This is a genomic window from Kluyvera sp. EC_51, assembly GCF_019584505.1.
Taxonomy (GTDB): Bacteria; Pseudomonadota; Gammaproteobacteria; order Enterobacterales; family Enterobacteriaceae; genus Kluyvera; species Kluyvera sichuanensis.
Genome location: NZ_VDAG01000022.1, coordinates 1 through 45,989 on the forward strand (window position 1 = coordinate 1; position 45,989 = coordinate 45,989).

The following is a 45,989-nucleotide window of genomic DNA, read 5'->3' on the forward strand; positions in this document are numbered from 1 at the left end:
GATCAAGTGTCTTACCTGCGTCGATGATTTCACAAAGGAATGCCTGACGGTCACTGTTGCCTTTGGGATTTCAGGCGTTCAGGTCACGCGTATTCTGGACAGCATTGCACTGTTTCGAGGCTATCCGGCGACGATAAGAACTGACCAGGGGCCGGAGTTCACTTGCCGTGCACTGGATCAATGGGCCTTTGAGCATGGTGTTGAGTTGCGCTTAATCCAGCCGGGCAAGCCAACGCAGAACGGATTTATTGAGAGCTTTAACGGACGATTTCGCGATGAATGTTTGAATGAGCACTGGTTCAGCGATATCGTTCATGCCATGAAAATTATTAATGACTGGCGGCAGGATTATAACGAATGCCGCCCGCACTCCACGCTGAATTATCAGACACCGTCTGAATTTGCAGCGGGCTGGAGAAAGGGTCATTCTGAGAATGAAGATTCCGACGTTACTAACTGAGTGTTGTATCTAATCGTGGGGGCAGGTCAGTGCCTATCTGAAAACAATGCATACGCTTGATGTGCCACTCAGTCGTTTTTCATCCGGGGCATTAGACAAAGACGTTAACTCGGTGAATATCGCCAACCTCAAAATTCAGACCCTGTACTATGTGTATTCCACGACATCCGTACTGCTGATAATACTCAGCGCCATCCTCGGCATGCTGAGTTTTGTGCAGAATAGAAATATTCTCAAAGCCCACCTTCAGGTTAAAAGCCTGGCGGAAGAGCTGCAGAAGTCGAAAGAAAAGCTACAAACCCAGAATGCCAGACTGGAGTATGACGTTTACCATGACTCTCTTACCGAGATGAATAACCGTCAGCTATTCTGGTGGAATTTAAATAGCACCATTGAGATCGCGGAAAAGCACCATGACTCGGTCACGGTGATGCTGTTTGATTTAGACCGATTCAAAGAGATCAATGACACCTACGGTCATGATGCCGGGGATATGTTATTACGGCAGATTTCCGAAAGGTTAATGTCGTTGAAATTTAGTTCGGATACGCTTTATCGCCTGGGAGGCGATGAGTTTGCGTTTCTCGCGCGTGGTCTGACGGAGAGCAGCGCGGTTTCGCGCGCCCAGAAAATATGCGATGTCATCAACCAGACCTACACGATTTATAACGCAATTATTAATATCACTACCTGTGTGGGGATTGTTATCTCTGACACTGAACGCCGCTCCGACTACCTTTACAAGTTCGCCGATCTGGCGCTTTATGAAGCGAAAAATGCCGGTAGCGGGAAGATAAAAGTCTTCCGCCAGCGCATGCTGGATAAGCTGCAGGAAACCAGAACGCTTGAGCACGATATGGCGCTAGCCATAGCGAATAAAGAATTCGTGGTCTATTACCAACCGATTGTCGACTCGTTCAGCCGGGAAATTTACAGCTATGAAGCCCTTATTCGCTGGATTCATCCGCGTAAAGGTCTTATGTCGCCGGATAGCTTTATTCCGGTTGCAGAAAAAACAGGCATGATCAACGAGATGGGCAAGATGGTGCTCGAAATGGCCTGTCGGGAAGCGGCCTTCTGGGCGGTTCCGGCTAAAATTTCGGTCAACGTCTCGCCTGTCCAGCTAAGCGGTAAAGGCTTTGTGGGAATCGTACTGTCCATTTTGAAAGAGACCGGGCTTTCAGCCGATCGTCTTGAGCTGGAAGTAACGGAATCAGCCCTCTTTACCGAGAGCAGTACGCCGATGAATACCCTTAACAAACTCAGAGCCCTGGGGGTGAAAATCTCCATCGATGACTTTGGCACAGGCTACTCTTCACTTGCGCGACTGAGTCGGCTTTCTTTCGATAAAATCAAAATTGATAAGTCCTTTGTCCATTCGATATCGACGCAGGAAGATGCCCTGAATATCATCAAGCTCATCACCGGGATGGCGAAATCCCTCAGCATGAAGGCGGTGGCAGAAGGTGTTGAAACGCAGGAGCAACTGGAAAACCTTCAGGCTTTGGGATGTGACTTCGCGCAAGGCTACCTGTTTAGTAAGCCTCAACCTTATGTCGATGGGAGAATCCGCTACGGATAGTGCGCACTATCCGTAGCCCGGCCAAGCAACGCGACGCCGGGAGCCACACGGAACCCGGCGTTCCCCATTAAATCTGCGCCAGCCCGCCATCAACATAAATTTCTGCAGCATTAATAAAGCTCGCGTCGTCGGAAGCCAGGAAAGCGACAGTTTTCGCCACCTCTTCCGGTTCCCCCAAACGGCCCAGCGGCACCCCGGCTGCCAGCGCATCAAACAGCCCCTGTCGATGTTCCTCCGCCACCAGCCCGCCGAGACCCGGCGTGCGGACCGGGCCAGGGCTTACCACATTCACTCGGATGCCGCGTCCCTGGAGGTCAAGCGCCCATGAGCGCGCCAGATTACGCACGGCGGCCTTACTGGCGCTGTATACGCTAAAGTTGGCGGTCCCTTTCACCGCGGCGGTTGAACCGGTGAGGATAATCGAGGCCCCCTGAGTCAGCAGCGGCAGCGCCTTCTGCACGGTGAACAACACCCCGCGCACGTTAGTGCCAAAAATACGATCGAAATGTTCTTCAGTGATCGCCCCCAGCGGCATCATGTCGCCGCCACCGGCGTTGGCGAACAGTACGTCCAGTCTGCCCGATTCGCTGGCGATGGTGGCAAACACGGTATCAAGGTCACTCAGGACGGAAGCGTCAGCGCGAATGCCTTTCGCCGACGGCCCGATTAAGGCCACTGCGGCATCAAGCTCTTCCTGGCGACGACCGGTGATGTACACTTTCGCGCCCTGCGCTGCCAGTTCCTGTGCCGAAGCCAGGCCAATCCCCGTGCTGCCGCCGGTCACTAACGCAATTTTATCCGCTAATTTCTTGCTCATGATGCACATCCTTAAAATAGGTTAATAGAATCATTTACTTGCAGCGATTAACTAACTGCTAAGCTCGGAAATCACTCTAACGTGCATCACAGGGGCAGAAAAATAGTGCAAAATGAAAAACACTATTCACCTGCATGAATAATGGCAACCGATTACCGGGAAAAAGCGAATAATGGACCAATTTCTAGCCCTCAAAGTTTTTACCCGCGTGGTCGAGGCCAACAGCTTTACCCGCGCGGCGGACTCGCTGAACATGCCGAATGCCACCCTCAGCAAAACGATTCAACTGTTGGAGGCTCATCTCGGCACTCGCCTGCTGCAGCGTACCACGCGGCGGATTACCGTCACGCCAGAGGGGCTGGAATACTATGAAAAGGCGCGTCAGCTGCTGGCAGATCTGGACGCGATCGATAGCGCGTTTAAAACCTCCAGTACTAAGCCCAAAGGCCATCTGCGCATCGCCGTTGGCGGTTCCACCGCGCGGGATGTGCTGATACCGCTGCTGGCCGAGTTTATGGTCAGCTACCCGGATATTCGCATCGACCTGCTGGTCGCCGATAAACCCTCGGATCTGATCGGCGGCAATATCGACTGCGCGATTCGCGGTGGGCCGATGGAAGACTCTACGCTGATCGCCCGAAAACTTGGCGAAGCGGCGCTCATCACCTGCGCCACGCCCGGCTATCTTAAACGCTGTGGTACGCCCGCCTATCCGGACGAGCTGAAGAACGGGCATCGGCTTATCAGCTATTTATCGCCAGCCAGCGGTCGAGCGTTCCCGTTCCGCTTTAGGCAGGATGGTCAACCTATTGAGATAAAGGCCGAGCATCACCTCGGCATCAATGAGAGCAACGCCCATATCGCCGCCGCCCAGGCGGGTCTCGGCATTGTGCAGACGTTTTCTTATTCGCTGCGCCAGGCGCTAGCCTGTGGGGAGTTAGTGGAGATTTTAAGCGAGTGGCGTCCGGCCCCCTATCCTTTCCAAGTGGTCTATGCGCAGAACCGCTACGTTCCATCGCGGCTGCGGGTGTTTACCCAGTGGCTAGTTGAGGCTTTTCCGACGGCGTTAAACGCCTGATGTCATGGTGACCTATAGACGCTAAAGCGACTGCTCCAGCTCGCTCAAAAACTGAGCGATAACCTGTTCATTGCGCTTGAAATAGGTCCAGGTGGCGACTCTTTTGCTGGTCAACAGCCCGGCTTTTTGCAGCTTGCTGAGGTGTGAAGAGATTGTCGGCTGCGACAACGCCGTTTTCTCCTGGATAAAGCTGGCGCATACACCGTCCTGCTGCGGGTCCAGCAGATGCGGATACCCGGCGAAATGCGCGGCAGGGTCACGCAGCCAGTGCAGGATCTCCCGGCGGGTCGGGTTGGAAATCGCTTTCAGAATATCGTCGGTATTTAGCGGCATCAGGCTGGCTACGGTAATGGAGTTGGACGGTACATTAGGCAGCGCGCCGTTAAATGTCAATGCGGGCGACGGATGCCGCCCGCAGACCACTTAGCTCGCGCTGTACGTTGGATAGTCGGTGTAGCCGACAGCACTACCGCCAAACAGCGTGTTACGGCCCGCCGGGTTCAGCGGCCAGCCGTTGGCAAAGCGCGCGGGCAGATCCGGGTTGGCGATAAACGTACGGCCAAAACCGAACAAATCCGCCAGCCCGGCTTGCTGCATCCGCTTCGCCTTCTCGGCGGTATACTTCCCGGCATACATCAGCACCCCGTCGAAGGTCTCACGCAGCGCACGGCAGAATTCTGCCGGCAGGTCAGGCGCGTTATCCCAATCCGCTTCGGCGATGGAGAGATAGGCAATCCCCAGCTGATTGAGCTGTTTTGCCGCTTCGATATAGGTGGTAAACGGGTCCGGCTCTACCAGACCGAGGTAGACACGATCTTCCGACGTGCTTTCGAACAGCGGCGCAAAGCGAACCCCGACACGCTCTTTGCCGACAACCTCAATCACCGCCTGAGTCACTTCGCGCAGAAAACGCAGTCGGTTATCCAGCGAGCCACCGTAGACGTCGTCGCGCTGGTTGGTATGCACCGACATAAACTGGTTAATCAGATAGCCGTTAGCGGCATGCAGCTCAATGCCATCAAAGCCCGCCGCCATCGCATTGCGCGCGGCGGTAGCGTACAGCGCCACCAGATCACGCACTTCATCGGTGCTCAGCGCACGCGGTGCAGACGGCTCTGCCAGTGCACCTGTCCCCGGTCCCGTTTCGATAAACACTTTCACATTGGTCGCCGGAATCGCCGACGGCGCCACGGGCGCCCCTTCTCCCGGCTGCAGAGAGGTATGAGAAACCCGCCCCACGTGCCAGAGCTGAGCAAAAATCACGCCGCCCTGCTGGTGCACCCGCTCGGTCACTTTTTTCCAGCCCGCTATCTGCTCTGGCGTGTAGATACCCGGCGTCCAGGCATAGCCCTGACCACGCGGTTCAATCTGCGTCCCTTCACTGACCATAAACCCGGCACTGCTGCGCTGTGCGTAATATTCCGCCATCAGATCGTTGGCAACGTTACCCGGCTGACTGCTGCGTGAGCGCGTCAGCGGCGGCAGCGCAATGCGGTTTTTCAGCGTGAAGGCGCCCAGGGTTAACGGGGTAAAAAGTGCTGTATTTTCCATGACATATTCCATCTTGATAGACGCTCTGGCAGGCAACGGTGCCTGCCGGTGATGGAACAAAGCCTATTCTCAATATCGATACATTGCAATATTTATATATTTCGATAATTGAATTTATTGCAACGATGCTTCAGATGCGCAACGGTAAACCAGCCCGGTCGCCACCGCATTACGCGGGCCTTCCGTACCGCGAATATTCCCCTGCCCGGCCACCACACCGTAGTGTGATAAAGCATCGGTGATAAGCTGAGGCAGCTCAAAATCAAGCGACGAGCCCCCCACCAGCACGACAAACGCAATCTCACGAATATTGCCGCCGGGGGAGACGAGCCGCAGCGCCCGCAGGCAGTTGGTGACAAACACTTTCTCTTTCGCCTGACGCCTGACCAGGCGAATTTTCTCCAGCGAGGTCTGGCTCTCAATCGGCACCAGCGTGCCCTCTTTGATATACACCACCTTAGCAAATACCGCCGGGCTGAGCGGCTCGCGGAAGAACTCCACGCTGCCGTTCTCATGGCGCAGGCTAAACAGACTTTCTACTTTGGCCAGCGGGTACTTTTTGATCTCCTCCGCCAGATGCAGGTCGCTTAGCCCAAGCTCGGTTTTGATAAGCAGGCTGACCATATTGCCCGCCCCCGCCAGATGCACAGCGTTGATCTGCCCGGCGGCGTTGATGGTTGCCGCATCCGTGGATCCTGCCCCGAGGTCGAGGATGGCCAACGGCGTATCGCTACCGGGCGTGGTTAGCGCGCCGGTAATCGCCATATTGGCCTCCACGCCCCCTACTTCTACTCGCGTCGCTAAGCGCTGGCTCAGTTCACGGGCGATCACCTCCATTTGCAGTCGGTCGGATTTCACCATCGCGGCAATGCCCACCGCATTCTCCATCGAGAATTCGTCGGCCAGCCCGCCCTGGACTTTACACGGGATGAAGGTATCCACCGCCAGTAAATCCTGGATAAACACCTCGTCGGCGCCGTGGCCGCTAAGCGATGCCATCACCTGACGCACCCGCTCCAGCATCCCCCCGGCGTGAGTGCCCGGTTCGCCGCGAATATCGCGGATCGGCGCGCACCCGGCGACCGCCTGCATAATCGCCTCGGCACCGCTGGCAACATCGGCCTGAACGCTGCGCTTCTCACCGCACACCGTAATATGCCCCGCCGGGATCACCCTCGACTTCACGTCCCCCTGCGGCGTTTTGAGCACCACCGCCGAACGGTTGCCGATAAGCGCTCGGGCCACCGGCACAATCATCCGCGTTTCATCCGGAGTGAGATGAAACCAGGTAGCGATGCCGTAGGGGTTCGACAACAGCGAGATAACCTGCCCGGTGGGCGCTACCTCCACCGCCGCCAGCACCCCTTCCGGCACCTGCTCAATCAGCGTCACTTCATCGACAATCGGCAGGGTTCGCTGCAGGCGATTATGGATAAGCACCCCGTCATCCTGTTGGAGGATCACCGCCACCACGTTAATGCCGCGCGCCAGCGCCTCGTTCAACTGCCAGGCCGCGTCCATAAAATCCAACTCGCGGTCCACCAACGGGATCCAGCCGCTGGCGTACTGGTCAGGCGTCAGCGCATCGAGGTTTGCCAGACGAACCGTGGTGCCAACCCCCAGCCCCTGCCCACCGGGCGTTTGCGGGTTATGACCAATCATCGTTGATTCGGTGATAATGGTTTCGGTAATGGTTTCCATCGCCACATCGCCAATCACCGGCGCGGCCTCGTTAAGGCAGACCCACGTCACCTCTCGCTGATGCCTGCCCGCCTTCTCCAGCGCCTGCTGAAGCGAGGCCATTACGCCGCTGATGTTATCCCGCGTCCCTTTGGTGCCGGTGGTGGACACAATGCCGCTCGAGAGAAAGCGTTTCCCCTGGTCGGTTAGCTCCGCCAGCGCGACCTCCGTGGTGGCATTGCCAATATCAATGCCCGCAATCAATGCCATCGTCTGCTGCCCCTATACGTCCTGTTTGCGCAGCTTATCGCGCTGGCGATAAACCTCGGCTGACTCGCGGATAAACGCGGCGTTGATCGTCGCCTGGTACTGGGTTTCCAGCTCATCGGCAATCGCCAGCAGCTCTTCCACAGTGGAGCGATACGGGCGTAGCGCATTATAAATTTCGAGGATCCGGCCATCAGGAATGGCGATAAGCTCTCCCGCCCGGCGCAGGTTGCGGGCGATAGCGTGGCGATGCATCTGCTCGGCAATCTGCGCCTGGTACTCCAGGGTCTCACGCGAAATACGCACATCCTTTGGCCCAATTTTCCCGGCGAGCACGTTTTCGAGCGTAATATCGGTTAGCGGTTTGCCGGTTGGGGTTTGAATACGCTCTGGGCTGCGGGTGGCCAGCGGGTAATCCGCGGCGGTCATTGTGGTATGAGCGGTCATTTTTCCTCCCGGATAATCTCGATATTCAGGGTGACGGGTTTGGCATCCGGCACCACATGCTTGGTCTCTTTGATATGAAACAGCGCCGCCTTGGCCATAAATTTCGGCCTGACCATCTGGTCATTGACCACCGGCACCGGCGATGGCGACTCTTTGCGGGCATAGCGGGCAGCGTTTTTGCCAATCTGGCGATAGGTCTCCAGGGTCAGCAGCGGCGCCTGGGAGAACAGCTCAAGATTGCTGAGCGGCAGTAAATCGCGCTGATGAATCACCGTCGTCCCTTTGGACTGAATGCCAATACCGATACCGGAACCGCTGAGGTTGGCGGCATCCCAGGACATAAACGAGACGTCAGAGGTGCGCAGGATCCGCACCACTCTGGCGTGAAGCCCCTCTTCTTCGACCCCGGCCACCAGCTCTTTGATGATCGCCTTGTGCGGCATGTCGATCAGCGTTTTATGCTGAAACTTATCGAACGCTGGCCCCACGCCAATCACCACTTCATCAGCCCGTTCGCCGACACGTGCCGTCCCACTCTCCACCAGCTTCAGGGTGAATACCGGCGCTTTTTTCTGTGTTGTTTCCATGCTGTTGCCCCGCTTACTCAATGCTGTCCGGCTGGATCACCGTGGCGATGTTCTTAATCTCTTCCCAACGTTCCGGGGAGAGTCGATAGCCCGTGCCTGGGCCCTGGTAATCATTGACGTCGTTCACCGCGCTCACCACTTCAAAGTCGCGGTCAAGAATGGCGGAGGTTTGCAGATAATCCCCGGTAACGCGCTGGCGCAGCATGTTGAGAATATTGTCTGCCACATCATCAAAACCGTTTACGCTCAGCGCCTTGACGATATCCAGCCCGGTAATCTCGCGCTTCATCATCTCTTCCACCGCACTGAGGTCTTCCACCACATTGCGCGGTGGCATGTCTTTACTGCCGTGGGCGTAGGTCGCCGCCGTGACCTCTTCATCGCTGACCGGCGGCAGCCCCAGTTCGCGGAATACCGCCTGCACGGCGCGGGCCGCTTTGTTGCGAATGGCGATGGTCTCTGCTTCCGACACCGGGCGCAGGCCGCCGTCGACCATCAGGTCACGCTGCAAAATGTTGTAATCATCGAAGTCTTCGGCGTCGAAGTTCGACCCGGCAAACATGTTGTCGTAGTTCGGCACCGCGCTATAGCCGGAGAAGATAAAGTCGGTTCCCGGCAGCATCTGCATCAGGGTGCGCGCCGTGCGGCGAATATCGGAATGGGAGAAAGTCTGGTCGTTGGCGGAGGCCACCTCCAGATCGAGCATTGAGGCAATCAGGTTTTCGGCCAGCACCGCACGAATGCCCGACGGCACCGCACCGGTCATGCCGATACAGCTCACGGCACCGTTTTGCAGCCCCTGTACGCCCGCGCCTTTGGTGATAAAGATGCAGCGCGACTCCAGATACAGCATGGATTTGCTTTCGGAATAGCCCATCAGCGCCTCTGAGCCGGTGCCTGAGGTGTAGCGCATTTTCAGGCCGCGAGAAGCGTAGGCCGAGGCAAGGAAGGCTTTCGACCACGGGGTGTCGTCGCCGTCGGTAAACACCGCTTCGGTGCCGTACACCGACACGGTTTCCGCATAGCTGGTTAAGCCGCGCATCCCCAACTCGAGTTCCGTTGCCTCTTCTACCGAACACTGGGTTAATACCCCCGGGCGGCCGGACTGCGAGCCGACCAGCAGAGCCAGCGCGTTAAACGGCGCGTAGCGAGCAATCCCGACGGTGGTTTCCTGCTCGGAAAAGCCGCGAATCCCCGCCTCTGCCGCATCGGCGGCGATTTGCACCGGGTTATCCTTCAGGTTGGTGACGTGACACTGGTTCGATGGGGTGCGGCGGGCGCGCATTTTTTGCAGCGCCATCATCATCTCCACCACGTTCATGTGGGCCATCACTTCGACCGCTTTCGCCGGGGTGATCGCCGTGGTGACTTTCACAATCTCGGCGCGGCTGACGTTGATATCCACCAGCATGCGCGCGATGGTTAAGGCGTCGAGCGCCATCGCGCGTTCCGTTTCCGCCACGTTAATGCCGTAGTCGGCGATAAACCGGTCAATCATGTCAAAATCGGCTCGGGATTTACCGTCCAGTTCGACAATGAGGCCGTTTTCAACCTTTACCGAGGAGGGGGGGTCCCACGGACTCTCCATCGCTATCAGCCCCTCTTCGGGCCATTCCCCAATCAGACCATCCTGGTTAACCGGCCGCTTTTCGAGGACTTCGAATCGTTTTGATCGTCTCATATTGCTCAGGCTCGTAAGTGTAAAAATGGCACCCGCGCGTTGGCTACGGGTGAGAGTTACCGGCAACTTAAAGGGCTCGCGGTCAGAAAAAAATTAAATAAATAACGTTCCATTCTGAGACGTTATTTATTTAATACGTTTCAGTGTGGAACCCAATAATGCTGATAAATAAGCAAATGTGATATGCAACCGCACCCAAATCAAAATAACCACAACAACGCTAAAAATATCCACCACTGGTTATTTTTCATGTCGTTGACTAAATATTTTTTAAGGCAAAAATAACACTAAAGGATTAACGCCATTTCAGGTTATTAATCCACCATGAATTAAAGTTTTATTAAATTAACGCCACATCCATTAACAATCTGCTGATGCGTTCAGGAGTTCTGATGATAAAGAGTCTATCCCGTGCCACCGTAAGCCTCGCGATGGCGCAAGCCATGGCGGCAAAGGCCGAGAAGAAAGCGATTGAAATCAATGTTCCGGTTGTTATTTCCGTTGTCGATAGCGGCGCAAACCCTCTGCTGATGCAGCGGATGGATGATGCTTTTATTACCAGCTGCGAGATTTCACTGAATAAAGCCTGGACCGCATGCTGCTTACAGCAGGCCACGCATGAAATTACCGAATGTGTACAGCCCGGTCAGTCGCTTTATGGTTTACAGCTCACCAATCAGCAGCGCATTGTTATTTTCGGCGGTGGCTTCCCGATTATTGAAAACGATAACGTGATAGGCGCTATCGGCGTCAGCGGCGGCACCGTAGAACAGGACATGGAAATAGCCATGGCGGCATTAACTTATTTCCAACAGTTTTAATTCACACTATTTCGCAACCCCATTTTAAGGATTTATGATGAGCGATCGCATGTATGATTTTCTTGTTCCAAATGTGAACTTTTTTGGCCCCGGCGCCGTCTCCGTTGTCGGTGAGCGCTGCAAATTACTGAACGGCAAAAAAGCCCTGCTGGTGACCGACAAAGGCCTGCGGGCGATTAAAGACGGCGCGGTCGATCAGACGGTCAAGCATCTGCGTGAAGCGGGCATTGAAGTGGTCATTTTTGACGGCGTGGAACCGAATCCGAAAGACACTAATGTGCGCGATGGTCTGGCCGTCTTCCAGAAAGAAGGCTGCGATATGATCATCACCGTCGGCGGCGGTAGCCCGCACGACTGCGGCAAAGGTATCGGGATTGCCGCCACCCACCCAGGCGACCTTTACAGCTATGCGGGTATCGAAACCCTGACCCATGCGCTGCCGCCCATCATTGCGGTCAACACCACCGCCGGTACCGCCAGCGAAGTCACCCGCCACTGCGTGCTGACCAACACCAAAACCAAAGTGAAATTTGTGATTGTCAGCTGGCGTAACCTGCCGTCGGTGTCGATCAACGACCCGCTGCTGATGGTCGGCAAACCTGCCGGTCTGACCGCCGCCACCGGGATGGATGCTCTGACCCACGCCGTGGAAGCGTATATCTCCAAAGACGCTAACCCGGTCACCGACGCTTCGGCAATTCAGGCCATCAAGCTGATTGCCACCAACCTGCGTCAGGCCGTTGCGCTCGGCACCAACCTGAAAGCCCGTGAAAATATGGCCTGCGCCTCCCTGCTCGCCGGCATGGCGTTTAACAACGCCAACCTCGGCTACGTGCACGCGATGGCCCACCAGTTGGGCGGGCTTTACGATATGGCGCACGGCGTGGCCAATGCGGTTTTACTGCCGCACGTCTGCCGTTACAACCTGATTGCCAACCCGGAAAAATTCGCCGATATCGCCACCTTTATGGGTGAAAACGTCTCCGGGCTCTCCACCATGGACGCCGCCGAGCGGGCAATTAACGCCATCGCACGTCTGTCCAAAGATGTCGGGATTCCTCAGCACCTGCGCGACCTGGGTGTCAAAGAAGCCGACTTCCCGTACATGGCTGAAATGGCGCTGAAAGATGGCAACGCCTTCTCCAACCCACGTAAGGGCAACGAAAAAGAGATCGTTGAGATTTTCCGTCAGGCCTTCTGATTCGTGTAATCCCCCACCGGCGGGCCCTGTGCCCGCTTTTTTAGCTTTCACCCGCGTGGAGTTCCCAATGCAAAATCCCGGTGTCCCGGCATCACCCGCCGTGCATCTGTTTTATCACCCCTCGCAGGAACGGAGTGAAGCCCTGCGCCAGATAAGTCTCGGGCTGGAGGAACAGGGCGTACCGTGCCGTCCGCTGCCCTGCGATGAACAGAACGATGCGATGGCGCTGGCACGCAACGCCGCGCAGCACTCAGCGCTGCGTATCGGCATTGGCATGACCGCCAGCGGCGACGTAGCGCTGACCCATGCCCAGTATCCGGCTGACCGTGCGCTGCGCCATCTTCCTGCCGCCAGTACCAAATCACAGTGGCGTAATCTTGGCGCTAACGCGGGCCAACTGGTGAAAACGCTTCCGTTAACTGAGGTTGAATAATCATGTACCGCATCTATACCCGTACCGGCGACAAAGGCACCACCGCGCTGTTTGGCGGCAGCCGGATTGATAAAGACGATATTCGCGTAGAAGCCTACGGCAGCGTCGATACGCTGGTTTCACTGTTAGGCGTGTGCTATGCCGCCAGCGACAATCCGGCGCTGCGGCTGACGCTGCACCGCATTCAGGAGGAGCTGTTCGTGGTGGGGGCTGAACTGGCCTGCGACGCGCGCGGCTTAACCCGGCTCAATCGGCTGATCGAGGACGCGGATATTGCCCGCCTTGAAGGGGAGATTGACCGCCATATGGCGCTCACCGGCCCGCTGAAAGCCTTTGTGATCCCCGGGAAGAATCTGCCGTCTGCGCATTTGCACGTCGCGCGTACCCAAACCCGGCACATTGAGCGCACGCTGGTCGCCATGGATCGTCAAACGCCGTTACGCCCGGCGTTAAAAAGCTATATCAACCGCCTATCGGACGCCCTTTTCGCCATGGCACGAGTCGCCGAAAGCGAGGCCGAAACGGCGATTAATCCTGAGGCCGATGCTTAAACTGGCTCACGTCGATATCAAACTGCTTGAGCTTGCGCCAGAGCGTGGTGCGGCCAATATTCAGTAGATTGGACATCTCCTGCACTCGCCCGCTGGTCACGCGGGCGGCATGAATAATAGCCTCTTTTTCCATCGCCGACATGCTCATGCTAGCCGGAATTAACGCGCTATTGCCGCTCACGCCGGGATGCTCGCGGAACAGCCAACCCGGTAGATTGCTCAGGCGGATATGCCCGTGTTCGCTGCTGATGGCAATATTTTCAACGATGCTGTTAAGCTCAAAATCATTGCCCGGCCAGGAGTAGGCCACCAGATGCGCCAGCGCGTCATCATCGACCTTCAGCCGCGATGAAAAGCGGCGTTCCAGCGTGCGCAGGCGGCTGTGCACCAGCGACGGAATGCTGTTGCGGCGCTCGCGCAGCGGAGGAATGCTGATTTCAAACGAGTGCAGCGCATAGTACAGCTGGCGGCTAAAACGGTTTTGTTCCACCAGATTGCCCAGATCCATCGTGGCAGTGGCGATCACCTTCACATCCACCGGGATCAGCCGACGGGCATCAAGTCGCGTCACCACGCCTTGTTTGATCACCTGTAGCAGGATCGACTGCAGCTCCGGGGCCAGATACTCAATCTTTTCAAGAAACAGTGTCCCGCCAGAGGCCAGCTCCAGACGGCTCATCCGCCCGTTCTCTTCCTCGGTGGCCGTGCTGCCCATAAAATCCAGCCCCAGCGCGTTATCGGCATATAGCTGGCAGTTGACGGCGATAAACGGCCCCGCGGCGCGCTCGCTTTCGTTATGAATCGCCTGGGCGATAAGCTCCTTGCCCACCCCTTCTTCACCGCACATCAGCACCGGGAAGCTGCCGCGCGACGCCTGACGACCAAAGTGGATCAGGCGACGGGTCTCCGGATCGTCGGCCGACATCTGGGCAAAGGTGTGGCCCACTTTGCCAAGCTGGCTGGTCATCAATTGACGCATCTGTTCAACGGGATGGAGCAGCAGGATAAAGCTGGTTCCCTGCGCTTCGACGATGGGCTTTAAAGTGATCACCGCATCAACAAACTGGTGCTGACTTTCAAAGGCCACCTCGGCGTGGCTGAGCGGCTTAGCGTGCTTGATGGCGCGGCGCAGCAGCGCGGGGAGAATCACCAGATCGGCAATGTTTTTGCCCTGGCAGGCCTGCGCATCCAGATGCAGGAGCTTCGCCGCCTGAGGGTTAAGAAACTGTAATACTCCCGCTTCATTCCACGCCATCACACCGTCGTCCATACTTTCGAGCAGGCCGTACATCTGATTGAGGTGGCGATTGGACTCCGCCAGCAGGCTGTCGGTGAGCAGCGAGTTGCCCACTTCGCGGGCCATCGCCAGCGTCAGCGACAGGTCGGCGGCGCTGGTGTGTTCAGCTTTACAGCACAGAGCAATGGAGCCGGAAAGTCGGCCATGATTATCAAAAATTGGCGTAGAGCAGAACGTCCACGGGAAGAGCGCCTGCTTGAAGTGTTGGTCGCCGCTGGTTCTCACCGGCTGCCCCACCATTGAAGCCAGCGACAGCGCACAGGTCCCCATAATGCTTTCCGCGCAGTAGCTTCCGGCAAAGAATCCCAGCGTATCCAGCTGCGCCAGCGTCTCCGGGTGGCCGCAGCGGGTCAGGATACAGGCCGACTCATCAAGGATAAACAGCGCGCACGGGCGAGCGTCCATGTACTCCCACGCATCCTCCAGCGCCGCCTGGCCGATGGTCAGCAGCGCGGTCTTGCGACGGCTGATAGAGGCAAACGTCAGCCCCTGCGCCTGATGCGGTGTGGTCCAGGTCTCGCGCTGCATCATCTTGCCGCAGCGGTGCCAGGACTGGGCGATAAATGAGGTCAGCGCCTGCTCAGGTTGCGCGTTTTGCGTGGACATAGCGGCTATCACTCCCTTAAGTGCGTGCCGTTAGCGGCACATCCATAAAACAACAACCCCCGGTGCCAGAAACAGTCGGCCCGGGGGATAACCACAACGCTTGTGGTGCGCTGACCGGGGGGCCGGTCAGCGATAACGCTTAGTGAGCGGAGCGCCACTGAGCGCCTAAACGATCGGCCGCCAGAATGGCGGCGTAGACGCTCTGCGGGTCAACCGGGAACGGCATATTGTGGATGGTTTCCCCTTCTGCGCAGGTGGCTTTCGCCACGGCGAGAATTTTCTCCTCAATACCGTCCTTCACGCCCATCTGCGCCAACGTCACCGGCAGCCCAACTTTCTGGCAGAAACCGAGCACGGTTTCAATTTCATCCATCGGGCTGTTTTGTAAAACCAACTGCGCCAGCGTACCAAAGGCCACTTTTTCCCCGTGGTACAGGTGGTGGCACTCTTCCAGAATGGTGAACCCATTATGGATAGCGTGCGCCGCCGCCAGGCCGCTGCTTTCAAAACCGATGCCGCTGAGATAAGTGTTGGCTTCTACAATGCGTTCCAGCGCCACGGTTGCCACGCCCGCTTCGGCGGACAGACGCGCTTTTTCACCTTCCGCCAGCAGCGTTTCATAGCACAGACGCGCCAGGCTTAACGCCGCCGCCGTGGACTGACCGCCAGCCATGCTGACCGCGTGAGCGTCATAACACGCTTTCGCTTCAAACCAGGTCGACAGCGCATCGCCCATCCCGGAGACCAGTAGACGCACCGGCGCTTTGGCGATAATCGCCGTATCCATCACCACCATGTCCGGGTTTTTCGGATAGATCAGATACTCTTCAAACTCGCCGGATTCGGTATAAATCACCGACAGCGCGCTGGTTGGCGCATCGGTAGAAGCGATAGTCGGGATAATCACCACCGGCAGATGCTGGTAATAACCGATGGCTTTCGCCGTATCGAGGGTTTTACCACCGCCAATCCCTACCACACCTTTGCAGCCTTTCTGTTTAGCGATGGCGCCCAGGCGGTTGATCTCCGCGTGGCTGCATTCGCCGTTAAAACGCTCGGCATGGCAGCTGATGCCGTTGTCATGCAAACCGTTCAGCACTTTGTCTCCGGCCAGCTTCATGACGAAGTCGTCGGCAATCACAAAAAAACTGTCCGCCAGATTTTTGGCATACTGGCCGAATAACGCTGATGCATCAGGACCCTGAAGATATTTTGCCGGAGACTGAATAACTTGTAGCATTCTCTACACCCTCACATTGAACTCGTTTCCATGATGGCGTCAGGTGTGGCTCGCTCCTGCTGACAACGCAATCCAACGAGAGGTTGAGCACGACCGACGCGGTGACATCACTGTAAAGCGGGCGCCCGGCAAAAGAATGTTGGGTTATTTGGTTCCACTACGAAACGTCTTCTAAAATATTTCGTTCCATAACGAAACGCAGCTTCGGCAATGCCGCCCGGATTGCGATCCAGATCCGCGCCGCGTTCACACTATTCACCAGTTCAATATGTCTATTCCACGCCTATTCTGCCCCTGATGAACAAAAAAAAATAGCACCGCCGTTCAGCCCGAGCCAATGCCGGGCCTATGCGGCGGCTAAGAAGCCTGCATCAGCTCTCATTTTTCCCATTCACCGGCAAAATACGTTTCACTCTGGAACGTTTTCGACAAATTTCGTTCCGGGATGAAACCAACGGCGACGGGGATTTTCTTTTTTTCCCACCAGGCGAGAATTCACTCATCGGCCACGGTATCGGCATTCACGCTACCGCAGCCGGAACCCTACAGGGGAGTCGCTCGACGAGCGGCCCACAAAATATCCAGCGGAGTACACATAATGAAAAAACTGATTAACCGTGTGGAAGATGTCCTGGCAGAACAGCTGGCGGGATTGGTAAAAGCGCATCCGGAGCTGAAGCTGTATCAGGATCCGGTTTATCTCACCCGTGCTGATGCGCCGGTCGCGGGCAAAGTTGCCCTGCTCTCCGGCGGCGGTAGCGGTCACGAACCCATGCAGTGCGGCTTTATCGGCACCGGGATGCTGAGCGGTGCCTGCCCGGGCGAAATTTTCACCTCACCGACGCCGGATAAAATCTTCGAATGCGCGATGCACGTCGACGGCGGCAAAGGGGTGGTACTGATTATTAAAAATTACACCGGCGATGTGCTGAACTTTGAAACCGCCACCGAGCTGCTGCACGAAAGCGGCGTTAAGGTCACCACCGTGGTGATCGATGACGACGTGGCGGTAAAAGACAGCCTCTACACCGCCGGTCGACGCGGCGTGGCCAATACCGTGCTGATTGAAAAGTTGATGGGTGCGGCCGCTGAACGCGGCGATAGTCTGGAAGACTGCGCCCGTCTGGGTCGTCAGCTCAACAACCAGGGCCACTCCATTGGCATCGCGCTGGGTGCCTGCACCGTTCCAGCCGCGGGCAAACCGTCGTTTGAACTCAACGATAATGAAATGGAATTTGGCGTGGGCATCCACGGGGAACCGGGCATTGACCGCCGCCCGTTCACCTCGCTGGACGACACCGTCGATGCCATGTTCGCCACCTTGCTCGAGAACGGTCAGTACAGCCGTACTCTGCGCCAGTGGGACCCAATCAAAGGCTGCTGGCAGGAAGTGACGCAGTCCAAACGGGCGTTGCAGAAAGGCGACCGCGTGATTGCGCTGGTCAACAACCTCGGCGCGACCCCGCTTTCCGAGCTGTATGGCGTCTATAACCGCCTGGAAACGCTGTGCACCGACGCGGGTATTGCCATTGAACGTTCACTGGTTGGTTCCTGGTGTACCTCCCTTGATATGACCGGTTTTTCCATCACCCTGCTCAACGTGGATGCGGATACCCTCGCCCTGTGGGACGCCCCGGTTCACACCCCTGCCCTCAACTGGGGTCACTAAGGAGATCTGCAATGTCACTGAACAGAGATATGATTGTCGACTGGCTGTACCGCTGCGGCGAAACCTTTACCACCCAGTGTGATTTTCTCACCGGGCTCGACCGCGAAATCGGCGACGCTGACCACGGCCTCAATATGCACCGCGGCTTCAGCAAAGTGGTGGAAAAGCTGCCATCGATTGCCGACAAAGACATTGGCTTTATTTTGAAAAATACCGGCATGGTGCTGCTCTCTAACGTCGGCGGCGCCAGCGGCCCGCTGTTTGGCACCTTCTTTATCCGTGCCGCCCAGGTGACGCAGGCGCGCCAGAACCTCTCGCTGGAAGAGCTTTACCTGATGATCCGCGAAGGCACCGACGGCGTCGTCAGCCGCGGCAAGGCCGAACGGGGTGATAAAACCATGTGCGACGTCTGGCTGCCGGTAGCCGACTCCCTGCACCGCTCCAGCGAACAGAATCTGTCAATCACAGCCGCGCTGGACGCCGCCTGCGAGGTCGCTCAGCAGGCGGTCCAGGCGACCATCACCATGCAGGCACGCAAAGGCCGCGCTAGCTATCTCGGTGAACGCAGCATCGGTCATCAGGATCCGGGGGCCACTTCCGCCCTGTTTATGGTGCAAATGCTGGCCGCTGCGGCTAACGCATAAGTAGAGAAAGGATAAGGCGATGGTAAATCTGGTCATTGTGTCTCACAGCGCCCTACTGGGCCAGGGGGTCGGGGAGCTCGCCCGACAGATGTTAAGGGGAGATGGCTGCCAGCTCGCCATCGCCGCCGGTATTGACGACCCCGATAGCCCGATTGGCACAGACCCTATCAAGGTGATGGAGGCCATCATCTCGGTCGCTGACACCGACGATATTCTGGTGCTGATGGATATTGGCAGCGCGCTGCTGAGCGCGGAAACCGCGCTCGACCTGCTGGACCCGGAGATTGCCGCGAAGGTGCATTTGTGCCCGGCGCCGTTAGTGGAAGGGGCGCTGGCCGCCACGGTGAGCGCCGCCAGCGGTGCTGGCATCGAAAAGGTGATTGCCGACGCCCAGTGCGCCCTGCAGGCCAAACGCGTCCAGCTCGGTTTTCCGGCGCAGGAGGAATATCACGACCCGTCAGCGCTGCAAACCGACGAGTCTGACGACGCGCAGTCGGTGACCGTCGAAATAGCGAATCCTCACGGCCTGCACGTGCGCCCCGCCGCCCGTCTGGTTGAAGGGCTCGCCGGGTTTAATGCCGAGCTGCTGCTGGAAAAAGACGGCAAGTGCGTGAAGCCCGATAGCCTCAATCAGATAGCCCTACTGAAGGTGCGCTGTAATGACCGCATCCGCCTGATTGCCAAAGGCCCGGAAGCCGCAGAAGCGCTGGCGGCGTTTCAGGCGCTGGCAGACGACCATTTTGGCGAGCGCCAGGTCGTTAGCGCCCCGACGGTGAACGCCCCAGCGCTTCATGGCACCGTCAGCGGCGTGGTGCTGCACTATCAGCCCACCGAGTTTCCGCTCGAACGTGAACCCGCCGAAAGTCCGGATGCCGAGTTTCGGCGTCTGAAAATGGCGGTCAGCCATACGCTGGACGATCTGCTGGCGCTCGCCGCGCTGGCAGCCGACAAGTACTCGGAGGAGATTGCCGCCATTTTCTTCGGTCAGCATACCCTGCTTGATGACCCGGAGCTGCTGAACAGCGTCCATGAAGAACTGCAGCAGCAGAACTGCTGCGCCGAATGGGCCTGGTCGCAGGTGATGAGCGCCCTCAGCCAGCAGTACCAGTCGCTGGACGATGCCTACCTTCAGGCACGCTATATCGATATTGAGGATATTCTGCACCGTACGCTGGGACACCTTGCGGGAGCCGTTGACAGCGCACCTCAGCTGTCGCAGCGCACGATACTCATCGCCGATAACCTGTATCCGTCGGTCGTTCTGCAGCTGGATGCGTCGAAAACCGCCGCCATTTGCCTGCGCGACGGCAGCCCGCTGGCCCACGGCGCCATCATTGCCCAGGCGGCGGGGATTCCCTGGCGCTGCCAGCTCGGTGATGCCTTTGCCGGGCGGCAAAACGGCGACAAGCTCACGCTAACCCAACCGTAATATCCATTTGTTCACTCCCGGACACGCCCTGCACGGCTCGCCATGCAGGGGTGTCACACCCTAAGCTCAGGAATCTGTTATGTCGCAATTTTTCTACAATCAACGCGAAAACCTCGTGAATGACGCTATTGAAGGGGCGATCATCGCGAGCCCGTGGAATAACCTTGCCCGTCTGGAAACCGATCCGGCGATTCGTATTGTGGTCCGTCGCGATCTGGTTAAATCCCGGGTGGCGGTGATTTCCGGCGGCGGTGCGGGTCACGAACCGGCGCACGCAGGCTTTGTCGGCAAAGGGATGCTCACGGCAGCGGTCTGCGGCGACCTTTTCGCCTCGCCGAGCGTGGATGCCGTACTGACCGCCATCCAGGCGGTGACCGGCGATGCGGGCTGCCTGCTGATTGTCAAAAACTACACCGGTGACCGCTTAAACTTCGGCCTTGCGGCGGAAAAAGCTCGCCGTCTGGGCTACAAAGTCGAGATGGTCATCGTCGGCGACGATATCTCCCTGCCGGACAACAAGCACCCACGCGGCATTGCGGGCACGATCCTTGTCCATAAGGTTGCGGGTTACTTCGCGGAAATCGGCAGCAACCTGGATACGGTCACCCGGGAAGCGCGTCTGGCGATGTCACGTGTGTTCAGCCTCGGCGTCGCGCTGGCAAGCTGTCACCTGCCCGGTGACCCGCAGGATGGCGTTCGCCACTTCCCTGGCAAAGCCGAGCTGGGAATGGGGATCCACGGCGAGCCTGGCGCTAGCGTGGTGGACACACAAAACAGCGCCGAACTCGTGCACCTGATGGTCGAAAAACTCAGCGCCGCGTTACCGGCCACCGGTCGCCTGCTGCTGATGCTCAACAACCTCGGCGGCGGCTCGGTGACCGAGATGGCGATCCTCACCCGTGAACTGACCTCCAGCGCGTTAGCATCACGCTGCGACTGGCTGATTGGCCCTGCTCCGCTGGTCAGCGCCCTTGATATGAAAGGCTTCTCGATTACCGCGATGGTGATGGAAGAGAGCGTGGAGAAAGCGCTGCTGTCAGAGGTGAGAACCGCTGGCTGGCTGCCGCCGGTGCGCCTGCGCCCGCAGACCACCCTGCCGTGCGATATAAAGAGCGCCCGCGTGGCCTTTACACCGTCGGAAGATGCCCAGGTGGCGGACTATATTGAGACGGTAACCACCACGCTGTCCGACCTGGAAAGCTGCCTGAACGCGCTGGATGCCAAAGTGGGCGATGGCGATACTGGTTCAACCTTCGCCGCTGGGGCGCGTGAAATTGCCCGTCTGCTGCACGACCACCAGCTACCGCTGGCTCAGCTTGAGACGCTGTGCGGGCTGATTGGCGAACGGTTGACCGTGGTGATGGGCGGCTCCAGCGGCGTGCTGATGTCTATCTTCTTCACCGCCGCCGGTCAGGCTATCCACGAAGGCAAGCCGGTAGTTGCCGCACTACAGGCCGGGCTGGCGCAGATGAAATTTTACGGCGGTGCCGACCTCGGCGACCGCACGCTGATTGATGCCCTGCAACCGGCGCTGGACGCGCTGGCGCAGCAGCCTGGCGACCTCGATGCCGCCTACCGCGCCGCACAGGCAGGAGCCGACGCCACCAGCCAGGCCACTAAAGCCAACGCGGGCCGCGCTTCCTACCTCAACAGCGATAGCCTCGCGGGGAATATGGACCCCGGCGCCCATGCCATTGCGATGGTGTTTAAAGCCCTGGCGCAACGCCCACGCGGCTAACCGTTCGACCAGCTGCCCGCGATAGCTCGCGGGCATTTTTCTACGTAAGGGTTGCGTAACCCGCCGTGACGAACAATGATGAAGTCACCCAATGTAACCGACACCGTTAACCGATGCCCAACCGCTACCTGCGCCCGCTTTTCCCGCCGATCGCGCTGTTTTTTATCACCAGTCTACTGACGGGCTGCGTATTAAGCCGTGTCTCTGAGAGCGCCCATGCCAAAGAGGTTGATGAACTGCACCTCGTGGGCATGAGCCTTGACGCCGCTCGCGCCGCAGTCACCCAGCGCGGGTACACGTGTAGTCCCTACGCCGAGCGTCATCTGGTCAGCACCGAGGACGGTGACCATCAATGGTTGCAGACAGCGTGCGACAAACAGAGTCTTGAAGTGATCTGCCCGCAAATCCGTTCGGTGGTACTGAACGTCGACCCCACCAGCCAGAAGGTAGTGATGGTCGGCAAAAATATCACCCAGAATGCCTGTTTTTAACCCTGTGCAGATGTGAAATCAGCTCGGCACGGTCAGGCGTGACCCGTTCCGCTATCTGGTGCTTTTATTGCTAAATATTTGCGCGATCGTGACGATATACAGGAAAAGCAAAATAAAAAAGCGGGCGCAAGATGGCAGGGATCAATACCAACATCAATACTCTGGTGGTACAAAACAACGCTTCAAAAAGCGGCTCAGTGCTTCAGCAATCCATTGAACGCCTCTCCTCGGGGCTGCGCATCAATAGCGCGAAAGACGACGCCGCAGGACAGGCCATCAGCAACCGCATGAACAGCCAGATTGCCGGGCTATTGCAGGCAAAACGAAACGCCAGCGACGGACGTTCGATGGCGCAAACGGCCGAAGGTGCACTCAGTGAAATCAACCAACGCCTGCAGAGAATCCGCGAGCTTTCCGTACAGTCGCTAAGCGAAACCTACTCGCTGGAAGATGCCGACAGCATTCAGTCGGAGATTAACCTCAACCTGAAAGAGATTGCCCGCCTTAACACACAGACCAGCTTTAACGGAAAAAATGTCCTCGACGGCAGCGCCGGAACCGTTTCTGTACAGGTCGGCACCAACGATAACCAGACGATGGGCCTGTTCCTCGGCAAACCGGGCTTTAGCGTGGATGAACTGGGTCTCAACGATCTCGTCATTCGCGGGCTTAGCGGTAAAGTGACCCCTACCGACCAGCTTGTGGGTAGCAGCAGCAATATTGACTTAACCAGCGCAGCAACCAGCATAAATTATGCCACTGGCAACCAACTGACCTCCCCGCATCTGGTTCGCAGTACGAGTGGACAACTCTATATTCAGGGTACGGATGCACAGGGCAAGAATGCCTATCTTGCGGCGACCTACGGTGCAACTTACACCACCGCCACCAGTTCAGCCGAGGTGAACGTCACAGCTACCTCTGGCCCCTTGTATACCAGCGTCTCCGCGATTTCCGCTCGTTCCGTGTCAGGGCTGACCTTCCGCGATGACGCTAACACGCCAATCACCCCCGCCACGCTGGTTAACAGCGATGGAAAATACTACATCCAACAGGGCACCGACTATTTTGCCGCTGAACTAAGCTGGGGGCCGACGGGGAGCATGCAGGCCAAAATGACCGATCCAACGGCGCTGACTACCCTGAACTCACCGGTTGCGGTCACCACCACACCTGCCGTGGATTTGACCGCTGTCACCCCGCAACTGCTGGACAGCAGCGGTGCAGATATTTCAGGCAACGCGCGGTTAATGCGAAACGGTAGCCAGTACTATCTGGAGGTAGACAACGGCGGTGGCGATTTTCGCTACTTCAGCGCCTCGGTCTCGCTGCAGAGCGACGGCGATACCACCAGCGTCGCCGTGAAAGCCAACAGTGCACTGCCGCAGAATGCGTTTACCGATGTGAAAACTGTGGCGGGAACCTCTTTCGTCACCATCGACCCCGATAAAATGCAGTTGAACTATACCGACAACGCCGGTCAGACCTTCAACAGCGTGCTGAGCCGTGATGCTACGGGCAATTATGTCATGACCCTGGGCGACAGTAACAAAACCGCGACCCTGGTGCAGCAAAGCGACGGTTCATTGCTGATTAAAACCCTCAACGGCAGCGGTGAAATTCAGATTTACTATCCTAACAGCTACAGCGCGACCACCGATGGCGAAAAAGGCTGGACGACCATCAGCCTCAAGGAGACCGGGGATGGTGTGCGTCTGCGCCACCCCGAAGACCCGCTGGCCGCACTTGATGCCGCCATTGCCCGCGTCGACCAGCGCCGCAGCCAGCTTGGTGCAACAATGAACCGTCTCGAGTCCGTACAGAACGTACAAACCGGCACCTCTGCCGCACTTAGCGCCGCGCGTTCACGCATTGAAGACGCGGACTACGCCGTAGAGGTATCGCAGATGTCCCGAGCGCAGATTCTGCAACAGGCAGGCAACTCCGTATTGTCGAAATCTAACCACCTTCCCGAGGCAGTGCTATCGCTATTGCAGGGATAATCGCCGTTTCCCTCTTCTGACATCCTGTTGACTTATTATGTAAAAAGATTACTTTTCAGGACATGAAGAAAATACTGATTATCGTCCCCGATGGCGGCATGCTGTTTGAGTCCGCTGGTATTGCCGACATCCTGATGCAGGCCAACCGCCTGCATCCTGAGGGTGCCTCCTCCCCTTGCTACCAGGTTCAGTTGGCAACCACTCAGCCGCATCAGGTGATCCACGGCCAGTCCGGCCTCAACCTGCTTGCGGATCATCGTCTACATGAGATAGACCCTCGCGAACCTCTCGATACCATCATCATCACCGGCAGAGGCCAGAACGCACAGGAAGGCATTGCGGTGGTGGACTGGCTGCGTCTTGCCGCCCCGCACGCCCGCCGTATTGCCTCAATATGCGGCGGTGCGATGCTGCTGGCACAAAGCGGACTGCTCAACGGCAAACGCGCCACCACCCACTGGAAGCTGCTGGAAACGCTTCAGATGGAATACCCGCAGGTACGCGTCGAAGGCGGGCCGCTCTATATTCAGGATGAACATATGTGGACTTCCGGCGGCGTCAGCTCCGGCTTCGATCTGACGTTGGCGCTGGTAGAAGAAGATTACGGCTTTAGCCTGGCGCGCGACATCGCCCAGGATTTTGTAATGTATCTGCACCGCCCCGGCAGCCAGCTGCAGTTCAGCCGCTACAATCTTCAGCGCACCAGCAGCGTGGGGCCCATCAACGACCTGCTCGCCTGGCTGCTCGACAACCTGACCGCCGACCTCAGCGTCGAAACGCTGGCGGAAAAGGTTGCGATGAGTCCACGTAATTTTACCCGCGTCTTTACCCGCGAGACCGGTGCCTCCCCGGCACGCTACGTCGCTGAAGCGCGTCTGGCCGCCGCCCGACAGCGTCTGGAGCAGACCAACGACACGCTGGAGAGAGTGGCGCAGCAGACCGGCTTTAGCAGCAGCATCAACCTACGCCGTCTGTTTGAAAAACAGCTGCACCTCACGCCCGGTGAGTATCGCCAACGCTTCCACTGCCGCAAAATGGCGTAAAGTGATCCTTTTTTGTCGTTTACGCCAAATGGCGACCGGCCTACAGTAACGCCAGAGACAACAGATAAGGAGTGGATCATGGTAAAGGTCGGTATTAACGGTTTTGGCCGTATCGGACGTAACGTTCTGCGCGCTGCGCTGGGCAACCCGGATATCCAGATTGTGGCAATTAACGATCTGACGGACAGCAAAACGCTGGCGCATCTGCTGAAATATGACTCCCTGCTCGGCACCCTTGCCGCCGAGGTCAGCGCCAGCGAAGGTCAACTGGTGGTGGCAGGTAAACCTATCACCGTCTACAGCGAACGCGACCCGGCGAACATTCCGTGGCGACAGGCTGAAGTCGATATCGTGATTGAAGCCACCGGCTTCTTCACCGAGCGTGACAAAGCGGCAGTGCATATCCACAGCGGTGGCGCAAAACGGGTGATTATCTCCGCGCCCGGTAAGAACGACGATTTAACCATTGTGATGGGCGTGAACGACGGTCTCTACTCCCCGGATAAACACTACGTGGTCAGCAACGGCAGCTGCACCACCAACGGGCTGGCCCCCGCCGCGCAGGTACTGCATCAACACTTCGGTATCAAGCATGGTTTGATGAACACCACCCACGCCTACACCAACAGCCAGGCGCTGCACGACCAACCGGAGAAAGATTTGCGCGGGGCCCGCGCCGCCGCGCTGTCGATAGTGCCTTACTCCAGCGGCGCGGCAAAAGCGCTGGGTAAAGTGATCCCCGAACTGGATGGCCGTCTGACGGGCTATTCCCTGCGCGTGCCGGTTCCGGTGGTCTCCATCGTCGACCTGACCGTGACCCTCGAACGTGATGTGACCGTCGAAGAGGTGAACAACGCGTTTCGTGAAGCGGCCGCGAGCGGCCCACTGAAAGGCATTCTGGGCTACAGCGATGAACCGCTAGTATCGAGTGACTACCAGGGCGACCCGCGTTCCTCAATTATCGACGGTCTCTCCACGCTGGTGATTGGCGGTAACATGGTCAAAATCCTGGCGTGGTACGACAACGAATGGGGCTTCTCCAACCGCCTGGTCGACCTGGCGCTGCTGATGGCCAAACGCGAAGCGTAATCCTCGACGTTCGCTACCCACTAAAATCCACGCCCAGCGTGGATTTTTTTATCCCCCGCCATCGAACCTGTAATATGCTGTTCGTTCTGATACAGACAATTATCTTATACCTATAAAAGATGGCGCTACCGCGCACATCGCAGACCGTAACGCAAACCACAGGACAGATGGATGTTAATTCACACCGCCGCCTCGTCACGCCATGAGGCCAGGGCACAATTTCGCGCGGGGGTCGCCGCCTGCTTCCCCACCATTCCCGGTTACTGGAGCATCGGTTTTGCGGCCGGGGCCATCGGCACGCTCTCCGGCTTTACGACCCTGCAAACCGCGCTGCTGGCGAGCCTGCTGTACGCCGGGTCGGCGCAGTTTCTCTTCTACTCGCTATGGGCGGCAGGCGCCGAAGTCGCGTCGGTAGTGCTGAGCGTGCTGCTGGTAAACCTGCGCTATCTGCTGATGAGTTCGGCGATGAGCGTCTATTTCCGTGAGCACACCACGCTGCAAAAAATCGTCAGCGGCCTGCTGCTGACCGATGAAACCTTTGGCGTCGCGGTGCAGCGCGGCGGTGCGCAAAACAAAGTGTCGTTTGCCTGGATGTTTGGCCTGAACGTGGCCGCCTGGCTGAACTGGATCCTCGCCTGCATCATTGGCGCAGGGCTGGCCTCGGCCCTGCCACAGGCGCTAATGGAAGGGCTGAGCTTTAGCCTGGTATCGATGTTTATCGGCCTGGTGCTGATGCTGTGGTTTGCCAGCCGTCGTAAATGGCTGGAGTCGTTCAGCATCGCCGTCGCAGCGGTTATTACCCTTGCGATGTCCGGGCATGCCGATACCAGTATTGTGGTGATTGTCGCCGCCTCCGTCGCCGCCACGCTGGCAACGATTGGCCTGCGTCTGTCTGGCAAGAAGGAGCGTCAGGATGGAGCGTAATATTCTGCTAGCGATTATCGCCTCGGCGCTGGTCACCGCGTTGATGCGTGTGGTGCCGGTGCTGCTGCTATCACGTTTTCGTATGCCGCCTGCGCTGCAACAGTGGCTGAGTTTTATCCCGGCGGCGATTATGTCGGCGATTATTGCCGCGGAGCTGGTAGGTAAACCGGCGTTAACCAGCGGTGGGTTGAGCATTTCGCTGCTGGCCGCCGTCGCGGCGACGCTGGTTGGGACGCTCAGTCGCAGCCTGTTTGCTACGGTGATTGCGGGGATGGCGGCGTTTATGGGGTTAAGCTATTTGTTGGCTTGATTTCACCCCCTCACCCTAGCCCTCTCCCCAAATTGTCTCTTATACACAAATTAGTGGTGACAGTGATCAGATAAGGGGCGATATATTCAGGTTTATCAATCTATCGCGCTCTCTTCCAGTGCCAGCCATATAAATTGCTCTGGCGCAGAGAGCGCGCAAGGGGCGGCCAATCGCCGCCGCCCCCTGCACCCCCGGGCTCTGGCGGCAAAATCGCCACTTCGTGGTTCCCTCAGCTTATCCCTTTCGGCTTCGGGTCGGGCGCGAGGCAACGTCCCTGTAAAACCGCGCCCTCAGCCCACATCACTGTGGGCTGCCCCGGCCTCCAGGGAACGCTTCGGCGATTTAGACGCCACCCAAAACCGTGCGGTCTTTTAGCTAACAGCAAAAACCAAAGTCACTGAAACCGATGAGTCCCCGCTGGAAATCGGCGAGCCGGAGAATGGAAGACAAGGTCAGGACGCCATGGATGGCGGACTGAGGCGAACCGAGACAGGACGTCGAGTTTCGCCGTGCCGCAGGCTGGAGTTCGTAGGCGAGCGCAGTGCGAAGCACCGATTTCCCTGCGGGGCCGCAGGGATTGTTAAGGGGGATGCGGTTATCCCCCTTAACACGTTCACCGGTGAAAAGTCCTCATATTCTACCCAACGTAAAGTGAACGGAACCTTTCACCAAACCGACATGTCATTCAGATTAAGGTTACCGCCCTCCTACTCCGTCGTCACCGGCTTAACCCGCACCCCAGCAAACACCATCACCATCGCCGCCACCAGCAGCACACCGCTAACGGTAAACACACCGCTGGCACCATTGAGATCGAACACCAGACCACCGCCCGCCGCACCTGCGCTAATGGCCAACTGGATGGACGCCACCATCAGTCCACCCGCGCTTTCCGCCTCGTCCGGCACGGTTGTAGCAAGCCAGGTTGACCAGCCCACCGGCACCAGCCCAAAGGCAAACCCCCACAGCGTCACCAGCAGACCATCGAGCAGCGCCAGATGCCCAAAGGCCACCATCAGCAGCGCCAGTACGCCCATGGCGAACGGCACCAGCGCCAGCGTTAGGCGCAGGTTGCGTGCCAGCAGGTGCCCGGCAATCGACGTGCCGATAAAGTTAGCGAGGCCAAAGCCCAACAGAATCAGCGAGATGGTCTCCACGCTGGCACGGCCTACCGTTTCAAGGAACGGACGCAGGTAGGTGAAGAAGGCGAAGTGACCGCTGAAGATAAAGATGGTCGCCAACAGCCCGCCAATCATGCCGGGGCGGCGCAGCACGTGCAGCAGTGTCCGCAGACTGCCGCCGTTCTCCGGGCGCATTGACGGTAGCACCCACAACTGCCAGAGCAGCGCCAGCACGCCCGGTACCACGCAGAGAATAAACACATTACGCCAGCCAATCAGGCTACCGAGATAGCTGCCCAGCGGGGCCGCAACGACAGTAGCAATCGACACCCCGGCAAAGATAATCGACAGCGCTTTTGGCACATCGCTGGCGGGCACTAGCCGCATGGTGGTGGCGGTTGACATGGCCCAGAATCCGCCAATGGCCACGCCGAGCAGCAGGCGCCCCAGCAGCAGCACCTGTAACGACGGTGCAAAGGCAACCAGCAGGCTGGAGACAATCTGCATCAGGGTAAAGAACATCAGCACCCAGCGGCGGTCGAGGCTTTTGGTGGCGGAAGTAATCAGCAGCCCGGTCACCAGCGCGACAAGCGCGGTGGCGGTCACGGTCTGCCCGGCTACGCCTTCAGTCACGCCCAGGCTTGCCGCCATCGGGGTCAGCAGACTGGCGGGCAGAAACTCGGCGGTAATCAGCCCAAACACCCCCAGACCTAGCGCCCACACGGCGCGCCAGGCGGGTTTTGCGGGGGCGATGGCCCCGCGCTCTGCGACGGATGCATTCATCGGTGAATCTCCTGTTATAAAAATGTGATGGCTGTCGCAAAGGATAGAAAGTTCCGTCGGGACGATCTATGATGGATAATCTTCATTTATTGATAATTCGTCCGGAGTTGCGAAAATGACCTTGAATGCCCCTGATATGATTAGCGAACTGCTGCGCGGCATGCGTCTCTCCGGCGTGAACTATCGCCGTTTCGAAGCCAGTGCGCCGTTTGGCGTCTCCTTCGGCGATGTACCCGGCAAGGCGCAGTTCCATTTTGTCAGCCGCGGGCCGGCCCTATTGCGCATGCAAAGCGGCGCGCGCTTTACCCTGAAGAGCGGCGATGCGGTGTTTATCCCCAACGGAGAGGGGCATGCCCTGCTGTCCGATGAGTCGGCCAACGTGACGCCGATTACCGATTTCCCCAGCGAACCTATCTGCAGCCAGGTGCATGACATCCACTGTCCGTCCTGTCCGGACGCCGAAAACGTGGTCATCTTTACCGGGTGTATGAATTTCGAACTGGGCGGCATGCAGCCGCTGGTAAAAGCGATGCCAGAGGTGATGATGGTCAGCAGCCTGATGTCCGATCGTCCGGAAATCCAGGCGCTGCTGGCGGCGATGGAGCGGGAATCACTGGGCCGACAGGTTGGCTTTGCCGGTATTCTCGCCCGCCTCGCTGATGTGGTGGCGGCGCTGATCGTGCGCGGCTGGGTGGAGAGCGGCTGTGGTAAAGCCACCGGCTGGATCCAGGTACTGCGCGACCCGCGCCTGAGCCGGGCCATTTACGCTATGCACCAGCAGCCCGGAGTGAACTGGAGCGTGGCGGACCTCGCCAAAGAGGCAGGTACGTCACGCTCGGTGTTTGCCGAACGCTTTCTCTCGGCGACCGGCACGACGCCGGCAAAATACCTCGGCGAGCTGCGGATGCGGTTGGCTATCCAGTATATTGGCCAGGAGCAGCAGGCTATTGAAACCGTTGCCCTGCGTCTGGGATACGGTTCCGTTGCCGCCTTTAGCCGAGCGTTCAAGCGCGTGGTGGGCCACTCGCCGGGGGCGCTGCGCGATGCCGTGCCCGCCGCCGAAGTGATGTGACCCGCGCAGGTTTACAGGTAGGTCACGTTATCAATCTGACGCTGCGCCTCATCGTTCAGCCCCTGAATATCGAAGCCCGGCATATCACGAATAAATTCGAGGAACGGCGGCGCAATACCGAGCAGCGCCAGATCGGCGGCATGCAGCTGATAGCGGATCGCCTCTTCATCGCCCGCTTTCACCTTTTCCACCCAGTTCGGTTCAATGATCAGCTGATGGCCCAGCGCCACCAGGTCAATGCCGCTTTGCATCACCTCTTCCGCCTGCGCCGGGGTGCGGATATTACCCACGGCAATAATCGGCTTACGTGGGCTGACCGCGTTAAGCTGAGTGATAATCGGCGCGGTATTGTGCTTATCGCGCAGTGAAGGGCGCCAGACGGAGCCCATCGAGACGTGAATATAGTCGAGCGCCGTATCCTGTAATTTGCCGACAAAATATTTGGTGTCATCGAGGGTAATGCCCGGCTCTTCAATCTCTTCCGGCGACAGACGGTAGCCCACGATAAAGTCGGCGCTCGCGTGCTGCTGTTTCACTTTCATCACCGCCTCAACCACCGCCAGCGGCAGCGCGAGGCGTTTATCCAGCGTGCCGCCCCATTGGTCGGTACGACGGTTGGAGTGCGGCGAGACAAACTGTTGCAGTAAGTAGGTATTGGCACCGTGCAGCTCAATACCGTCAAACCCGGCTTCGATGGCGCGGCGGGTAGCCTCAGCAAAATCGTTAATCAGGCCCACCACCTCGTCAGCGGTCAGTTCACGCGGGACTTCTGCCCCGTTACGCGGCGCGGCAACGGCGCTGGCGCTCACCGGCTGGCGTCCACGGGTGATCCACTGGTTGGTCATTCGTCCAGCGCTAAACATCTGCAGAATAGCTTTCGCTCCACGTGCTTTAATCGCCTGCGCCAGTTTTGCCAGCCCGGGAATTTTTCCGTCGTCCTCAACGCCTAATTGGCCTTCGAACCCTTTCCCCTCTTTGTTGATATAGGCCACTGGGGTAATAAACAGCCCCACGCCACCGGCACGCTGCTGCATATAGTGAATTTCTTCCGCCGTCACCGAGCCGTCTTCAAAAGACATCTGCTCGGTCATTGGCGGTAACACCACGCGGTTTTTTAGTACGACGCCATTAGGCAAGGTCAGGGGTGTTAGAAAACGGTAATCCTTCATGTCTGCTCCAGAATGAAAATAACAGGACCGGGATGGTCATCGATGATTCGCATACTAAAACAAACATTGGGGAATGTGCGTCCCATACCAGGGGCGCACCAGGCACAGTCAAAGGGCTACAGGCGGCCAGCACGTTCCCAGGGTACGCCGAGCGTTTGCCACTCTTCGGCAATCAGGTCGACAAATCCGCGAATGCGCGGCGAGAGATAGCGTTTGCTGGGGTAGATAATCCGCACCGGATCAGGCGGGATCTTAAATTCGGTGAGGATAGCCACCAGCGTTCCTTTGGCGATCGCGTCGGCGGCCAGATAGTCCGGTAATTGGATCACGCCAAAGCCGGAAATCGCCGACGACAGCATCGCCTCCGAACTATCGATATCAATACGCCCCGGCCCTTCATAGACAAATTCGCCCTCCGGTGTGGCATAGCGCCAGCTCCTACGCCGCTCGGCGCTGCGAAAGAAAATGGTATCGTGCTGGCGCAACGCCTGTGGCGTCGTCGGTGTACCGCGCGCTGCTAGGTACGCCGGTGACGCGCAGGTGACCATATGCTGGGTGCCAATGGTGCGGGTCAGAATACGCGAATCGCCTCGGGGTTCGCCAATGCGAATAGCAATATCAAACCCTTCGTCAATCAGATCGACAAAGCGGTCGGTAAACACCACGTCGGCGCGCAGTTCAGGGGAGGCGCGTAAAAAACGGTCGATAACCGGCAGAATATGGCGCTGGCCCAGCGAGAGCGGCGCGGTCAGGCGTAGCGTGCCGGTCGGTTTTCCCCGCCGCTGCGCCATGGCATCATCCACCGCCTCAAGGTCTTCCAGAATGCGCTTACAGCGCTCATACATGATGCAGCCTTCTTCGGTCAGGCTGAGCTGACGCGTGGTGCGGTTCAGCAGACGAACGCCTAGCTGGGCCTCAAGCCGGGTGATACTTTTACCAATCGCCGAGCGCGATAAACCGACGGTCGTCGTCGCGCGGGTGTAGCTTCCGGCGTCAACCGCCGCGATAAAGGCAGCAATATCGCCAATGCGATTCAGTTCCACGTTACCCCCTCAATGCGGGAAAATTATTCCCCAAATAAGCTGAGTATAGCGGGCAGGAAACGGGCTGAATAGCGAGGAAATAACACCCTGCTGTGCGTCAGTCTTTGGCGTACGACAATTCGCGCAGGGGATCTACCATCCTTTGCCTGACAGGCACAAACAGCGCCCTGATAACATCATAAAAAATAGTGCTGTTCTTGATATTTAACTTGCTCATCGCATCGCGCTTAATGGCGCTAACACGTTTTTCAGAGCGCCCGGTAATCTTCGTTAATAGTTCTGGCTTCATGCCCATACTGAGCGACAGCAGAATAAACAGTTCGTTATCCGACAGCGAAAAGCAGTGCGCCTGTTCAGTTTCTTCGCAGGATTCGACACTTTGCACATCTATCAGTACGTCGCAGTGGTTATTTTTAATACTATACGCCACCAGGCCGCGACATTTGCGCAATAAATAACCAACGATTAATGGTGAGACGGACTCGGTCAGTACCATCACGTTTTTTCGCTGAAACCTGGCCCCTTCTGCGCCAAGCGCATCGATAGTCTGACGAATATCCAGATCGTTCAGGACAATGATATAGTCGAGAATCTCATTATTTAAATTATATTGTCGTGTGCTCATAGCGGTGAATTTCAATATCGACGCAACGCCTGAATTAAGAAAAATATTGTCGCTGTAACTAACAACCTCCATTTACCTCACTCCACGGCAATAGCAGCTATCGTAAAATGCTAACCACTCTGAAATATTATTACAACACAGCGTAATGTCCATAATTGGACATGCCTGACACCAGCTAGAAATACTATTTCGGACAACAGAAAAGGATTAGTCTCATTCGCAAAAATAAATCAAGAACAATCATTAACATCAGCTATATCATCCGATTTCGGCATGCTATACTTCTTTTCATAACACCCATTGAGAAATAAGACATGTCGCAATCAGACGATTCGTCCCGACCGCTACACGCTTTTGAGTTTAGTCAGCAAACTAAACCGCTGAAGGCAATAACGGATTTACACAACGTGCTGGCTCCTTTTGGTACCGCATTTACGCTAAACGCCTCAACAAAAATGTTACTGAGTAACGATCGGGAATCGGCGTTTATTTTACTGGTGACCACCGGCTGCTTTTCCGTAAGCCACGCCCAGGTCGATCTGCATATGGCCACCGTTTTCGCTCCAACCGTCGTGGGCCTTATTGACGGCTATAGCCTTTATTATGATGTTAAGGCACGTCCGCAGCACTATATCCGCGCGGAAACCGACTGCACCGGCTGGATTGTGCCGCTGGACCTGTTCGTTGAGAAGTGCGATGAGTTTCATTTATGGCATGATATCTCCCGTATTCTCGCCCAGCGCGTCATGGTCATGAGCGCGCGCGACAGCGAAATGGTCGGCAACGATGCCTATAGTAAAATTCGCTCACTGCTGATGGAGCTCTGGCTCTACCCGGAAGACATTCGACTGCAAATTAAAGTTTCCTCTTTTATTCAGCGTCGGACCAGAATATCACGCAGCCGAATTATGGACGTGCTTGCAGAATTGAAAAAAGGGAAGTATATCGAAATGAAATCCGGTGTATTGATTGCTATGGATAAGTTACCGGTCGCTTTCTGATATTATTGAAAACGATTATCATCAGTAAATATCCTTTTCGCTTCCGATTTAAACGCGTTGCCGGCATCCGCGTTATTCATAAAATAATAGACATTAATCACATTATCATACATATCGGCATCAACCCATAAATTAAGCCAGCGGGTTGCCTGTGATATATACAGTAATAACGCCTGTCGATTTCCGGCTTGCTGATATTCCACAATTAGCGCTAGCGCACGGTCTTTTCTGAAACGTGCCGTCTCCAGTCCGCTTTCGCGTAGCGCCAATACCTGGCGATAATATTTTTCAGGCGTCTGCTCAAAATGCGTTAATACGGACTGCTGGCGTAGGGTCGCTAATAGCATAAAGGCAGCGGCACAAACGACAATCATGAGCAACGTTGAAAAGTACGGTAACCAGTGGCCGTTAAACCTGCGTACGGGTGGGCCCTCTCCAGCGGAGAGGCTGAGCAACACAATAAACGTCAGCCAGTGCGTTGCCGACTGATAAAACGGGTATTCCACTTGGGTATGCAGCAACAGCGGTAGCAGGCAGAACAGCAGCGATAGCGTCTGGCGGTTTGTCGTGCGAAAAAAAATCTCGATGCCTGCCCACACAAGCAGCACCAGCCCCATCAGCGCCGTCAGGCCACCTTCAACCCACCAGTAGAGCAGTTCATTGTGTGGGTGGGGAATAATGCTGCAACCATTGGCAATCGGCGTCGCACGATCGGCTATAAAATGGCTGAAGTGCCAGACGTAGCTGCCGTAGCCCCATCCTAAGAACGGATGCAGCGCAATCATGCGTAGGGTTTCGCGTAAAATCATCAGCCGCTGAAGGGTCGAACCGTCATGCTGCGCCAGTGCCTCGCTAAACGAGAGCGGCATCAGGCTCGCGCCAATAGCAACGCCCACCGCCGGAGCACCCAGTAGAAGCCCGCGCCGCCAGGTCGGGGAGGTCTGCCAGTGCAGATATACCATCCCAACGTAGACACAAACCGCGCTTAGCCATCCGATACGTGAGGGAATCTCCGTTAGCGCCCAATACAGCACCATCACCGTCACGCAGATGGCAGCGATTCGCGCAGCTTCCCTTCGCGGAGACCGGCTGCGGAAAAACGGTGAACCGAGACTGAACAATCCCACCGCGCCGCCGCAGGCCAGAAATGACCCGGCAACGTTGCGCTGCTGAAACACGCTGATATTTCCCGGCGAGGCGGCAAGCACCTGTTGTTCAAACCCGGGGAGGACGGTAGGCAGATGCAGTCCCAGCAGGCTGTATACCGCCTGAATCAGCCCGGCTATCACCAACAAATACAGCAGCGTCTGCCGCTGGCGTGCGCTGAATCTCACATGCGTCAACAACAGTAGCAGCAGCACGCCCGCCCACAGTCCGGCAAAACGCGGCAGCGCATCAAGACGCCAGCCCGGCTCGGGGCTCCACGCCAGCGGCAGACTCATCAGCAGCGCCCCCACAACAATGCGCCGGGTACGGGGAGCCACGGAGATAGCGGTGCGGACAAAACAGGGCCAGCCGCAGCCCAATAAAAGCAGCATGCAAAACCAGACCCACAGCGAGGTGGGGAGTTCACTGCCGCTGCCGCCCATATTGGCGATCACCAGATGCATCACCAGCAGATAAATCAACGCCAGCATGGCGACCAGTAACCAGGCCTTTCGCATCATCACTTCCCTGTTTTGGACAGCCATTGGCCTACCTTAGCATCTGCGTCTGTGCGGGCATCACGCGCCCATAGTCATTAATGGTTTGCCATTGCAGCACGCAGCGACCGCTGGTCGGGCAGGCGCTTCTCGACTCGGTGGCAAATGGTGCCACCATGCCAGCGTTCTCCACCGCCTTGCCGTTAACACGCAGGTTAAACAGCGTGACGTAATAAGGCGTTGGGTTGCTGACCTGGGTCTTGCTGCCCTGCACTTTCCACACCAGTTGGCGATAGGCCTCTTCTTCGCGCCCCTTCAGGCCCATAGGCCGATAAAACAGTTTCATCCGGCTACGAATCGCTATCTGTAAGGCGTTTGCGGACGGCTTGCTCTGGGTTTCAGGAATGCTGGCCACGCTCAGCCAGAACAGGCTTTCACGGTCATCCGGCAGGTCACCGCCCGTACGCATAATGCGTACAATGTTGTTATGCCCTGGCAGCAGCGGAAACAACGGCGGTGTGGTGATAAACGGCACCTGATTGCCGCTCTGCCCCTTGGCATCCAGCACCTTTGACAGCACCAGATAGCGTTGCTGAGCGGTGTTGTTCACCGTGAAGGTGATGCTCGGCTTGTCGGCATCAAAGATAAAACGGGTACCGTCTACGGTAACACCCGCGTGGGCGGAAACGCCGTAGGCCAGCAGGGTAAACAGGCCATATTTCATAGTGCACTCCCCCACTATTGCCAGGTCAGCGTAAAGGTCGCGGTGGCGTTTGCCGTGCCGCTGCTCACGCTGCTCGCCGTGGCCATATAGCGGGCGTAGAAGATAAAGACGTTATCGGCACGGGTCGGGACAATCACGTAGCGAGATGAAGCCTGATTCAGCGGCAGTCGGGCGTGATCGGCGCCTTGCAGTTCAATCGCAATCCCCTGCGCTGCATCGCTACCGCTGTCGAGCGCCAGCAGCGTTTTATCCGCCGAGTCAGCCGCCCCGCTAAAGGTGAAATCAACGCCGGTTGCCGCGGCACCGCACTGTTGCAGATCGATAATAAAAGCCACCGGCGACGAGCCGCTGCCTTTAGTGGCGAACTGCTTTGCGGCGATGTCGCCCAGCGGCACGGTCTGCGCCTGAGAAGACGGTGCCACGATGCAGGTGTTGTCCTGAATGGAGCCGCTGACGTAGACGGTGCCGTCGTGCGCCTGCGCGCTGGCGACAGCCAGAAGCAGCAGCGTGAAGATTATTTTCATTACTGGTAGCTCAGATCGAAATACATGACTGACGAGGCGTTTCCGGCGGTGACCGGAATTTTCGTCGCCTGATAGCGCAGGAAAAACGTCAGCGCGTTGTTATCCCCTTCCTGCAGCGACTGGCTGTCGCTGGCGGTGTTAATCGCCACCGTTTTCTTATTGGCATCGAGGATCTCCACGCCGACGCCGGAGGCCATATTGCCTTTCCCGGCAGTATCCGAAAGCGCCAGCAGCTTGCCGTTGTCACCGTCCGGCGTGCCGCTGAACATCACCGTCGCCCCGGAAATACCGCTGCTACAGTTTTTCAGGCGGATAACCAGATCGGCGGTTGACGATACGTCGCCCGCCGTGTGAAAGGTGTTGCTGCTAAAGTTGCCAATAAAGATGGTCTGTAAGGTGTCAGCGGTTTCCACATCGCAGGTGGAGGCCACCACCGTGCCGCTCATGTCGATTTCGACGCCGTTATTCGCCGCCTGAACCGTTGCCGCGCTCAGCGCCCATCCGATGACCGCCAGCCAGTATCGCCGTTTGCCGTTATTCATTGCCGCTCCTTAGTTAAAATCGACCACGATATAGGCCTGCGCATGGAACACTCCCTGCTGCGGCTTCTTACCGGTGGCGCTAATCGGAGCAACGGTAAACGGCACCGTCGCAACGTAGTCCTGAAGCTGGAATGGGATGGTACCGGTGTTGGGCACGATCACGTTGCCAAGAATATCGGTGAACTGCACCGCGATATCGCTGTTGTCGGTAGCGATCGCCGTCGGCTCATTCACGTCAGCCTGCCCCTGGAATCGGAAGCTCAGGCTCGCCATTTCGCTCACGCCACCCGAGCACTTCACCGGCACCTGTCGGCTCACCGGGGTGAAGCCCGAAGGCTTTTGTCCTTTGGTTTTGAAGTTACCCGAGGAGAGCGTGCCGAAGTCGATGGTAATCACCTGGTTGCCGTTCACTTCGCAGCTCTGCGGCACGGTGATCGAGCCGCTAAACGAGATGGTATAAACCGGCGTGCCGAACGACCCGCCGCTGCTGCGGTTGATATAGACGTTGAACAGCTGCGTCTGCGGGATCGTCACGTTGCCGACAAAGGGCTTGGCGATTTTTATCTGCAGCGTGATGTTGGAGTCCGACACCGGGAAGTTGCAGCCGTTAGATACACAGCCGTCCGAACCCATTTTGGCAAAGTTGGCCGGGGCGTAAATATCCCCGGCGACCGCATCGGTCACCCGCAGCGCACCTTCAAGGTAATCGTTGAGCTTCAGGTATTGCCAACTACCTGAGGTTTCCACCACCGGGTAATTTGAAACATAGGAGCGATAGGTGTAGTTATTCCTGTTAGAGGCCACCTTCGGGCATTTCGCATTCATATGAATATCGCCGGAGCGCACGACCTGCGTGGTTTTCCCAGCCACGTTGGTATCCGCCGTCAGCGAGGTCGTGACATCAAAGTTCTCATTTTGTGTCGACCCGGTGGCGTTAGAGCAGGTGTCCGACGAGTCGGCAAACGCCGTGCTGGCTGCGCTCAGTAGCAGCAGGCTCAACAGCACGTTTATCAGTGTTTTCATGATCATTTCCGCAGCGTTAATGGCAGGTTTCCGCAACCCGGTTAAATGTCGTCATTTGGTCGGCCGAGAGCTGATAGGCCACCGAGCAACGTTTGTCGTCCCCTTCCCCCCACTGCACCACCAGCGTGCCGGACGGCGGCAGGCCGGAGAGATAGACCTGTCCGTCATCGCCGACCAGGCTGCTCTGCTGGCTGTCGTTGACCGTCACCGTAGAACCAAACGGCACCGGTTTATTCAGATGGTTGAGGGTCATCAGCACGCGGGCGCCGATATGGGCGTTAAACTCCGCGCGCACCATCGCCCCTTGCGTGGGCACCACGTTGACCACCGCATCGTCAATATCGACGTTTTGCCCCATTGAGTTGGTGTCCAGCGCCACGCGGTTCTGACGATAGGTGGTGGCATACGGCACTACCGCGTAACCACGCCAGTCGGTTTTAACCCCGGTGGTGTTCTCCAGCGCCACGCCCGCCGCCCCTGGCGCTTTCACCAGAATATTGGTGTCGCCCAGCGGTTGGCTCAGGGTGACGCCGTTGCGGTGAACCACAACGCCGCCGCTCATGCCGTAGTTGCGTTGGTGATAGCCGTCGCTGTAGTTGTAACCGGCCTTCAGGTTGCCATAGGTACCCTGATAGCTGAGGCTGGCGTTGCCGCTGTCGCCGGTGCCATGGTTGCCGTAGCTCTCCTGCACGTTGTAGTTCAGGTTGTTCTCAGCAAGCAGCGTGCCGTTGACCCCGGCAGTCTGCGAGGTTTTGCCGTGGCGGTCGGTACTCATGTTGTACGAGGCGTTAAGCGTGTTCGCCGCATGGTAGACGTCGGCGTTACCGCGCCCGGCGAGCCATTCGCCAATCGGCAGCGAGACGTTAAAGGCATAAACCTGGTCAGCCTCGCGCTCTCCCGGCGAACGGTCGTAGTTCCACGTCAGGCCGAAGGAGATAGTGTTCCAGTTGCCGTTATAGCCAATCTGGATAAGTTTGTCGGTTTCATCGGTATGCCAATAGCTCTGCTCGGAGCCGGTGATAAACAGCGAACCGTTGTCACCTACAGACTGCGAAACGTTGATCTGCACTTTGCCTTTTTTGGTGTAGTAGAGGTTGTAGAAATCGGTCCACTGCGGCTTATCCTGCTTACCGTCGTGGTCATCATCCTGAAAACCGTCTTCACCGGTATAGCCGTCCATATGCTGATAGGTAGTTTCATCAAGGGTGTAAAAACCCTGCGTCGAATAGCGATAGCCCAGCAACTGGAAGTTGGTGCCGAGCGAGTTCAGCGCTTTAGCGTACAGAAAACGCACGGACTGCCCTTCGTGTTGGCTGCCGTCCACCAGCGTACTGTTAGCCTGGGTGATATCGGTGGATACCGCCCCAAGGTCGCCCATATTGAGCCCAATACCCAGCGCAAACGCCCGATAATCCGCCGATGCCTGACTGCCGCCGTAGGCGGTAAATCCCCTCGGCAACCCCCAGATAAGCGTCCCCTGCGCAAAATCTACTTCGTCCTGCTGATCGTTGCCGCTGCGGTATTTCCCGGCGGTCAGCGCGTACTTGAGTCGCCCTTCACGCTGGAGCAGCGGCACCGCTGAATAGGGTACCGTGTAGCTATTTTCGCTGCCGTCCGTCTCCTGCACCGTCACCTGCAAATCGCCGCTTGATGAAGTGGGATAGAGATCCTTAATAGCAAACGCCCCCGGCGACACGTAGGTCTGGTAGATGACGTAGCCGTTCTGTTTGATGGTGACTTTGGCATTGCTGCGGGCGATACCACGCACGGTCGGCGCAAAGCCTTTGAGGCTGTCGGGCAGCATATTGTCATCGGAGGCGATTTGCGCGCCGCGAAAACCCAGCGAATCAAATACATCCGACGGCGTGTAGCTTTCACCTAACGTTAACTCCGACTTTAACGGGACGATCGTCCGTTCGACGTAGGTGCTGATGTGCTGCCATTCGTCCTGCGTGCTGCCTTCACCATGGCTGTAGTTCCAGGTAGAGTAGTCACGCAGACGCCAGGCCCCGAGGTTCAGACCGCTTTGTAAGTTCAGGTAATAGCTGTCCTGGCTACTGGTGCCGCCGCTGTTGCTCCCGGAAAAGTCATAGTTCAGGGTCATGGCATTAATCCCCTGATCCCACTGCTCCGGTGGAATATAGCCACGCGCGCTCTGCTTCATCCCGGCCTGCGGAATGCTGATATCGAGCTTCTGGTGTTCAAAATCAAAACGGGTGCTGCCGTCAGGAATGGCGTCAAACGGGACGCACTGGTCAGCAGGCAGCGCTTTGAGCGCTGGGAAGGCGTTCGGGTTAAGCCCCATCGCTTCAAGACGCGTCAGGGTAAAGCACGGCGATAGCCCGGTATCATCCTGACTTTTCTTATCCGCTTTAAAATCGACATCTTCGCTGGAAATAAACTGCTGGTTGAGATAAATATCAACCCGATATTTCCCCGGAGCCTGTCCATTGCTATTTTCAAAACGCGACAGGTCCGCTACCGCTGAATTATCACCGGAAAGAAACGCCGGGTTAAAATAGTTATCCGCGCAGGCCATATACGGAATAGCGCTGAGCGCTGCCGGCAAAATAACGGTGAAGCCGTACTTTGGACAACGCAAAGCCCGTGCGATTGCCTGAGCGGCATAGCAGTTACGAAGTGTCATTATTTCGCCGACCTGTCCCGCGGGTTATTCCATAACCGCATGTTGTTTCGGCGTATTCGCGCCGTAATCATTCACCGTCTGGAAAGTGATCTCACCGTGTGCGGTTGACGGCACGGCGAGGCGACTCTGGCCTAATGGTGGAACCATCGTGGCCGGAAGCTCGGCGGCGCCTTCAGTAAGCTCCACCAGGGTCACGTAGTACGGCGTCGGGTTTTTAATCGTCAACTGCGAGCCAGCCTGATGAAAACGCAGCTGCGCGGGCGCGCTGGCGGACGGTATCGTCAGCCCTTTCGGGCGTACAAACAGTTTGATGCGGTTGAGAACGGCAATTTGCAGCGTATTTTTATTTTGTGCCTCTTTACTGGCTGCCGGAATGGCTTTCACGTTCATCCAGTAAAGACTTTCACGGTCTTTAGGCAACGACGCATCCTGGCCGATATACATCACCCGCAGGGTATTTTCTTTTTTCGGCTTAATCACAAACAGCGGCGGCGTTACCACAAAATCACTGCTCTTTTTACTGTCAGCGTTTTCCACCCATGACTGAATTAAAAACACGCCCTGGCTATCGGTATTATTAACCGATAACGAAATCTGCTCGCTACCCTGAGGATAGATAACCCGCGTAGCACCAAGCGCAATACCGCCATAGTCAGCCGCCTGAGCAAGCGGCGAGAATAACGGCAGGCTAGCTAACGTCAGCGCCGTCGCCCATAGGCTGGTTCGGGAAAAAATAGACATGAGTTACCTTTTAATAAAATGCGCCCGCCGCAGCGGATTCGTTACATGTAGGTCAGCGTGAACCAGGTTTGTGCATCCGCTTCGCCTGGCGAAACGTTCTCTGCAGTTGCCCGATATTTGGCGACAAAGTTCAGTACATTGGTGTCATCTTTCAGCGTGGTAAAAAGCTGCGGCGCCGTATTGGGGACAATCACATTGCCGCTGCTATCAAAGATGCCGATGCCCACGTGGGCCGCACTGCCCGCCCCACTGGTCACCGCCAGCACCGTAGGATCCTTCTCGTCGGTGACGCCGTTAAACGCCACGCCAACCTGCTGGCTGATGGCGATGTCACAGTCCTTTAGCACGATGGTGAACGGCTGCGGGCTGCCCCAGGTGCCGGTGCCGCCAAACAAGCTGGAGCGTACCTGCCCCATATCAACCGTCTGCGCATCGCTATTGGTATCTACCGCGCAGGCCGCTTCCACCACTGCGCCCGTGAAGTGCACGTCGCCACCGGGAACGGTGACCACGTGGTGATTACCGGCCCAGGCCAGCGGCATCAGGCCGTTCAGCAACAGCGTCAGACCCAATTGCGATAGCTTCATCCCGTCTCCTCTTCACAAAATTGCCGTCCGTGGCGTTAACCATCCCTGAAACGTTACTGGTAGGTAACGTTGAAGGTCGCCGTTGCGTCGACGTTACCGGCAGTCAACGTGCTGGAAGTGGTGATGTAGTCTGCAGAGAAGCTCATGACGTTATCGCCATCAATAAGGGTGGCGGCTTTGGACGCTTTACCCAGATCCAGCGCGGTGCCGTCGGTGTCATAAATCTGCACGCCAACACCCTGAGCGCCACCCGCACCGGCCATGTTGTCCAGTACACCAGCGTTGTCTTTCGCCGCAGCACCGTTAAAGGTCACGGTTGCCTCGGTAGACACCTGGGTGTCGCAGTCGGTCAGCGTGATGCTAAACGGGGTTTTCTGGTTTGCCGCTGTGCCCGCCGCCGGGGTATCACCAAATGCCGCCAGACGTACCTGACCCATATCAACGGTTTTATTGACGGAGTCTTGTGCAACGGCACAGGCCGCGTTTACCACCGAGCCGGTAAAGTGAACGGAACCACCGGATACGGTATTTGGGCCGGTTGCATCGCTGGAGCCCCCCATCGCCATTGCCGAACCACCCACCATCATTAATGCCAGTGTCAGTCCTTTAACCGCTAAATTTTTCATTTTCATTGCCTTTAAGTTGTCAAAAAATAATATTTCCCTGATGTTTAAGACAAAATAGGGGAACGTTCCCATTTAATAAATTAAATAGTCTGCAAAGTAATTATTGAACTGGGCAATTTTTCTCGCAGCAACCGCTATAAATAATATTTTGTCGTCAGATCGTCCGAACCTGATGGCGCAGATTATCCACAATGCCAATATTGTTTTACAACGTCGTTTTTATCCGATAGTGGACAGTTACTTTTCGAAGAATGAATGCTTCACTTGAAAGCATTGATATAACCGATTGTTTAAAATGGATATTAACACCACTGTACTATGTTAATTTTGTGTATTAATACCACATAAGGAGTATTTCACCAGGAGGGTTAAATAGCATTCCAGCGGTAGATAATATTTATTAATTTATAGTGGAGAACACACCAAATCATGACTAAATAAGCGTAAATAAACATGCACTTTTCATTTATAAAAATGTCAGCAGGTTCTTCATCGCAAAAGATATTTTTACTTGACGGTGGCTTACTAATTTAGTCAGGTACTATCTCTGATGGACAAAAAGATGACCATCAGAGATGCGTAGCGCGCCTCTGCTTCGGATGGGAGAAAAGGCGATGATGAGATATCACTTAAAAATAGCTAATGGTTACTTCCCGCAGTTCTGGGTGAGCTGATAACGTTCTCTGACTCACCGTACCATAGGTCTGCATAATCGGTGCATTTCCCGCGGCTGGAATGGTGACCTGATAAAGCTGACTTTTTCCATCGCGATAGCAGCTCACCTGCATGATTTGTGCCTGGGGAACAGCATGACATCCACCTTCAACAATCTTACCGATAAAGTGAATTTTTCCTGAGGAAGTACCCGTTTGCGCCAAAAGCGGGGAGGAGAACGTTAAGGCGGCAAGCGCCAGATAGACTACATGAATGGTTTTCATCTTCAGACCTCACATCCTGTGAGCAATGATCGGTATCGCGAACGCCTCGCCATACCTCCTTCTACGGCCCGATTCGCCAGCGTACCAGCGGAAAAGGTTAGTTTGCTGACTCTATCGTCAGTGACGTTTTTCAGGCATCCCTCATTCGTCGTATTCACCGCTTATTTCAGCCGAATCCGCGATCGTCATCAGATTATTTTTAAGATTAACCTTAGCCCAAAAAGGCAACAAAACGGCCGTTCTGCGGATATTACGCATTGCCAGCCCGGACCAATATGTTAGGGTAAAGTTATTAATGTTAATTTTATGGAGAATATAACCGTCTCGCCTGCCTTTATTTCCACCTTTTATCCAAGCGGGAATAACCTGTCATTTCTGGCTTAACACGCGAAAATAATAAGGTCATGATTATGCAAACTACAACAAAAAGCGTCCTTACGCTGGCAGTATTTTTTACCTCATCTACCCTATTTGCCGCCGACCTGCCCGGTAAGGGCGTGACCGTGCACCCGGTGCAAAGCCCCCTACCGGAAGAGACGTTTCAAACCGAGGTAATCAACCGTGCGCTGACGCAGCTCGGCTATACCGTCGCGCCTATCGAAGAGGTGGAGTACAACGTCGCTTACACCTCCATTGCCGCCGGGGATGCCACCTATATGGCGGTGAACTGGATGCCGCTGCAGCAGGATATGTACCACGCCAGCGGTGGTGATAAAAAGTTCTACCGTCAGGGCACCTATATTAGTGGCGCAGCGCAAGGCTATTTGATCGATAAAAAAACCGCCGATAAATACCATATTACCGATATTTCACAGCTGAAAGACCCTAAGCTCGCGCAGCTATTTGATGCCAACGGTGACGGCAAAGCGGATTTAGCGGGCTGTAACCCCGGCTGGGTGTGCGGCTCGGTGATTGATACCCAGATTAAAGCCTACGGCCTTGATAAGACGGTGACGCAAAATCAGGGCAACTATTCGGCGATTATTGCCGACACCCTCTCCCGCTATAAGGCTGGCAAACCGGTGCTCTACTGGACCTGGACGCCTTACTGGGTAAGCGACGAGCTCAAACCCGGCAAAGATGTGGTGTGGCTGACCGTGCCGTTCTCGGCGAATCCGGGCACGCTTAAGGATTTGAATACCGAATTGCCGAACGGCAAGAATTACGGCTTTGCGGTAAACAACGAGTACATCGTTGCCAATAAAGAATGGGCGGCGAAGAACCCGGCGGCGGCGAAGCTGTTTGCGGTGGCGAAACTGCCGCTGGCGGACGTGAACGCCCAGAACCAGCTGATGCATACCGGGAAATCAACGCCGGAGGATATTCAGAGCCACGTCGACGGGTGGATTAAGGCTCACCAGCAGACGTTTGATGGCTGGATAAAAGAGGCGCTGGCGGCGAAGTAAGACGCAGTCCCGGGGTCGCATTCTGTACGACCGGATACATAGGTAACACTTCAGACCGGGAACATAGGTAACACTTTCCTAGTCTATCCGGATAATACTACGGCTTTTCCGGTCATAGTAAGCAAGCGTTATACC

41 protein-coding genes and 2 pseudogenes are annotated in these 45,989 nt (G+C 56.7%); 20 read left to right on the top strand and 23 right to left on the bottom strand.

Going from position 1 to position 45,989, the window contains the following annotated elements:
- Window positions 1–460, top strand: a pseudogene (locus FHC49_RS05865) (IS3-like element ISSen4 family transposase); the annotation flags it as partial.
- Window positions 461–485: 25 nt separating this feature from the next.
- A pseudogene (locus tag FHC49_RS05870) lies at window positions 486–2,042 on the top strand (putative bifunctional diguanylate cyclase/phosphodiesterase); the annotation flags it as partial.
- A gap of 67 nt (window positions 2,043–2,109) precedes the next feature.
- Here FHC49_RS05870 and FHC49_RS05875 read toward each other — a convergent pair.
- A complete protein-coding gene (locus FHC49_RS05875; RefSeq protein WP_220439166.1) occupies window positions 2,110–2,859 on the bottom strand; it encodes an SDR family NAD(P)-dependent oxidoreductase in 750 nt (249 codons plus the stop codon).
- A gap of 172 nt (window positions 2,860–3,031) precedes the next feature.
- Between FHC49_RS05875 and FHC49_RS05880 the strand changes: the two genes are divergently transcribed.
- Window positions 3,032–3,937: a LysR family transcriptional regulator gene (locus FHC49_RS05880; RefSeq protein ID WP_220439167.1), complete on the top strand. Its 906-nt coding sequence runs from the start codon at window positions 3,032–3,034 to the stop codon at window positions 3,935–3,937.
- 21 nt (window positions 3,938–3,958) lie between these two features.
- Here FHC49_RS05880 and FHC49_RS05885 read toward each other — a convergent pair whose 3' ends face one another.
- The 6 genes from FHC49_RS05885 to FHC49_RS05910 form a co-directional block, all read right to left on the bottom strand.
- Window positions 3,959–4,330 carry a helix-turn-helix transcriptional regulator gene (locus FHC49_RS05885; RefSeq protein ID WP_255581173.1) on the bottom strand — a complete coding sequence of 124 codons (372 nt, stop codon included), beginning with the start codon at window positions 4,328–4,330 and terminating at the stop codon, window positions 3,959–3,961.
- 30 nt (window positions 4,331–4,360) lie between these two features.
- A complete protein-coding gene (locus tag FHC49_RS05890; protein WP_220439168.1) occupies window positions 4,361–5,488 on the bottom strand; it encodes an alkene reductase in 1,128 nt (375 codons plus the stop codon).
- Window positions 5,489–5,602: 114 nt separating this feature from the next.
- The gene (locus FHC49_RS05895) at window positions 5,603–7,438 is read right to left on the bottom strand and encodes a diol dehydratase reactivase subunit alpha (RefSeq protein ID WP_220439169.1); all 1,836 of its coding nucleotides are present in this window, start codon (window positions 7,436–7,438) and stop codon (window positions 5,603–5,605) included.
- 12 nt (window positions 7,439–7,450) lie between these two features.
- Entirely contained in the window at window positions 7,451–7,882 is a 432-nt protein-coding gene (locus FHC49_RS05900) for a diol dehydratase small subunit (protein WP_220439170.1), read from the bottom strand.
- Window positions 7,879–8,469, bottom strand: coding sequence for a propanediol/glycerol family dehydratase medium subunit (locus tag FHC49_RS05905; RefSeq protein WP_185667739.1), 591 nt, complete (start codon window positions 8,467–8,469; stop codon window positions 7,879–7,881). Before FHC49_RS05905 ends, FHC49_RS05900 begins: the two co-directional genes overlap by 4 nt.
- Before the next feature lie 13 nt (window positions 8,470–8,482).
- A complete protein-coding gene (locus FHC49_RS05910) occupies window positions 8,483–10,150 on the bottom strand; it encodes a propanediol/glycerol family dehydratase large subunit (protein ID WP_220439175.1) in 1,668 nt (555 codons plus the stop codon).
- Between the two features lie 392 nt (window positions 10,151–10,542).
- Between FHC49_RS05910 and FHC49_RS05915 the strand changes: the two genes are divergently transcribed.
- From FHC49_RS05915 to FHC49_RS05930, 4 genes are all read left to right on the top strand, one after another.
- Complete coding sequence (locus FHC49_RS05915; protein WP_220439176.1) at window positions 10,543–10,971, top strand: heme-binding protein; 429 nt, start codon at window positions 10,543–10,545, stop codon at window positions 10,969–10,971.
- Between the two features lie 37 nt (window positions 10,972–11,008).
- Window positions 11,009–12,172, top strand: coding sequence for a 1,3-propanediol dehydrogenase (gene dhaT / locus FHC49_RS05920; RefSeq protein WP_220439178.1), 1,164 nt, complete (start codon window positions 11,009–11,011; stop codon window positions 12,170–12,172).
- A gap of 67 nt (window positions 12,173–12,239) precedes the next feature.
- Window positions 12,240–12,605: a glycerol dehydratase reactivase beta/small subunit family protein gene (locus tag FHC49_RS05925; protein ID WP_220439180.1), complete on the top strand. Its 366-nt coding sequence runs from the start codon at window positions 12,240–12,242 to the stop codon at window positions 12,603–12,605.
- Between the two features lie 2 nt (window positions 12,606–12,607).
- A complete protein-coding gene (locus FHC49_RS05930; protein ID WP_220439182.1) occupies window positions 12,608–13,156 on the top strand; it encodes a cob(I)yrinic acid a,c-diamide adenosyltransferase in 549 nt (182 codons plus the stop codon).
- Here the strand turns inward: FHC49_RS05930 and dhaR are convergent.
- Together dhaR and FHC49_RS05940 are read right to left on the bottom strand one after the other, a co-directional pair.
- Window positions 13,134–15,059: a dihydroxyacetone kinase operon transcriptional regulator DhaR gene (gene dhaR, locus FHC49_RS05935; RefSeq protein WP_220439183.1), complete on the bottom strand. Its 1,926-nt coding sequence runs from the start codon at window positions 15,057–15,059 to the stop codon at window positions 13,134–13,136. The genes FHC49_RS05930 and dhaR overlap by 23 nt on opposite strands.
- A 139-nt stretch (window positions 15,060–15,198) precedes the next feature.
- Window positions 15,199–16,299: a glycerol dehydrogenase gene (locus FHC49_RS05940; protein WP_220439184.1), complete on the bottom strand. Its 1,101-nt coding sequence runs from the start codon at window positions 16,297–16,299 to the stop codon at window positions 15,199–15,201.
- Window positions 16,300–16,897: 598 nt separating this feature from the next.
- Here FHC49_RS05940 and dhaK point away from each other — a divergent pair.
- The 10 genes from dhaK to FHC49_RS05990 all read left to right on the top strand — a co-directional run bounded on the left by dhaK (window position 16,898) and on the right by FHC49_RS05990 (window position 27,639).
- Window positions 16,898–17,968 carry a dihydroxyacetone kinase subunit DhaK gene (gene dhaK, locus FHC49_RS05945; protein WP_220439185.1) on the top strand — a complete coding sequence of 357 codons (1,071 nt, stop codon included), beginning with the start codon at window positions 16,898–16,900 and terminating at the stop codon, window positions 17,966–17,968.
- Between the two features lie 11 nt (window positions 17,969–17,979).
- Window positions 17,980–18,612 (top strand): dihydroxyacetone kinase subunit DhaL, encoded by a 633-nt coding sequence (gene dhaL, locus FHC49_RS05950; protein ID WP_220439186.1) that lies wholly within the window; start codon window positions 17,980–17,982, stop codon window positions 18,610–18,612.
- Between the two features lie 19 nt (window positions 18,613–18,631).
- Window positions 18,632–20,041 (top strand): dihydroxyacetone kinase phosphoryl donor subunit DhaM, encoded by a 1,410-nt coding sequence (dhaM, locus tag FHC49_RS05955; RefSeq protein ID WP_220439187.1) that lies wholly within the window; start codon window positions 18,632–18,634, stop codon window positions 20,039–20,041.
- Window positions 20,042–20,120: 79 nt separating this feature from the next.
- On the top strand, window positions 20,121–21,779 hold the full coding sequence (locus FHC49_RS05960) for a glycerone kinase (RefSeq protein WP_220439188.1): 1,659 nt from the start codon (window positions 20,121–20,123) through the stop codon (window positions 21,777–21,779).
- A 113-nt stretch (window positions 21,780–21,892) separates the two neighbouring features.
- Window positions 21,893–22,270 carry a hypothetical protein gene (locus FHC49_RS05965; protein ID WP_220439195.1) on the top strand — a complete coding sequence of 126 codons (378 nt, stop codon included), beginning with the start codon at window positions 21,893–21,895 and terminating at the stop codon, window positions 22,268–22,270.
- 131 nt (window positions 22,271–22,401) lie between these two features.
- Window positions 22,402–24,273 carry a flagellin gene (locus tag FHC49_RS05970; protein WP_220439196.1) on the top strand — a complete coding sequence of 624 codons (1,872 nt, stop codon included), beginning with the start codon at window positions 22,402–22,404 and terminating at the stop codon, window positions 24,271–24,273.
- 62 nt (window positions 24,274–24,335) lie between these two features.
- On the top strand, window positions 24,336–25,316 hold the full coding sequence (locus FHC49_RS05975) for a GlxA family transcriptional regulator (protein WP_220439197.1): 981 nt from the start codon (window positions 24,336–24,338) through the stop codon (window positions 25,314–25,316).
- 78 nt (window positions 25,317–25,394) lie between these two features.
- On the top strand, window positions 25,395–26,405 hold the full coding sequence (gene gap / locus FHC49_RS05980) for a type I glyceraldehyde-3-phosphate dehydrogenase (RefSeq protein WP_185667725.1): 1,011 nt from the start codon (window positions 25,395–25,397) through the stop codon (window positions 26,403–26,405).
- A gap of 171 nt (window positions 26,406–26,576) precedes the next feature.
- Window positions 26,577–27,329, top strand: a complete 753-nt coding sequence (locus FHC49_RS05985; protein WP_185667724.1) for an AzlC family ABC transporter permease — start codon at window positions 26,577–26,579, stop codon at window positions 27,327–27,329.
- Window positions 27,319–27,639 (top strand): AzlD domain-containing protein, encoded by a 321-nt coding sequence (locus FHC49_RS05990; RefSeq protein ID WP_220439198.1) that lies wholly within the window; start codon window positions 27,319–27,321, stop codon window positions 27,637–27,639. Before FHC49_RS05985 ends, FHC49_RS05990 begins: the two co-directional genes overlap by 11 nt.
- A 707-nt stretch (window positions 27,640–28,346) precedes the next feature.
- Here FHC49_RS05990 and FHC49_RS05995 read toward each other — a convergent pair.
- A complete protein-coding gene (locus FHC49_RS05995) occupies window positions 28,347–29,543 on the bottom strand; it encodes an MFS transporter (protein WP_220439199.1) in 1,197 nt (398 codons plus the stop codon).
- Window positions 29,544–29,658: 115 nt separating this feature from the next.
- Between FHC49_RS05995 and FHC49_RS06000 the strand changes: the two genes are divergently transcribed.
- The gene (locus tag FHC49_RS06000; RefSeq protein WP_220439200.1) at window positions 29,659–30,615 is read left to right on the top strand and encodes an AraC family transcriptional regulator; all 957 of its coding nucleotides are present in this window, start codon (window positions 29,659–29,661) and stop codon (window positions 30,613–30,615) included.
- 11 nt (window positions 30,616–30,626) lie between these two features.
- On the opposite strand, the gene FHC49_RS06005 is transcribed toward FHC49_RS06000, so the two are convergent.
- From FHC49_RS06005 to FHC49_RS06015, 3 genes are all read right to left on the bottom strand, one after another.
- Window positions 30,627–31,784 (bottom strand): NADH-dependent flavin oxidoreductase, encoded by a 1,158-nt coding sequence (locus tag FHC49_RS06005; RefSeq protein WP_220439201.1) that lies wholly within the window; start codon window positions 31,782–31,784, stop codon window positions 30,627–30,629.
- 116 nt (window positions 31,785–31,900) lie between these two features.
- The gene (locus FHC49_RS06010) at window positions 31,901–32,827 is read right to left on the bottom strand and encodes a LysR family transcriptional regulator (protein WP_220439208.1); all 927 of its coding nucleotides are present in this window, start codon (window positions 32,825–32,827) and stop codon (window positions 31,901–31,903) included.
- A 97-nt stretch (window positions 32,828–32,924) separates the two neighbouring features.
- Entirely contained in the window at window positions 32,925–33,524 is a 600-nt protein-coding gene (locus FHC49_RS06015) for a hypothetical protein (protein WP_220439210.1), read from the bottom strand.
- 242 nt (window positions 33,525–33,766) lie between these two features.
- On the opposite strand from FHC49_RS06015, the gene FHC49_RS06020 reads away from it, so the two are divergent.
- On the top strand, window positions 33,767–34,453 hold the full coding sequence (locus FHC49_RS06020; RefSeq protein WP_220439212.1) for a helix-turn-helix domain-containing protein: 687 nt from the start codon (window positions 33,767–33,769) through the stop codon (window positions 34,451–34,453).
- 2 nt (window positions 34,454–34,455) lie between these two features.
- On the opposite strand, the gene FHC49_RS06025 is transcribed toward FHC49_RS06020, so the two are convergent.
- From FHC49_RS06025 to FHC49_RS06070, 10 genes are all read right to left on the bottom strand, one after another.
- The gene (locus tag FHC49_RS06025; RefSeq protein WP_220439217.1) at window positions 34,456–36,144 is read right to left on the bottom strand and encodes a PglL family O-oligosaccharyltransferase; all 1,689 of its coding nucleotides are present in this window, start codon (window positions 36,142–36,144) and stop codon (window positions 34,456–34,458) included.
- Between the two features lie 4 nt (window positions 36,145–36,148).
- Entirely contained in the window at window positions 36,149–36,820 is a 672-nt protein-coding gene (locus FHC49_RS06030) for a molecular chaperone (protein WP_220439225.1), read from the bottom strand.
- Window positions 36,821–36,834: 14 nt separating this feature from the next.
- The gene (locus tag FHC49_RS06035) at window positions 36,835–37,344 is read right to left on the bottom strand and encodes a fimbrial protein (RefSeq protein ID WP_220439227.1); all 510 of its coding nucleotides are present in this window, start codon (window positions 37,342–37,344) and stop codon (window positions 36,835–36,837) included.
- On the bottom strand, window positions 37,344–37,886 hold the full coding sequence (locus FHC49_RS06040; RefSeq protein WP_220439229.1) for a fimbrial protein: 543 nt from the start codon (window positions 37,884–37,886) through the stop codon (window positions 37,344–37,346). Before FHC49_RS06040 ends, FHC49_RS06035 begins: the two co-directional genes overlap by 1 nt.
- Window positions 37,887–37,895: 9 nt before the next feature.
- Window positions 37,896–38,909, bottom strand: coding sequence for a fimbrial protein (locus FHC49_RS06045; protein WP_220439231.1), 1,014 nt, complete (start codon window positions 38,907–38,909; stop codon window positions 37,896–37,898).
- A 16-nt stretch (window positions 38,910–38,925) separates the two neighbouring features.
- Window positions 38,926–41,556, bottom strand: a complete 2,631-nt coding sequence (locus FHC49_RS06050; protein WP_220439233.1) for a fimbrial biogenesis usher protein — start codon at window positions 41,554–41,556, stop codon at window positions 38,926–38,928.
- 24 nt (window positions 41,557–41,580) lie between these two features.
- Window positions 41,581–42,297, bottom strand: coding sequence for a fimbria/pilus periplasmic chaperone (locus FHC49_RS06055; RefSeq protein WP_220439235.1), 717 nt, complete (start codon window positions 42,295–42,297; stop codon window positions 41,581–41,583).
- Window positions 42,298–42,338: 41 nt separating this feature from the next.
- Window positions 42,339–42,884 carry a fimbrial protein gene (locus tag FHC49_RS06060; RefSeq protein ID WP_220439237.1) on the bottom strand — a complete coding sequence of 182 codons (546 nt, stop codon included), beginning with the start codon at window positions 42,882–42,884 and terminating at the stop codon, window positions 42,339–42,341.
- A 53-nt stretch (window positions 42,885–42,937) separates the two neighbouring features.
- Window positions 42,938–43,510, bottom strand: a complete 573-nt coding sequence (locus FHC49_RS06065; RefSeq protein ID WP_255581177.1) for a fimbrial protein — start codon at window positions 43,508–43,510, stop codon at window positions 42,938–42,940.
- A 629-nt stretch (window positions 43,511–44,139) separates the two neighbouring features.
- On the bottom strand, window positions 44,140–44,448 hold the full coding sequence (locus FHC49_RS06070) for a hypothetical protein (RefSeq protein WP_220439240.1): 309 nt from the start codon (window positions 44,446–44,448) through the stop codon (window positions 44,140–44,142).
- A 410-nt stretch (window positions 44,449–44,858) separates the two neighbouring features.
- Here FHC49_RS06070 and proX point away from each other — a divergent pair, with 410 nt between their 5' ends.
- Window positions 44,859–45,854, top strand: coding sequence for a glycine betaine/L-proline ABC transporter substrate-binding protein ProX (gene proX / locus FHC49_RS06075; RefSeq protein WP_220439241.1), 996 nt, complete (start codon window positions 44,859–44,861; stop codon window positions 45,852–45,854).
- Window positions 45,855–45,989 lie beyond the last annotated feature (135 nt).

Excerpts from the sequence above, each read along its gene's own strand:
- FHC49_RS05960 (WP_220439188.1), top strand. The coding sequence starts at position 20,121 with ATGTCGCAATTTTTCTACAATCAACGCGAAAACCTCGTGAATGACGCT.
- FHC49_RS06020 (WP_220439212.1), top strand. The coding sequence starts at position 33,767 with ATGTCGCAATCAGACGATTCGTCCCGACCGCTACACGCTTTTGAGTTT.
- FHC49_RS05900 (WP_220439170.1), bottom strand. The coding sequence starts at position 7,882 with ATGACCGCTCATACCACAATGACCGCCGCGGATTACCCGCTGGCCACC.
- FHC49_RS06050 (WP_220439233.1), bottom strand. The coding sequence starts at position 41,556 with ATGACACTTCGTAACTGCTATGCCGCTCAGGCAATCGCACGGGCTTTG.
- FHC49_RS05970 (WP_220439196.1), top strand. The coding sequence starts at position 22,402 with ATGGCAGGGATCAATACCAACATCAATACTCTGGTGGTACAAAACAAC.
- dhaR (WP_220439183.1), bottom strand. The coding sequence starts at position 15,059 with ATGTCCACGCAAAACGCGCAACCTGAGCAGGCGCTGACCTCATTTATC.
- FHC49_RS05985 (WP_185667724.1), top strand. The coding sequence starts at position 26,577 with ATGTTAATTCACACCGCCGCCTCGTCACGCCATGAGGCCAGGGCACAA.
- FHC49_RS05880 (WP_220439167.1), top strand. The coding sequence starts at position 3,032 with ATGGACCAATTTCTAGCCCTCAAAGTTTTTACCCGCGTGGTCGAGGCC.
- FHC49_RS05930 (WP_220439182.1), top strand. The coding sequence starts at position 12,608 with ATGTACCGCATCTATACCCGTACCGGCGACAAAGGCACCACCGCGCTG.
- FHC49_RS05895 (WP_220439169.1), bottom strand. The coding sequence starts at position 7,438 with ATGGCATTGATTGCGGGCATTGATATTGGCAATGCCACCACGGAGGTC.
- FHC49_RS06025 (WP_220439217.1), bottom strand. The coding sequence starts at position 36,144 with ATGGCTGTCCAAAACAGGGAAGTGATGATGCGAAAGGCCTGGTTACTG.
- FHC49_RS05875 (WP_220439166.1), bottom strand. The coding sequence starts at position 2,859 with ATGAGCAAGAAATTAGCGGATAAAATTGCGTTAGTGACCGGCGGCAGC.
- FHC49_RS06000 (WP_220439200.1), top strand. The coding sequence starts at position 29,659 with ATGACCTTGAATGCCCCTGATATGATTAGCGAACTGCTGCGCGGCATG.
- FHC49_RS05905 (WP_185667739.1), bottom strand. The coding sequence starts at position 8,469 with ATGGAAACAACACAGAAAAAAGCGCCGGTATTCACCCTGAAGCTGGTG.
- FHC49_RS06040 (WP_220439229.1), bottom strand. The coding sequence starts at position 37,886 with ATGAATAACGGCAAACGGCGATACTGGCTGGCGGTCATCGGATGGGCG.
- dhaM (WP_220439187.1), top strand. The coding sequence starts at position 18,632 with ATGGTAAATCTGGTCATTGTGTCTCACAGCGCCCTACTGGGCCAGGGG.
- FHC49_RS05925 (WP_220439180.1), top strand. The coding sequence starts at position 12,240 with ATGCAAAATCCCGGTGTCCCGGCATCACCCGCCGTGCATCTGTTTTAT.
- FHC49_RS06015 (WP_220439210.1), bottom strand. The coding sequence starts at position 33,524 with ATGGAGGTTGTTAGTTACAGCGACAATATTTTTCTTAATTCAGGCGTT.
- proX (WP_220439241.1), top strand. The coding sequence starts at position 44,859 with ATGCAAACTACAACAAAAAGCGTCCTTACGCTGGCAGTATTTTTTACC.
- dhaT (WP_220439178.1), top strand. The coding sequence starts at position 11,009 with ATGAGCGATCGCATGTATGATTTTCTTGTTCCAAATGTGAACTTTTTT.
- dhaL (WP_220439186.1), top strand. The coding sequence starts at position 17,980 with ATGTCACTGAACAGAGATATGATTGTCGACTGGCTGTACCGCTGCGGC.
- FHC49_RS06035 (WP_220439227.1), bottom strand. The coding sequence starts at position 37,344 with ATGAAAATAATCTTCACGCTGCTGCTTCTGGCTGTCGCCAGCGCGCAG.
- FHC49_RS06005 (WP_220439201.1), bottom strand. The coding sequence starts at position 31,784 with ATGAAGGATTACCGTTTTCTAACACCCCTGACCTTGCCTAATGGCGTC.
- FHC49_RS05990 (WP_220439198.1), top strand. The coding sequence starts at position 27,319 with ATGGAGCGTAATATTCTGCTAGCGATTATCGCCTCGGCGCTGGTCACC.
- dhaK (WP_220439185.1), top strand. The coding sequence starts at position 16,898 with ATGAAAAAACTGATTAACCGTGTGGAAGATGTCCTGGCAGAACAGCTG.
- FHC49_RS06055 (WP_220439235.1), bottom strand. The coding sequence starts at position 42,297 with ATGTCTATTTTTTCCCGAACCAGCCTATGGGCGACGGCGCTGACGTTA.
- FHC49_RS05995 (WP_220439199.1), bottom strand. The coding sequence starts at position 29,543 with ATGAATGCATCCGTCGCAGAGCGCGGGGCCATCGCCCCCGCAAAACCC.
- gap (WP_185667725.1), top strand. The coding sequence starts at position 25,395 with ATGGTAAAGGTCGGTATTAACGGTTTTGGCCGTATCGGACGTAACGTT.
- FHC49_RS05890 (WP_220439168.1), bottom strand. The coding sequence starts at position 5,488 with ATGGAAAATACAGCACTTTTTACCCCGTTAACCCTGGGCGCCTTCACG.
- FHC49_RS06030 (WP_220439225.1), bottom strand. The coding sequence starts at position 36,820 with ATGAAATATGGCCTGTTTACCCTGCTGGCCTACGGCGTTTCCGCCCAC.
- FHC49_RS05940 (WP_220439184.1), bottom strand. The coding sequence starts at position 16,299 with ATGCTACAAGTTATTCAGTCTCCGGCAAAATATCTTCAGGGTCCTGAT.
- FHC49_RS05965 (WP_220439195.1), top strand. The coding sequence starts at position 21,893 with ATGCCCAACCGCTACCTGCGCCCGCTTTTCCCGCCGATCGCGCTGTTT.
- FHC49_RS05910 (WP_220439175.1), bottom strand. The coding sequence starts at position 10,150 with ATGAGACGATCAAAACGATTCGAAGTCCTCGAAAAGCGGCCGGTTAAC.
- FHC49_RS06065 (WP_255581177.1), bottom strand. The coding sequence starts at position 43,510 with ATGAAAAATTTAGCGGTTAAAGGACTGACACTGGCATTAATGATGGTG.
- FHC49_RS05915 (WP_220439176.1), top strand. The coding sequence starts at position 10,543 with ATGATAAAGAGTCTATCCCGTGCCACCGTAAGCCTCGCGATGGCGCAA.
- FHC49_RS06045 (WP_220439231.1), bottom strand. The coding sequence starts at position 38,909 with ATGAAAACACTGATAAACGTGCTGTTGAGCCTGCTGCTACTGAGCGCA.
- FHC49_RS06060 (WP_220439237.1), bottom strand. The coding sequence starts at position 42,884 with ATGAAGCTATCGCAATTGGGTCTGACGCTGTTGCTGAACGGCCTGATG.
- FHC49_RS06070 (WP_220439240.1), bottom strand. The coding sequence starts at position 44,448 with ATGAAAACCATTCATGTAGTCTATCTGGCGCTTGCCGCCTTAACGTTC.
- FHC49_RS05975 (WP_220439197.1), top strand. The coding sequence starts at position 24,336 with ATGAAGAAAATACTGATTATCGTCCCCGATGGCGGCATGCTGTTTGAG.